Source organism: Micromonospora palythoicola (assembly GCF_036689795.1).
GTDB classification, from domain to species: Bacteria; Actinomycetota; Actinomycetes; order Mycobacteriales; family Micromonosporaceae; genus Micromonospora; species Micromonospora palythoicola.
Genome location: NZ_JBAGKI010000048.1, coordinates 1 through 46,624 on the forward strand (window position 1 = coordinate 1; position 46,624 = coordinate 46,624).

Genomic DNA, 46,624 nt, shown 5'->3' on the forward strand with positions numbered 1-46,624 from the left:
GGGCGCGGCGGCGCACCGCCCGCGCCGGTTCGTCGCGCACCCGCCCCACCAGCAGCAGCCGGCCCTCCGGGTCGTGGCCGACGTGCTCGCCGCGCGCGGCCGCGATCCGGGCCCGGATCGCCGGATCCCGGTCGGCCAGCCGGCGCATCAGCCGCAACGTCACCGCCATGGCGGTCTCACCGCGCGCGATCAGGCAGCACACCGCCGCGTCGAAGGCCGCCGGGTCGGTGTCGGACTCGATGCACTCCAGCAGCACGTCGGTCACCACGCCCGGATCGCCGTACGCGCTGAGCGTCTCCACGGCGGCGAGTCGGATGCCGGCGTAACTGTCCCGCCGAGCCCGCCGCGACAGCGTCTCCACCAGCCCGTCGGTGCCGCCGTCGCGGGCCAGCGCCTGGGCGGCGGCGCGCAGCACGTTCGGGTCGGGATCCCGCCGGACCTGCTCGGCGAGGCACTCCACCACCGCCGGGTCGAGCGGCTCGCCGAGGCGGGCCAGGCTGCGGGTGACGCGGAGTCGGACGATCGGATCGCGTTCCTGGGCGGCGCGACCGATCAGCAGGTCCCGCGTGGCGGGCCCGAGCAGCGGTCGGCCGGTGAGCAGGTCGACGGCGGCGAGTCGGACACCGGCGGTGGGATCCTGGCGGGCCCGTTCCAGCAGCAGCTCGCCGGTGCGGTGATCCGGGTACGCCTCGGCCAGCGCCCGGACCGCGGCAAGCCGTACCGTCGCGTCGTCGTCCGTGCGCGCCGCCCGCGCGGCCACCGCCCATTCGCTGTCGGTAACCCGGTACCGGTCGGTCAACGCCACCACCGCCGCCGCCCGCACCGAGGGGTCCTCGTCCTGCTCGATCCGGTCCACCAGCCGGTCCCGGCACCGCCCGTCCGGGTCGTCGACCAGCACCAGCCGCTGTACGGCGACCGCACGGACCCGCGCGGAGGCGTCCGAGCCGGCCAGTTTGAGCAGCAGCTCGGTGCCCTCCGTGCCGCCCCGCCCCGGCAGCAGCTCGCACACCAGGCAGCGCCGCACCCCCTCGTGCGGATCACCGGTGATCCGGGACAGGGCCCGCCCACGGGCCGTCTCGCTCTGCTCGGCGACGGTGAGCAGGCACCGCAACGCGGACTGCACCACGCCGGGATCGCTGTCGGTGGCCAGCAGCCGGTGCAGCGTCTCGGTGACGTCGGGCAGGTGGAGGCAGCGTGCGGCGAGCACCGCCACGGCGGCCCGCCGCACGCCGGTGTCCCGGTCCTCGGTCGCCCGGGTCAGCAGCAGCCGGACGTCGTCGGTCAGCTCGGTCCGTCCGCCGAGGGACTGCACGGCGATGGCCCGGACCGCCGCGTCGGGAGAGCCGGCGAGGTCGCGCAGCGCCGCGAGCAGATCGCCACCCGCGCCGAAGTTGGCGACCAGGGCGCGTACGGCCGCCTGGCGCACCGCGGTCGAGCCTTTCGCCCGGGCCTGTGCGAGCAGCAGCTCCTGGCAGTGCCGGCGACTGCGGGTGGTGCTGTCCAGCCTTCCGGCGGCCTCGGCCAGCCCGGCGACCAGCGCGATGCGCGCCTGCCGCTGGCGGGCCTGCCCGAGTTCCCGGACCAGCACCTCCTCCAGTTGCTCGTCGGCCGTGGACAGCACCGCCGCCGACCGGGTCGCGAAGGTCGAGCCGGAGAGCCAGCTGGTACGCACCCCGCGGCGGCGATACCAGTGCAGGAAGACGGCCCGGCCGGGCCACTGTGGTCCGAGTGCCCGGATCGACGGGAGCAGTTCCTGCTCGGTCACCTCGACGACGTTCGGGTCGTCGGCGGAGATGCCGTGTTCGACGAGGAGGACGACCTGGCGTAGCACCGCCTCGCCGGCACCGGCCAGCCCGGCCGGCTGCGGCGCCTCCGCCACGCACTGCGCGGCCAGCACCAGGTTCCACGGTGGACCGGCCAGGTTCAGCGGCGGCCACGGCCGGTTGACCTGGGTGGCCAGCAGGGTCACCAGATCGTTGGCGACCTCGGCGGGCAGCGCCCCGGCGACCAGCCGCAGCACCTCCCGCCAGGACGGATCTGCCCAGTTCTCGCGGAACAGCGCACGCAACTGGTCGATCCCCCAGGTTTCCGGGTCGTGATCGAACCTGTCCACGATCTCCTCGGCGCAGAAGTATTCCAGAAACGTACGGTGCACGAACCCGAACAGGCGCAGTCCGTACCGTTCCAGGATGAAACTGCGCTGGCGCAATTTGTCGATCATCGAGTACGCCATGGCGTGCGCGCGCTCGTTCTCGAAACCGTAGAACTCCACCAGGTGGTCGCGGAAGATCCGCGACAGTTCGTCCGCCTCGATGTAGTTCCCGGCCGGTCCCGACTCCCGGCACTGCATCCAGAAGGCGAGGTGGCGCAGCAGCCGCAGCTTCGCCTGCGGATCCAACGGCGGTACGTCGCCGTGGCTTTCCCGCAGTTGCTTGGTCACATCCCATTCCGAGATCAGCACGTCCGTGACGTGCGCGTAGAGCCGGCGACGGTTTCGGGGCAGGGGACGATCCCGACCGACGATCGCCATGAGCATCAGCAGCAACGGATTGCCGGCGATCTCGTGCATCGCCCGGGACCGCCGCACCACGTCGAGGATCTGCCGCCGCTGGCGGTCCGCCTCGACCGACGGGGTCGGCACCACGTACCGGTACCAGTTGCCGAGGAACCGCGCGATGCGCTCGTCGTCGAGGTCCTCCAGGGTGAAGTGGTCGAACCCGGCGTTGGCGAAGGTGTGCCGCAGGTACCCGGCCGCCCGCGAGGTGACCACCGTGCGCACCCCGGGGTACTCGTTGGCGAAGGTGGCGATCTGCGCGGCCATCTCCTCCCGTTGCGCCGGATCGAACACCTCGTCCAGCCCGTCGAAGAGGAACAGCGCCTGACCACCCTGCCGCAGGTACGCCTCCAGCACGTCGCGGTCGATGCCGGCCAACCCCTGCTGGTGCCGGTGTCCGACGTAGTCCAACAGGCCGTCGCACCGGCCGTCACCACGATGCGCCGCGTACGACCGCAACTCGACCAGGACGGGAAGGTAGCGGTCCAGCGCCGCCAACCGGGGTTCCTCGCAGACCCCGGCCAGCGCGAGGGCTAGGTAACGTGCCGCCGCCGACTTGCCGGAGCCGGGATCGCCGAGCAGCACGATGGCCCGCCGGGCCGGATCGCAGACCACGTCGAACAGCGGCGACGCCTCCTTGGCCGCGTACTCCTCCCAGAGCCGCTCCACGTCCCTGGGATCCACCACACCGGGCAGCGCGCCGGGGTCACCGTCCGGGCCGGCACCCGCCCAGCGCCACCAGGCCAGCGGCATCTCCGGCCGGGCGTCCTCGTGCACCCGTGGCTCGACGAACACGTTCGACAGGCCGACGGTGAGGTAGCCGATGGTGGGGCGGGGTGAGACGGCGTCCAGCGGCACCGCCTGGTACCGCAGCCGAAGCTGCTTGTGGTACTGGCTGCGGACCGCCTCCGGCAGGTGGGTGTCGGGGTCGCCGGGCTCACGCGCCGGTGACCGGCCGCTGCGCATGTCGGCCAACGCCACGGTGACCTTCGCCGACAGGTCGTCCACGCTGGAGAAGAAGGCACACAGGTGGCGTTCCTTCAATTCGTTGCGCAACGCCACGATCTGCTGCCGATTACGATCGATCATGTCAGGCGGCCAGGGCATGTCCTCGGCGAGCAGAAAGATCAGACACGGTTTACCGGCCGCGAGTGCCTCCCGGTATTCGAGCTCGGTGATCGAGGACTCCTGGCCCGGTGGGCGGTATCCGTAGCGCCAGGCGAAGAGTCCGACGTAGAGATCACATCGGCGGACGTCGGTCAGACAACGCTCCAGCGGCGGGCGCACGTCGGCACCGTACGCCTCCATTGCGACGTCTTCGATCTCCAGACGACGCGCTACCGCGTGCACGGCCGCGCGGTATTCCAACAGGTCCTTCTGGGTGGCCGAAATGTAGACCTTCATCGACGGCAAACTCCAGGGGTGGCTGGCGACCGCATTCTTCAAAATATCAGTCGTCGTCACATCCATCGGACCCGTGCGGCCCGCCGCCCGGGCACATATCGGCTTTCCCGCCACGGATGGGCCTATGATGGCCGCGGGACGGATTCGGTCCGGTCACCGGCCGCTGGCCCATGCCCGCCGGTGTCCCCCGTGGTGCCGATGCGGAGGAACCATGCTCACGGTGGGCGAGGTGCACACCAGCCTGCTACAGCACAGCACGGCGCTGGCGCAGGACCAGAGCGCCGAGGTGCTCAGCCTGGTGGAGGGCGAGGCCGTGCTGACCTCCCGGCGACCGTCGCTGTACGCCGTGTCGCCCGACGTGCGTACCGGTGTGGACTGCTGGCTGCCGAGCGCGAAGAACCGCCAACTGCGCGGGGTGGGCGCGGTGGTCACCCGGGCGGTCATCACCGGCGGCCGGATCGTGCAGGCCTCCTCCATCATCCAGGTCGTGGCCGGCGAGCGCCGCCGGCCGTGGTCGCACTACCTGGCCAACTCGGGGGTGCTGGAGACGGTCGGCAAGTTGGACGCGGACGATCTGACGAACGGCTTCCTGCACGGCAACGCCGCCGACGTGCTGAACCTGGACGCGATCACCGGCCGGGTGCTGGACAGCGTGCAGATGTCCGACCTGTTGGACCGACGTCCGCCGCTGCGCGCGGCGCGCACCCGGCTGCGGTGGACCGCGCAGGTGCATCAGCAGCCGGGTGCCGACGCCACGGCCGACGTCGCGGTCGACTCGCCGACGCTGCGCACCGTGCGACTCACGGTGAGCCCCCAGGACGTGCCGGCGGCGGTCGCCGGCCTCTGCGAGGATCTCGCCCTGCACGACTGGCTGCTCACCATGCTGTCCGCGCTGGTGGAGGCCGCGGTGACCCGGGCCGGCTCGACGCAGGAGCACATCGAACGGCTGCGGCCGGTGCTGGAGCACCTGCTGCACCTGTGGCTGCCCGGTGCCCGGGTGGACCCACGGCTACGGCCGATCTGGGACCGGTTGGAACAGGTACCGGGGTTCAGTCGGCAGTGGCAGTCCTCGGTCAACTGGATCCGCGATCAGATCACCGTCGGCAACATGGCCATCCTGCGAGACCTGGCCGGCCGGGCGGCGGTCAGCCAGCCGTGCGGGTCCGCCACCGTCGCCGAACCGTTCTCGACCGCCAACCGTGGCCCGGCGGACCGCCGGGTCGGTCGCGGTGCACAGGCGCCGCGCGGCTGATCACTCCCCGATGAACACGTAGCTCAACCGGTCGACCAGTTCGTCGGGCAGTTCGAGGCCCTCGCTGCCGGCCCGCTTGGCGACCTGGCGCGCGACCGCGGGTGGCACCGCCACCTGCCCGAGGATGGTCCGTACGGCCAACTCGACCGGCAGGTACCGGGTGTCCATCAAGGTCACCGTGCGGTACCCACAGAAGGGCGTGGCGTCCGGGTTCAGCTGGACGATCGCGGGTAGGCGGTCCCAGTCGGTCGGCAGCGGCTCGTCGGGCGGGAGCTGGTACGGCTGGGTGATCGTCTGCCCCCGGTGCCGCAGCACGCCCAGCCGGGTCATCTGCCAGACCGAGGCGAGCAGCGCGCAGGCCCACACCCGGCGGTCCGGCTCGTCGGACCACAGTTCGATGTCGACGAAGATGGAGTGCGGCGCGTCGCCGGACTGCAGCGGCGGGGACCACGGCAGCGGCAGCGTCATCGCGGGCGCGTCGGCGTGCCCCGGCGACCGCTTGCCGTTGGACAGCCAGCCCGACTCGCTCAGTGGTGGGCGACTGCCCGTGGTGTGCCGTGGCGGCTCCACGACGAGCGTGTCCACCACCAGCCGGGCCAGTTCGACGTCGTCGTACCGGGCGAAGCTGGATTCGCGGGCCACGTAGTCGAGCACCAGCCCGTGCTCCGCCGCGGCCTGCTGCACCTGCGGGATCACCTCGCGGGGGGTGGCGAACCGGTGGAAGTAGTCGTCGACCAGGAAACACGTGCTGATCCGGGGTTGCCGGTGGGGACGCAGCCCTCGGCGGGCCAGCGCCGGGATCGCCTGCGCCCAGTCCGCGATCCGGGCGAACTTGCGCCGTAGGTCCCGACATCCGTCGCCGAAGTCCTCGGCGTACACGTGCCCCAACTCGACGGACAGGTGCGAGTACGGCACGCTCTCCGTCCGACGCACCGCGGCTGCCTCCTGAAACCTGACATCCACGCTCATCACACGGTCTCCCATGCGGTCTCGTCGAAGAGCTTCTCGGTCAGCTCCACGAAGGCGTCCACGGTCCTGGCGTTGGCGATCTTGGTCTGCACGTCGTTGTCCGAGATCAGCTGCTCGCGCCACTGCAGCAGCGGGTCCAACGGCACCGCGCCGAGCAGCGTGGTGCGGCCGGTACCCTTCCGGCGGGCCAGCTCGCCCAGTTCCGCGTCGCACCGGCGCAGGAACGCCTGCTGCGCCAGGTCGAGGTGTCCCACCTCCGGCCCGCGTGAATCGATGACCGCGGTGCGCACGAACCGCAGTGACTCCCGTAGCCGGTCCGGCTCGTGGCCGTACTCCTTGCCCATGGCCAGGATCCCGCCGGCCTCGAACGCGAGATCCGCCGCCGCCATCACGTGCTGCGGCGTCCAGCGGTGGAAGACCAGCCACCGCACGGTCACCTTGCGCAGGGTCCGGTTCGCGGTGGCCGCCAGCGCGATCTGGCTGGCGTACGAGCGACCCGCGCTCAGATCCACAAGGGTCAGGTCGAACTCCTCCTCCAGCCGGAGGAAGAGTTCGGCGCAGCGCCGGCCGATGTCGGCGGTGAAGCCGAACTCGCTGCCGTTACGCTGCCCGGGCAGCAGCACCAGCGAGCCCGATCCGGTCGGTCGTTGGCGCAGGCTGACCCGTTCCGAGGTGCCCCACACGTCCAACTGCTCCGGGGACGGGATCTCGCCGCGCAGGTACCGGTGCAGACCACCGCCGTTCGGGCCGGCGCCCTCGATGCCGTTGGTGGCCTGGGGAATCTGGAACGTGATGCCGGCCGTCGGCGAACCGAAGTCGTAGTCCAGGTAACAGGTGGAGCGACCGGAGAGCGCGCTGCGGTAGGCGATGTTCGCCGCGGTCACCGAGCGTCCGGTGCCACCCTTGTGCGACGTGACGAAGACCAGCATTCAGATCCCCTCGCTGGCCTTCTGTTGGCCGGTGGTGATGTCGTTGAGCTGCAGCAGCAGGGTGCTGGCCAGCGCGGCGGACGTGCCCGGTTGGTCGTCCACCAGCGACTGCGCGCGGCGCAGGGTCGCCCGGATGCTGCGCATCACGCGCTGCATGGCCTCGCCGGCGAAGGTGCCGCTCATCAGCTCACGGTCGAACACGTACTCGGCCTCGTCGATGAGATCCTGGGCGTACGTGGCGAGGCTCCCGGCTCGGGGGAACGGCCGCTCCCACAGCAGCTGACCGGCGTTGACCAGAGCCTGCACGACCCGTTCGGTCAGGTACCAGGAGGGCGCCTCGGGCAACGGAGCCAACTCGGGGAACGCGCCGCCGGCGTGATCCCACAGCCCTCGGTGCCGGCCCTCGGGGATGCGCCGCAGCAGGAGGTGCTCCCAGACCTCGTCCGCGAGTTCGAGCAGCTCGCTGCGGCGCCGGGCACTGTTGAGCAGGCCGGCGACCGTGGTGGCGCGCTGCAGTAGCACCGTGGAGAACTCGTTGACGTTCCATGTCATGATCGGCTTCGAGGTGGCGTCGTTGAGGGTCACCTGCTTGCCCGGGGCGTGCACGACCAACGCGGGCTCGTTCGGCGAGGCACGCCGGGTGATCCGGCCCCGCTGCGCCAGTTCCACCAGCACGTTGCCGATCCGCCCGAACTCCTCGTCACCGCCCCGGCCGCTGGCCACCAGCCCCTTCACCGCCAGCGACGTGGCCTGCAGGGTGTAATAGTCGGTCCGGTCGCCGTCGGTGGTACGCCAGGGAATGTCCTCGATCGGCCACCGGCGCCGGTTGCCGAAGGTCGCCACCGTTGCCCAGTAGCGGCGGGTCAGCTCCCAGCGCAGCTGGAGAATCCGGAACAGCCGCTGCTGCTCCTCGTTGAGCAGGCCGAGCAGGCGGGTACGTTCGGAGTTGAGATCGTCGATGGCGTCCACCGCGATGACGGTGAAGTAGAGATAGGGGGCGTTCTCCGCCGAGCCCTCGCGCTGCACGCCGATCGGCTCGGTCGTCTCCACCTCGTCGGCGCCGGCGATCGTTCCCCACGACCAGCCGCACTCGAAGAGCATCTCGCTGTTGTCCAGGTCCTCGGTCACCTGACCGGACCCGACCACGACGTTGCGCAGGCTCGCCATGGTGTCCCGCAACTGCGCCCGCAGCGCGGCCACCACCTCGCGGCGCGGCAACTCGTCCTGGTTGACCATGTCGCAGAGCCGGATGCCGAACTCGTCGGTCGCGGCGAAGACCGAGGTGCTGAAGCTACGGAGCAGACCGACCATGGCCGCGGTGAGCCGGAGGCTGGCCATCTCCTCCAGCTTGTCCAGTTGGGCACGCAGGTCGGCCCGCTGGGTCGAGGGCCGGTAGATCTTGACGAAACCGATGGTCGCCAGGGTGAGCGTGACGGACACCGCGAACGAGTCGACCACGTCCATGGAGCGCTGCTCGTCGGTGAGGTCCGGGCCGCCCTGGACCGGGGTCAGGTAGCTGCCGCCACCGAAGGTCGGCGCACCACTGTCGTCGGTGTAGCGGACGAAGTACTCGGTCATGATTTTGACCAGGCGACGGGGAATCTCTATCGCGCCGCCGATCGCGCCGAGAGCCTCGATGACCTCCTCGTCGATCCGGTCCGGATCGTCGAGTGACAGCACCGGGATCTTGGTCGCCGGCAGCAGCATGGTCAGCAGCTGTTCGGCGTCGCTGATGGAATTGGAGCCGCTCCGACCGCCCCAATCCCATTCGCCGTTGCGGAGACAGCTGCGCACCGTGGCCCGCCAGATGTCGAGAATCTCCTGGCGCGGCTGCATCCGCATGGTCCACCACCGTCTGCTGTAGTCGTCGAAACGGAGCTGATTCCGCCTGGCCCGCGATGATCCACGATGACGTGCACCCATCATCGTATCCCTGCCGGAGCGTGACCTGAATGGCCGCGCGTACCGATCTCCCGGAGCAGTCAGTCGACCCGGGAGCGCAGGTGAGCCGGGGTTTGCGAATCCGGAGCGGACATTGGGGCGAGCTCAGCCGCGGCTGCGTCCGGTCACCAGCAGCATGCCCAGATAGCCGTCACGAAGCGAGGGCCTGGGACGCACCTCGTGCATGTCCACGTCGTACGCACCGGCCGCGATGCTCGCCACCACCTCCGCGCGGTGCAGTCGCACGGCCGGGAACCAGTGCTGCCCGACCCGGTAGCCGTTCGAGCCCAGCATGAACGCGGCGGCGAACGGCGACCCGGGACGCAGCGCGCCCAGGAACCGGCCGATCGCGTGTTCAGCCTCGGCCCGGTCGGCGGAGATCGAGCAGGCCACGAAGAACATTGTGCCCGCCCCCCAGGCCCGTCTGGGCAGGTCGAAGACGCTCAGCTGGGACACCCGCCCCACCCGGGCCAGGTGGCCGCGGGGGTCGGTCAGCGCCGCGTACGCCGAGTGCTCCGCACACACCTGCCAGTACGCGTCCCAGCACTCGTCATAGCCGTTGATCTGGTTACGCAACCAGCGCACATTCGCCGTGGAATATTCGCAGAGTTCGACACTGCGCGCGAATGGCAGAAGCGCCAGTGCCGGGTAGAGGTTTGCGCCCGATCCGACGTCGACACAGTGTGCGCCGGCAATCTTCGCGCCGCCGAAGAAGTCTCTTATCCGACAGAGGATTTCGCGATCATCGTCACGCAGGACGGAGTAGTTGTGCTGGACGTAGGCACCCGGGTCGAAGCCGTCCCACTCGACCTCGGAATTGACCGTTCCCGGAGGCTCGACTCGTGGTGGCGGGGTCGACGGCCCACTACAGCCTGCACCAGCCGCCGGAATCAATGCCATGGAGGCGCCTCCATTGAAGTCGGCAGATCACTTGGTCCCTGCCCCGACGCGCGCAGCCCGTTGCCCATTATGCATCGGACGCGATACCGATTCGCAAGTGTCGAGGTGACGCGACCCGATCACCGAGTCAGCTGCGCTCCGGGACGACAACGATTGATCGTTGTCGACGACCACGGATTTCGGCGGTCACCCTGGACCGTGATCAGACGCCGGGCGCGGCGGCCCGGCGTGGCGGCGTTCAGCCGCCGGCACCCTCGGCCGCACCGTCCGGACCGAGCGCACCCTCCACGTCGCCGACATCGAGGTGGACGTGCTGGTGGCCCTGTCCGGCGTCGATGTTGACCTGGTCGAGCTGGGTAGCGGCAACCGACCACGTGGTGACGGCGAGGGTCGCCTGGCGGGCGGCCAACTGCATCCGTTCCGCCCGCCCCGCGGCCGGACCGGCCAGCGCGAGAGCGACGGAGTCGACCGCGACGGCCGCCTGGTCGACGGCGCTGCGCAGCCCACCACGGGCGACGTTCGTGGCGGTCATGCCCGACGGTGGGTCGGCGAACTGGGCGATCAGCCGCTGCATGGTCTGCTGCCACTTGTCGACCTGGGCCCGCTCGGGCGTGCGCCCCGCCTCGGCGTCCTGCCGGACGGCGCGGATGATCGGCGCGAGTTCCGCGCCCGTGCGATGAGCCAGCTCGGTGAGCTCGACGATCTGCTGCGCGTCCCGCTCGGCGTCGGCCTGGCGCAGCTTCGCCACGCTCGCCTCCGTCGGGTCCGGCCGGCCGACGGCGTGCCCGACCAGCCCGCCGGCCGGGGCGGCCACCAGGACCGCCGCCGCGGCGGCCGCGACGATCCACGTCCTCGTCCGTTGCCGCTTCGCAGGCGGGGCGGCCAGGTAGGACGGCCTTCCGGTTCGACGGGACATGACACCCCTCGCATCGACGGCTGTTTGCCTGGGAGCGTAGCCCTTGCCCCGAGCGACGTCGATAGTTTCAGTACTGTCGGCCGAACTTTCGCCGGGGCCGCCGAAAGCTGGTGCGAGGCTAGGCCGGCGCACCCAGCCGGGCGAGCGCGGCACGGGCGCGGGCCTGTTCCTCGGGCCGGTCGATCTCCGTGGCCAGGGCCAGCGCCTCGGCGTGCCGCGCGACCGCCTCGTCCCGTGCACCGTGCCCGGTCAGCGCCCGCCCCAGCCCGTTGAGCACGCACGCCTCGCCGTACCGTTCCCCGATGTCGCGGAAGAGGGCGAGGGCCGGTTCGTAACACGCCACGGCCTCCGCGAACCTGCCGAGCGCGACGTAGGCGTCACCGAGATTGTTCAGCGCGGTCGCCTCGCCGCCCAGATGCCGCAGCTCACGGAAGATCGCCAGGGCACGGGTGTTCCGGTCGACCGCCGCGCCGGGGCGGCCCAGCCGTTCGTGGACGGCACCCAGGTTGGTCAGGGTGTTGGCCTCGCCTACCCGGTCGCCGATCTGCACGAAGCGGTCCAGCGCCAACTCGTGGTACCCGGCGGCGCGCTCCCAGTACCCGGCCGCGCTGTGCACCACACCGAGGTTGCCCAGCACCCGGGCCTCACCACGACCGTCACCGGCCGCGCGGAACAGCGGCAGCGCGCGTTCCAGTTGCCCGATGCCCTCCGGATAGCGGCCCAACTGCCAGCACACCACACCCAGATTCGTCAGCGCGGTGGCCTCGGCGACGGTGTCCCCCAGCAGTCGCGCCGCGTGCTCGGCCTCGGTGTGCACGGTGATCGCGTCCGCCGGGTATCCGCCGTTGTCGAGGTAGGCGTACAGGGTGCCGGCGAGCCACACGGCGTGCTGCGGCCAGCCGTTGCGGGCCGCGTGCACGCACACCGCCACCAGTGTCGCGCGCTCCGCGTCCAGCCAGCGGAGGGCGGCCCTGGGCTTGTCGAGCATCGGGACGGCCGGGGGCGGCTGGGGCAGTGCCGGTCGTCGGTGGCGCTCGGCCGGGTAGAGCGCCTCCATCGCCGCCGACGCGCTGTAGAGGTAGTGGTCGAGCAGGCGGGTCAGGGCGGCCCGGCGATCCGCCGGTCGGTCCTCCTCCCGGCCGCGTTCGGCCGCGTAGGCGCGGACCAGGTCGTGCAACGCGTAGCGCCCGACGTCGGGCTGCTGGACCAGGTGCTCGGCGGCGAGGTGGCGCAGGTCGGCCGCGGCGGTGGCCGGGTCGACGTCCAGCAGGGCGGCGGCACCGTGCTCGTCCAGATCCGCGCCGGGATGCGCGGCCATCCGCCGCAGCAGTGTCTGCCGCCGCTCCGGCAGATGCTGGTACGACAGGTGCAGCGCCACCTCCACCCCGCTGTCGAGCCGGCGGTGCCGGTGACGCTCGTCCAACCGGTCGGCGTGGTCGGTGACGGTCCACCCGGGTCGCGCGGCCATCTGTCCGACGACCACGCTCAGCGCCAGCGGCAGGTACCCGCAACGCAACGCGACCCGCTGGTGCGCCGACGGATCACTGCCCACCGCCACGTCGGGGTGCGACCGCACGAGCAGCCGCTCCGCCTCCTCGGGTGTGAACAGGTCGAGGTCGAGCTGTACCGCCTCGACCAGATCGGCGAGCCGACGCCGCGAGGTGACCAGGGTCAGCGTGCCGGCCGACCGGGGCAGCAGCGGCCGCACCTGCTCGGTGCCGGCCGCGTTGTCGAGCACGACGAGCGCCCGCCGACCCGCCAGCCGCTCGCGGAACGCCGCCGCGCGCTCCGCCAGGCCGTACGGGATCTCGTGGCCGGACATGCCCAGCAGGCGCAGGAAACCGTCGAGCACCGCGCCCGGCTCGGCCGGTGGCTGCTCCGGGTCCGGGTGGTAGCCCCGCAGGTCGACGACGAGTGTCGTGTCGAAGTGCCCCTCGTCGACAAGCATCCGGCCGGCGTGCACCGCGAGGTGGGTCTTGCCTACCCCGGCCATCCCGGCGAGCACGCAGATCCCCGCGCCTCCGGTCCCGCTGGTTCCATCGGAGGCGGCCGGGCCCGGGGCCACGGTCAGCACGGCCAACTCCCGCAGCCGGGTCAGCTCCGCCTGCCGGCCCGTGAAGGCCGCCGCATCGTCGGGCAGCCGGTCGAGCACCCGCACCTGGGCGGCCGCCGTCGTCTCGGCGAGACTGACCCGCAGTGCCTGTCGCCAGTGCGCGAGGTAACCCGTCTCGTCGTGCAGGGCCCGCACGACGGCGAGCACCAGGTCGGCGTTGATCCGCCGCCGCCCGGTCTTGAAGCAGTCCACCACGGTGCCCCGGCGGGCCAGCTCGTCGGCCGGACGACCGTCGGCCCGCCACCGCTCGTTGACCCGCCGGGTGATCGTCTCGTACGAGGGATCACCGGCCCAGAGTTTGAGTGCGCGCAGCTGACCGATCAGCTCATCGAGGCTGTGGGCCGAGCCCGGGTCGGGTGGCCCGTCGGACACGGCAGCCTTCATGACACCCACGAGTTGCGACGATAACAATCAATGTCGCGATATCGCGTACGGATTCGTTTGGACTTCGTCTGCGGACGAGCGGGTCGTGTTGGGATCAGCCGGGGTGACGGCCGCCACGGGGTACGGGGGCGTGGCGGCCAGCAATCGTCCGGCCACCACCACCGTCGACGTCGGGCCGACCCGCCGGCACGTCAGACGAAACGGCCCGGATCACCGGCACCCACCCGGACGATCTCGGGTTCGCCGTCGGAGAAGTCCACCACCGTGGTCGGCTCGGTGCCGCAGTCGCCGGCGTCGATGACCGCGTCGACGGCATGGTCGAGCCGCTCCTTGATCTCCCAGCCCTGGGTCATCGGCTCCTCGTCGCCGGGCAGCAGCAGGGTGCTCGACAGCAGCGGCTCGCCGAGCGCGTCGAGCAGTGCGCGGGTGACCGGATGCGCGGGGATGCGCACCCCGACCGTCTTCTTGCGGGGGTGCCACAGCCGCCGGGGCACCTCCTTCGTGGCGGGCAGGATGAAGGTGTAGCGGCCGGGGGTGGCCGCCTTCACCGCCCGGAACACCGCGTTGTCCAGCTGCACGAACTGCCCGAGCTGCGCGAAGTCCCGGCACACGAGCGTGAAGTGGTGTCCGCTGTCGAGGTGACGGATCTCCCGGATCCGGTCCATGCCGTCCTTGTTGCCCAGCCGGCAGCCCAGGGCGAAGCAGGAGTCCGTGGGGTACGCGATCAATCCCTCACCCCGGATGATCTCGACGACCTGGCCGATGGTGCGCGGTTGCGGGTTGTCCGGGTGCACGTCGAAGTACCTCGCCATGGGCCGAAGCTTAGGCCGCCCGCGTCCGCTGTCGCGTTGCCGACAGTGACTCAGCCGGACAGACGTCGACGTCCATCGTTGTCCCTATGGTCGTACGCGCATCCGGCGGCGGCTACGGGGACCACCTCCGGCCCCACCCGACGCCGACCCCGGTCCGGGTCACCGTGCTCGCGTTCGCACTGCTGTCGCTGCTGTTCGCGCTCGCGACGGCGCACCGGCTGCTCGCCACGACCGGCTCCCTCGGCGCGGTCGCCTTCTTCGCCGTGATGGCCGGCGCGTGCGGGCTGGTCGCGATCAGCCTGGCGGCCCGCCGCCGCTGGGCGCCCTACCCCGCGTACGCGCTGGCGGGTCTGCTGGCCGCCGCCTCGCTGGGCCTCTTCGGCGCGATCACGATCGTCGGTCTGGGCCTGCTGGCCTGGGTGGTCCTGGCCCTCAACACCCGATCCGCGCGGGACTGGTTCGGCCGGCCCGGTCGGCTGCGCTGAACGTCCGGTTCCGGCTATCCCGCCGTGGCCGGTCCACCGGGCCGACACAGGCCCTAAACGGATTGACAGGCGTGCCGGCCCTCGACAGGCTGGGCGAGCAGGACGTAGTCAGCCGGAGTGGCACACGGGGAGAGGCCATGAGGCGTCCACGCGTCAAACCTGAGCACGCGCCCTACCGGATCGCCGACGGCCGGATCCGGATCGGCGGCCCGACGTACGGCATCGCCGCCGAGGTGGCGGATCCCAGCGGTGCCGTCTGGTGCCTGCTGGAGAACATGGACGGCAGCCGCAGCGCGGCGGAGATCGTGCGTCGGGTGCGGACGGCGCATCCCGACCATCCGGTGACCGACATCCGCGCGGCCCTGCAACTCTTCATCGACTCCGGGTACGTCGAGGAGGCTGACGCACCCGATCCACCAGAGCTCAGTGAGCGCGATCGGCAACGGTTCGACCGCAGCCGGGCGTACTTCCGCTGGCTGGACCTCGTCCCCCGGGACAGCACCTGGGAGCCGCAGGTGGCGCTGAGCCGCGCGGCCATCACCGTGATCGGGCTCGGTGGCACCGGCGGGATCGCGGCCATGGCGCTGGCGGCGAGCGGCGTCGGGCGGATCCGCTGCGTCGACCCGGACGTGGTCGAACTGTCGAACCTGAACCGCCAGCTGCTCTACGCCGAGCAGGACATCGGTCGGGCCAAGGTCGACGTGGCGGTGGAACGGCTTCGGCAGCTGAACTCGACGATCGAGGTCACCGGGTTCCGGCAACGCGTCACCGGTACCGAGCAGGTGGCGACCCTCGCCGCGGAATGCGACGTCCTGCTGCTCGCCGCCGACCAGCCACCGGCGCTGCGACGATGGACCAACCGCGCCTGCCTGGCCACCGGCACCCCCTGGGTGGACGCCGGCTACCACGGCCCGCTGGTGCAGGTCGGACGGTACGTGCCGGGCACCGGACCGTGCTGGGAGTGCGTCCGGTGGGCCGACGCCGAGCAACGTCGCGCGATCGGTGTCCGGCCCGCCGACACGGTACGGCGCAACGCGGCGGTCGCGAACGCGGTTGCCGCACCGACGGCGGGTATCTCGGGTCACCTGGCGGCACACCACGCCATGGCGTTGATCACCGGCGTGCCGGCGTTGCCGGCCGGGCGGGTCGACGCGGTCAATCTTCTGGCCCCCGACGCCACCTTCGTCCGCGACGACCCACGCCGACCGGACTGCGTCGCCTGCGGGACGCCGGCATGACCGGCCCCGGGGTGGGCGGACGCGCCACGCCCGGGGCGGACACGTCCGCGCCGCGGCTATCCGGCACGATGCCGATCGCCGACCGCAGTCGGGTCCGGCTGCACCGGCTCCACCTGCGTCCGGAGGGCGGTTCGTGGGTCGTCGGCCGGATCGACACCGGGTCGTTCGTCCGACTACCGCCGATCGGGCACCGGGCCATCACGCTGCTACCGCACACCACTGTCGGCGAGGTGCGAACCACGCTGCGGGAGGAGAGCGGCGACGACGTGGACGTCGCCGAATTCGTCTCCGACCTGGCCGACCTCGGTTTCGTCGCGGAGATCGACGGTCGACCGCTGCCGACGGCGCCGGCGCCCAGACCGATGCTGCCGTGGCTGCGTCCACGGCACGTCCGCTGGCTGCTGCATCCGATGGTCCCGCTGATCGCGGGTGCCGTGGTACTCGCCGCGGCGGTGGCGATCGGCGGCGATCCCGTGCTGGCACCACGCCACCAGGACCTGCTCTGGAGTGACAGCGGCGGGCTGATCCTGCTCGGCAATTTCGGGATCGTCTGGACGCTGATCGGTCTGCACGAGCTGGCGCACCTGGTCACCGCCCGCGCGGCCGGGGCACCCGGTCGGATCAGCCTCGGCACCCGCCTGCAGTTCCTGGTCGCGCAGACCGATGTCAGCGGCGTGTGGGCGGCGCCCCGCCGCGACCGCCTGGCCGTCTACCTCGCCGGTATCGCGACGAATCTGGTGATCTGGGCCGGCACGGTGCTGGTGCGGGCCACCGGTGGCGCGGGCCCGGCCGACGGCCTGCTCGCGGCGGTGGGCCTGCTCTCGCTCGGTCTCGTCCCGGTGCAGTTCCTGGTGTTCATGCGCACCGACATCTACTTCGTGCTGCAGGACGTGACCGGCTGCGCCAACCTGTACGCCGACGGCTCGGCCTATCTGCGACACCTGGCGCGCCGGTTCCGGCGGGCAACCGACCCGGGCGAGGACCCGAGCCGGCGACTCACGGCCCGGGAGCGCCGGGCCGTGCGGGCGTACGCCGTCGTGCTGGTCGGTGGGACGGTCGCCTGCCTGGCGGTGGCGGCCCTGGTCACCCTCCCGGTGACGGTGACCGTGCTGACCTCGGCCGTCGGCACCATGCTGGCCGGCGGCTCGGCCGGTGACCTGTTCGACGCGGGCGCGGTAGCCGCCATCAGCGTCGCCTTTGTCGTCCTGTGGACCCGCGCCTGGTGGCATCGACACGGGCACCGGGTCCGACGGGGGATCAGCCGCCGACGGCGGCAGACCGGAAGGAGGTGAACCGCATGAAGAAGACGGACGGCCGCAAGGCCGACAAGCCGCAGGCCGGCAAGCTCGACAAGATCGAGATCCGCAAGCTCGACAAGATCGAGACGACCGCGCTGAGCAGCAACCCGTCCGGCTGATGCCGACGGGACCGCCGGCTCGACGCGATCCCGGTCGCGCCGAGCCGGCGGCACCCGGCGACGGTGACGGTGTCGAGACAGAAAGGTGGGGCCGTGCGGGATCTGCTCGATCAGGCGACCGGGAGCCGGCTGGCGCGGGAGGAGTACCTGACGGACTTCTGGGAGCGGTTCTGGGCCGTCGACGGTGCGCACATCTGGAAGCTGGAACGACGGCAGCATTTCCAGGAGCCGGGCTACCGGGTGTGGGAGGCGTTCGCCCGGGGCGACTGGTCGGAGTCGATGCGGCTGCTTCGGGTGGACCGGCAGCAGATCGCCGCCGAGCACCGGCGGATGGCCCGGCACGCGATCAGGCTGCACTGGGTCCGGGTGGTGGAGCCGCCGCTGAGCGAGTACGTGCGCTGGAACCTGCACGTGCTGCGGATCAGGGCGGAATGCGGCACCGACGCCCGGATCGTCGGGCCACCACAGGTCGCACCGCTGGAAGGCGGTGGGCGGCTGCCGGAACTCGTCACGGTGGCCGACGAGACGCTCTACGAGGTGCGGTACGACGACGACGGCGTACTCGTCGGCGCGGACCGCTACACCGACGCGGACCTGGTCCGGGCGTGCCGGCAGGTACTCACCGACCTGCACCGGGCGGGCGAGCCGCTGGCCGACTACTTTCCCCGCGAGTTGGGCTGACCGACGGGTCGACGGCCGACGCTTGACGGGACCCAAGTCAGTCAGCGATAGTTGAGTCTATGGAGGCTGAGCTTTCTTCGCTGGCTGCGCGAGCGCGTACCCATGCCGCGCTCGGCGACCCGGCGCGCCTGGCGATCGTGGACGCCCTGACCCTCGGCGACGCCTCGCCCGGCGAGATCGCCAGCCGGCTCGACATGCCGACCAACCTGGTCGCCCACCACGTCAAGGTCCTCACCCGGGCCGGCCTGGTGGTCAAGGTCCGCTCCGAGGGCGACCGGCGGCGCACCTACCTCCAGCTACGTCCCGAGACACTCGCCGCCCTCGCCACCCCCCGGCTGACCGGAGTCGGTCGGGTGGTCTTCGTCTGCACCCACAACTCGGCCCGTTCGCAGCTGGCCGCCGCACTGTGGCGGCACCGCACCCGCGGCGCCGCCGCCTCGGCCGGCACGCAACCGGCGGCCCGGGTCCACCCCCGCGCGGTCGCCGTGGCCCACCGCCACCAACTCGACCTCGACCCCGGCGGCACCGCCCACGTCGCCGACGTCGTGCGCGGCGACGACCTCGTCGTCGCCGTCTGCGACAACGCCCACGAGGGACTCAGCCACCAGCTACGCCCCCGGCTGCACTGGTCGGTTCCCGACCCGGCCCGGGTGGACACCGACGCGGCGTTCGAGTCCGCCTACGCCGACCTCGCCGACCGGGTCGCCCGGCTCGCGCCCGCCGTCCTACCCGGAGACCCACGATGACCATCGCTTTTCCGCGGCGTCTGCTGGCCGAGTTCACCGGCACCGCCCTGCTGGTCACCGCCGTGGTCGGCTCCGGCATCATGGCCGCCGATCTGTCCCCGGACGACGTCGGCCTGCAACTGCTGCAGAACTCGATCGCCACGGCCTTCGCCCTCGGCGTACTGATCCTGATGTTCGGGCCGGTCTCCGGCGCGCACTTCAATCCGGTCGTCTCCGCCGCCGACTGGCTGCTCGGCCGGCGCTCGGGCACCGGCCTGTCCCCCCGGGAACTCGCCGGCTACGTCGCCGCGCAGGTCAGCGGGGCCGTCGCGGGGTCGGTGCTGGCCAACCTGATGTTCGGCCTGGGCCCGGTCAGCTTCTCCGGCAGGGAACGCGGCGGTGGCAACCTGTGGCTCGGCGAGGTCGTCGCCACCGCCGGTCTGGTCCTGCTGATCTTCGCGCTGGCCCGGTCCGGCCGCGCCGTCGTGGCGCCGGCCGCCGTGGGCGCCTACATCGGGGCGGCCTACTGGTTCACCTCGTCCACCTCGTTCGCCAACCCGGCGGTCACGGTCGGCCGCGCGTTCACCGACACCTTCGCCGGCATCGCCCCCGGCTCGGTGCCGGGCTTCGTGGTGGCCCAGCTCGTCGGTCTCGCCGTCGGTGTCGGCCTGCTGGCGGCCCTCTACCCCGACGCCGGTGCCGCCGCCGACCAGGTGGTCGTGCCGGCCGACGACCAGGCGACCGCGAGCCGACACCCATGATTTCCACGCACGGCCGACCGCCAACCACGACCCCCGCACCAAGGAAAGGCACCTCGTGACCGACAAGCCCAGCGTCCTGTTCGTGTGCGTCCACAACGCCGGCCGTTCCCAGATGGCCGCCGGCTGGCTGCGCCACCTCGGCGGCGACGCCGTCGAGGTCCGCTCTGCCGGCTCCGCGCCCGCCGCGACCGTCAACCCGGCCGCCGTCGAGGCCATGCGCGAGGTGGGCATCGACATCACCGACCAGACCCCCAAGCTGCTCGAGTACGCCACCGCGGAGTCCTCCGACGTCATCGTCACCATGGGTTGCGGTGACGCCTGCCCCGTCTTCCCCGGCAAGCGCTACGAGGACTGGAAGCTCGACGACCCGGCCGGCAAGGGCGTCGAGGCGGTCCGCCCGATCCGCGACGAGATCCGTACCCGGGTCGAGGCGCTCCTGACCGACCTGCGGAGGGCCGGCTGACGCCTACCGCGCACCCGGACGGGCACGGTCGGACAATATGCACCGTGAGTGCAAAATACCACTGCCGTTTTCGTTGACGAGCCCGACCTCGATGCCGGAATACTGCTTCCAGTCCCGAGATCGGAGGCAACGATGACGGCGGATCCACACGGTGACCTTCCCACCGGATTTCTCGCCGACGGACCTGACGAACCGGTGGTCATGCTCAATCTGCTGCGGTTCGCCGACGGCGGCCGCGCGCGGTACCAGCAGTACGCGAAGGCTTTCGCCACGACCGTCGCGCCGCGCTACGGAGTCGAGGTCGTCTACGCCGGCGACGGTGACGACGCCCTCGTCGCCGCGGCGGGTCAGCAGTGGGACGCGGTCCTGCTGGTGCGCTATCCAACCCGCCGGGCGTTCGGCCAGATGATCGCCGACCCCGCGTACCAGCGGATCGCCCACCTGCGGCGGGAGGCGTTGCGCGATGCCGTGCTGCAGCCCACCCGCCCCTGGGGACGGCCGCCACGGGACGACTCCGGACAGCCGTGACCGGCGCGCGCCCCGCACCACGAGACGGAGACTTGCCCGATCGCCGACCGGCTGGTTAGGTATGCCTAACCAAAGTTCGGGGAGGCTCCATGTCATCGCCCGCTGTGGCCGAGGCGATCGACGCCCGGGACAGTGATGTCGTCGTCACCGACCGGATCGACATCGAGGCGCTCGCCGAGGTCTACCGCCGGGTGCACGCCGCCGACCTGCACCTGGTCGACCACACCGTCCCGACGGTGACGCAACGCCTGCGGTGGACCGCCGAGGCCCCCGGTTTCTCGGCGGCGCTCGGGTACGTCGACGACCGGCTCGTGGGCACGGTCATGGGTTGCCCGCTGCCACCGGAGACCCTCTGGTGGCGTGACCTGACCTCGGCCAAGGATCCCGGCCTCGCGGTGGAATGGCCGGGCCGCACCTTCGCGGTGTGCGAGGCGTTCGTCCTGCCCGAGTACCGCCGGCACCGCCTCGGCTTCCGGATGACCGTCGAACTGCTGTCGCGACGGCGCGAGGAGCGGGTGTCGCTCGCCGTCGCCGAGACCAACACCCGGGTGTGGCACGCGCTGCAACGCAGCGGATTCGACCACGTCGGCGATCTCGTGCCGTTCCCCGGCTGGCGTTCGCACCGGATGCTGGTGCGGGACCTGCCGCTGGCCGGTCGGTCCTGAGCCGACGCCCGCCCCGTCCACCGGCCCGCCGCCACCCGAACGTATCCACAGTGGAGATTGTGTGAAACGCAACTGGGAAGCCCTCGTACTCAAGGCCTTCGGAGGCCGGAACTTCCAGCTGACCGTCCTGGAGAACGAAGCCGTCGGCGACCGCTACCAGCGGCTGCTCGTCGACGGGGGTGACCTGCTGCGCACCTGCGGCGTACACCCCACCATGTGGATCCGGCTGTGGTTCGACAACGCGGGCCGGCCCCACCAGCGGGCGTACACCCTCGTCGATCCGGACCCGGCCAGCGGGCACTTCCACCTGGTGTTCGCCCTGCACGACGGCTGCGCCGCGCGTTGGGCCACGACCGCTCGACCCGGAGACACCATCGAGGCGACGGTGCAGGGCAGTTCCTTCACGCTCCCCGATCCGGCGCCCGGCCGGCTGTACCTGGTCGGCGACGCGGCGTCCCTGCCGGCGGTCAACAGCCTGCTCGACGCCGCCGGGCCGGTGTCGGCGCGGATCTGGCTCGAGTACGCCCACGACGGCGAACGGGACCTGCCGCTGCGTACCCGGCCGCACGACGAGGTGGTGTGGGTGCCGCGCCGCGACGAGGGCCAGCACCTGGTGGACACCGTCACCACCGCCCTGACCGACGCCCAGCCGGACGACCTGTACTGGGTGGCCTGCGAGGCGGCCAGCACCCGCGGCATCGTCCGGCACCTGCGGCGCGGGCTGGGCGTCGGCAAGGAGCAGGTGGCGGCGCTGGCCTACTGGCGCACCCGGTGACGGCTCGGCGCCACGCCGGCTCGTGATGCTGTACCTGACCGCTCTCAATCCGACCGACTCCGTACTGGACGGCCTGCTGCCGGCGGCCGACGCGCTCGGCGTGCCGGTCACCGTGCTTACCGACCGACCCGACGACTGGCCCGCGACGGTGCCGACGCGGGGCTGCCCGGTGCGGGACCCGCGGGCCGTCACGGAGGTGGTCCGGGACGGACCGGCGGCGGTGGGGCTGTTCTCCAACAGCGACCACCTGCAGGCCGCGACGGCGCTCGCCGCCCACCGCCTCGGCCTGCCCGGCAAGGAGCCCGAGTCGGCGCGGCGCTGCAAGGACAAGGCCGCCACCCGGCAGGCCGTCGCCGACGCCGGACTCGACGTGGTCCACACCCGCCCCCTCGAACCAGGGCAGCCGCCGACGTTCGAGGTGTTCCCCGCGGTGGTCAAGCCCCGCGACGGCGTCGCCAGTGAGGACGCCTACCTGGTCACCGACGCCGACGAGCTGGCCCGGCGGGTGACCGAGATCCGTCGTCGCCGACCGGACGCGCCACTTGTGGTGGAGGAGTACCTGCCCGGCGACGTCCGCACCCACGACACCCTCGGTGACACCGCGACGCTGGCCGTGCTCGGCGGTTGGCGTACCACGCTCGGCCCGCCACCCACCTTCACCGAGCTGTGCCTGGAATGGGCGCCGGCAGCCCCGGCGACGGCCGAGCGGCTGCGGGCGCAACTGGACGCGCTCGGCGTCCGGTTCGGCGCCTGCCACACCGAGTTCGTCGTGCACCGGGAACGACCTCGGCTCATCGAGGTCAACGACCGGCTGATCGGTGACCGGATGGATCTCGTCCTGGCCGAGCTGCTCGACGTGCCGCTGTTCGAGCACGTCATCCGGCTGCACCTCGGCGAGTCCGTGGCCGACCTCGGTCTGCCCGACCCGGCCACGATCGAACGGACCGCCCGGGTCGAGTACGTCTGCGCCGACCGTGGCGGCACTCTCGTCGCCGCCCCCGGCCCCGTCGACGCGCTACGCGACGGGGTCCGACTGGGCTGCCGCCCGCTGCGCGCGATCGGCACCACCGCCGAGCGCACCGGCACGAACCGCGACTACCTGGCCGTCCTGCATGCCATCGGGCCGGACCCGGCCACCGTGAGCCGCGCGCTCGTCGAGTTCCGCGCCGGGCTCGACTGGGTGATCGCGACGTGACCGATCCGGTGGAGCAGCGGCTGTTCCGCCGGGTGCTGGACGCCCTGCTGCGCGAGGACCATCTCGGCCTGAGCAGCGGCGGCGCTCCGGACGGCCCCGGCTGGTGGCAGGCACCGCACCGGGCCGGCCGGTTACGCCTTCCGGTTCGTCCCGACGGTTTCCAGCACGCCGTCCGCCTCGCCCGCGCCGAGTTGCACGTGCACCCGCCCGGTCGGACGCCACGTCGGGTGGACACGCTGGCGGGCCTGTTGGCGCTGCTCGCGCCGGACGACGACGCCGAGGCCGAGCAGGGGTGGCGCGCCTTCGTCGACGAGTGCCGGCAGGACCTGCTCGCCCGGCGGCTGGCCGAGGCGACCCGATCCGACACGTACGCCCGGATCGCCGCCGCCCGGGTCGACCCGCCCACCGGCTTCGGCGGTGCCCTGCTCGACGACGTGCTCGCCGCCCACGCCGGCCATGCCGTCTACCCCACCGACCGGTGCCGCCACGGTCTGGACGCCACCGAGCTGCTCCGGTACGCGCCGGAACACGCCCCCACGTTCGCGCTGCGTTGGCTGCCCGTACCGACCCGGGCCCTGCGGCTGCACGGCCGGCTGCCCGACTGGTGGCCGACGGCCCGCCGGGCCGGGCAGGTGCTGCTGCCGGTGCATCCGCTGACCGCCGAGCGGTCGGCCCTGCCCGTGCTCGACGGGCCGGACATCACCGTGCGGCCCACCCTGTCGATGCGGACCGTCGCCCTGGACAGCGACCCGACGACGCACCTGAAGCTGCCGCTGCCGACCGCGAGTCTGGGTGCCCGCAACCGCCGTACCCTCGCCCCCGACTCGCTGTCCGACGGCGCGGCGGTGGCCGCGCTGCTCGACCGTATCGCGGCGGAGCAGCCGCGCTTCGCCGACCGGATCACGCACGCCGACGAGAGCGTCTTCGGTCACCGCGACGGCGACGAGCTGCTGTCGTTCCTGCTGCGCCGGCTGCCCACCGATTTGGAGCGGGCGACCGTGGTGCCGGTCGCCGCGCTCGCCGCGGCGGATCCCACCGCCGGCACGGTCGCCCAGCGGATCGGCGGGGACGACCCGGGTCGGCTGATCGAGTCCTATCTGGATCTCCTGCTCGACTGGCATGTCTGCCTGTGGTTACGGTACGGAGTGGCGTTGGAAGCACATCCGCAGAACATCCATCTGGTCCTGCCGGCCACCGGTCCGGTTCGGCTGCTGTACAAGGACAACGACGGTGCCCGGCTGGACCCCCGGCACGCCGGCTCGGTCCGGCTGCACGACCAGCGGATGTGGAGTCGCCAGCCGGTGGAGCTGGCCGACGTGTTCGTCACGATCACCCTGCACCTGGCGGCCGCGGCACCGCTGCTCGCCCTGGCGGAACAGGGCGTCCCGGTGCCCTCCCCCGCCGAGGCGCTCGTCCCACGGCTGCGCGCCGCCCGCGACCGGTGGGGCGACACACCCGCCCGGCGCGAGCTGGTCGACCGGGTCCTGACCGCCGACCGGCTGCCGGTCAAGGCGATGCTCACCGCCGGCACGCTGCTGCCCAAACACCGGACCGGCTGCACCGACGTGAACAAGTTCTACCTGCGGACCGGACCCAACTACCTGCGGAGCGGCTCGTGACCCCGCGGACCGCCGAGGCCGCCGCCCGGCCGGCCGAGCGGGCCGCCGACCTCGCCGCCGCGCACACCCTGCTCGCCTGCTACCTGCGCGAGGTGGCCGCGCCCGACGGGACGACCGAGACCGTCGACGGGCTCCTGCGGATCCGGCTGCCGCACCTCGGTCTGCTGCTCTCCTGCCGGCTGGCCCGGGTCTCCCCCGTGCTGGCGCACCGCTACGTCGGCCCGGTCCGCTGCCGGCCGGTGGCGGCACCGACCGCGAGCCGTCACCCGGCCGGGCCGGAGCCACCGACCGCCGGCACGCCGGTCGGCGGCGGACCGACCGCCGGCACCCTCCCGGACGACGGGCCGCTCGTCGACGACGTACCCGCCGTCGACGCACCGGTCGACGTCGGACGACTCGCCCGGCTGCTCGCCGCCGAGCTGGCCGCCCGCACCGGACTGGCCAACGACGAGTTCGTCGAGCAGGTGCTCGGTAGTCGCGACGCGCTGGCCACGCTGTTGCGCGACCGCCCGCCCCACGACCCCACCCCGACCGGCGACCCGGTGGTGGACGACTACGTCGACTCCGAACACTCCCTCGTGCACGGGCACCCGCACCATCCCAGTCCGAAGTGGCGCAGCGGCGATCCGGCGGGTTGGCGTCGCCACGCCCCGGAACTGCGCAGCACCTTCCGGCTGAGCTGGCTCGCGGTGCCCGCCGATCTGGTGGCCGGCGACGGGCCGGTCGACGAGTTGATCGCACCGCTGGATCCGCCGGACGCACCCCCCGGTCACCACCTGGTGCCGGTGCATCCGTGGCAGCTGGACCTGATGCCGCCGACCGACCCGAGGGTGCGCCGGCTGGGCCCGGCCGGCGTGCCGGTGCGACCGACCGCGAGCGTCCGCACGCTCTACGCGCCCTCGGTGGACCTGTTCCTCAAGACCAGCCTGCACGTCCGCATCACCAACTGCCTGCGCAAGAACGCCCGCTACGAGTTGACCGGAGCGGTGGCGTTGACCCGTTTCCTGGACCGTGTGCCGCTTCCCGCGCGGGTCGGGTTGCTGCGGGAACCCGGCTACCGGACCGTCGACCTGCCCGGGGCTGACGAGGCGTACGGCACGATCCTGCGGACCGGGTTGCGCGAGCATCTGCGGGCGGACGAACGGGTGGTGTTGGCGGCCGCGCTGGCCGCCACGCCGCTGGCCGTGCCGGACCCGTTCGACTGGTGGCGGGCGTACGTCGACCTGCTGGTGCCCGGCGTGCTGCGCCTGTGGCTCGGTCACGGGGTGGTCCACGAGGCGCACCTGCAGAACGTGCTGGTGGTGCTGGACCGCGACGGCCGCCCGGTCCGCCTGATCCTGCGTGACCTGGAGGGCACGAAGTTGGATCTCGGCCGGTTGCCGGCCTGGCCGGACCAGGTTCCCCGACAGTCCGCCTACACTTCCGCGCAGGCGGTCCAGCGCGTCGTCTACTGCCTGTTCGTCAACCATCTCGCCGGCCTGGCCGGTGCGCTCGCCGACGGTCACCCCGGTATCGAGCCCCGGCTGTGGCGGACGGTCCGCGAAGCCGTCGAGGCGACGTACGCGCAGCTGGGTGAGCCGGCCGAGTTGCTTGCGCTGCTCGACGGCGCTCCGCTGGCCGCCAAGGCGAACCTGCTGGTCCGTTGGCACCGGGCCGCCGACCAGCAGGCACCCTACGTCGCGGTGCCCAACCCGCTCGGCGGTGCCGGATGAACCACCCCACCTACGTCTACGACCTCGCCGCCCTGGCCACGCACGCCGCCGCCGTCCGGGCGGCGCTGCCCGAACGGGTCGAGCTGCTCTACGCGGTCAAGGCCAATCCCGATCCCGGGATGCTGCGCACCCTCGCGGCCACTGTCGACGGTTTCGAGGCGGCCAGTCGCGGCGAACTGCGTCACCTCGCGGCCGTGCTGCCCGGCCGGCGGGTGGCCGCCTTCGCCGGTCCGGGCAAGACCGACGCCGATCTGTCGGCCGCAGTGGCCGCCGACGTGCACCGGGTGCACGTGGAGTCCGCCGCCGAACTGCACCGGCTGGCCGCCCTGGCCCGGGCCGTCGGGCGTACCGTCGACGTGCTGCTGCGGGTGAACCTGCCGGTCGCCACACCGGGCGCGGTCCTGGTGATGGGTGGGCAGGCGAGCCCCTTCGGGATGGACCCACCGGAGGCGGTCCGGCTCGCCGCCGACCCGCCCGAGGGCGTCCGGGTCCGGGGCGTGCACGCCCACCTGGCCAGCGGGCTCGACGCGGCGACCGCCGCCGTGGTGGCACGCGAGGTGACCGAATGGGCGGTGCGGCAGGTAGGCGCGCAGGAGGTGAACGTCGGCGGCGGCATGGCCGTCGACTACCGCCACCCGCAGCACCGCTTCGACTGGCCCGGCTACGGCCGGCTGCTCGGCGCGGTGGCGGACACCTACCCGGGCGTGCGGCTGCGGATCGAGCCCGGCCGCGCCGTCGCGGTCTACTGCGGGTCGTACGTGACCGAGGTGATCGACGTGAAGCGGTCCCGGGGTCAGTGGTTCGTGATCGTGGCCGGCGGCACCCATCACCTGCGGACCCCGGCGGCCAAGGGACACTCGCAACCCTTCGTCGTGGTGTCCCGGGGCGGTGCCGGGCCACACACAGACGGCGGCCCGGTCACCGTCGTCGGCCAGCTCTGCACGCCCAAGGACGTACTGGCCCGCGACGCGGTCAGCGGACCGGTCGCGGTCGGCGACGTGCTGGTGTTCTCGATGGCCGGTGCCTACGCGTGGAACATCAGCCACCGCGACTTCCTCCTGCACGAGCCGCCCCACTTCGCCACCGGTGACCCGCTCGACGTGGCCCGGAACTGGGGCCGCACACCGCCAGAACCGGCCGACAACCGCTGTTGATCACCGTGATCCGGTGACGCTCTCAGCTCGACAGGCCGACACCGGACATGCCGACCCGGACCGCGCCCCCGCTTCCCGCTGCCCTGATCTTGCTGATAGCTTCTTGCCACAAGTTTGCAAGAGCCAAAGGAGTGCAGATGGGTGCGGTGACCGCCACCGCCCAGTCCGGGAGCCGGCCGGACCTGCTCGGCGTGGCGGCGCAACGCCGCCGCACCGGGATCTGGCTGGTCACGCTGACGGTCGCGCTGGTCCTCACCGGGGTGGCCGCGGTCGGCTCCGGCGCGATCGGCATCCCCCCGACGACGGTGGCGCGGATCATCGGGCATCAGCTCGTCGGCCTGCCCGGCGAGGTCACCTGGACCGCGCCGCAGGAAGCCATCGTCTGGCAGGTCCGGCTGCCCCGGGTGCTGCTCGGCATGCTCGTCGGTGCCGGGCTGGCCGCCTGCGGAGTGGCGTTGCAGGCCATGGTGCGCAACGTGCTGGCCGACCCGTACCTGCTGGGCATCAACTCCGGCGCCTCCAGCGGCGCCGCCGCCGCGATCCTGTTCGGCGCCGGCGCCGGCTTCGGGCAGTACGCCCTGTCCGGCAGCGCCTTCCTCGGCGCGCTCGGCGCGTCGCTGCTGGTCTTCCTGATCGCCCGCAGCGGCGGACGGGTGACCTCGATCCGGCTGCTGCTGTCCGGCGTCGCCGTCGGCTACGCCCTCTACGCCACCACCAGCTTCCTGATCTTCGCCTCGGGGTCCGCCGAGGGGGCCCGATCGGTGATGTTCTGGCTGCTCGGCTCCCTCGGCCTGGCTCGGTGGAACGCCCTTCTGCTGGTCGCCGCCGTCGTGCTCTGCGGCATGATCGGATACCTGACCGTCGTCGGGCGACGCCTCGACGTGCTGGCCATCGGCGACGAGACCGCTCAGACGCTCGGCGTGTCACCCGACCGGTTCCGCCTGTGGCTGCTCGTGCTCGTGTCGCTCAGTGTCGGCGTACTGGTCTCGGCCGCCGGCAGCATCGGCTTCGTCGGCCTCGTCGTGCCGCACCTCGCCCGCCGCATCGTCGGCGCCCCGCACGTGCGCGTGGTGCCCGTCGCCGCGCTGCTCGGCGCCATCCTGCTGGTCTGGGCCGACGTGCTCGCCCGGGTGCTGCTGGCCCCCCAGGAGATCCCGATCGGCATCATCACCGCCCTGCTCGGCGCCCCCTTCCTGCTGGTCCTGATCCGTCGTCTGCACGCCACCGGCGCCTGAGCGCCCGATGAGCCGAGGAGCACCGATGAAGGCAACCCGTCTCGCCGTCACCGCGGCCACGACCGTTCTCGCGCTGCTGGTCGCCGCCTGCGGCGGTGCCGCCGACGAGCCGGGCACAGCCGCCCCGGGATACCCGGTCACCGTCACCAACTGCGGCGTGGAGGTGACCTTCGACGCTACGCCGGAGCGGGTGGTGCTGCTCAAGAGCGCGGCCGTGCCCTACCTGCACGCCCTGGGCGTGATGGACCGGGTCACCGCCCGGGCCGGGCGGTACCCCAGCGAGTACTACGACGCCGCGACCCTCGCCGAACTGGACCGCATTCCGCTGCTGACCGACAAGACCGACACCAGCGGCCACCTGCAGATCTCCAAGGAGGTGGTGATCAGCCAGGAGCCCGACCTGGTGCTCGGTGAGGTCGACAACCTGTCCCGCGACACCCTCTCGGCGGTGGACATCCCGCTGCTGGAGGAGCCGGCCATGTGCCCGGACAACACCGCCACCCCCAGCTTCGACGACATCTACCGCCAGATGGAGACCTACGGTCGGGTGTTCGGCCGCGGGACGGAGGCGGCCATGGCGGTCGACGCGCTCCGGCAACGGATGTCGAAGATCCAGGCCGGAGCTTCGGCGGCGTCCGGCCGTACCGCCGCCGTGCTGTACCCGACCGTCGGCGGCGGCACCACGTACGCGTACGGCACCGCCAGCATGGCCCACCCGCAACTTGAGGCCGCCGGCTTCCGCAACGTCTTCGGTGACACGCCGGAGCGGGTCTTCGAGGTCACCGTCGAGGAACTGCTCGGCCGCAACCCCGACGTGCTGATCCTGCTCCACAGCGACGGCGACCCCGCCGCGGTCGAGCAGGGCCTGACCGGTCTGCCCGGCGCCGAGAAGCTCAACGCGGTACGCGACGGCAACGTGCTGACCCAGCTGTTCAACTTCACCGAGCCGCCGACCCCGCTGTCGATCGACGGCCTGGAGCGGATCGTGCGACGGTTCGGGGCCGGCTCGTGATCCAGGCGACCCGGGTGTCCTGGCGCTACGGCGCCAACCCGGTGATCGACGGGGTGAGCGTCACCGCGCGACCCGCCCGGGTGCTCGGGCTGATCGGCCCCAACGGCAGCGGCAAGACCACGCTGCTGCGGCTGCTCTACGGCGCGCTGCGCAGCGGCACCGGACGGGTCGCCGTGGACGGTGACGACCTGGGCGCGCTGCCGCCGCGGGAGGCCGCGCGCCGGCTGGCCGTGGTGGTGCAGGAGACCGGCGGCGAGACCGCCCTCACCGTGGCCGAGCTGGTGCTGCTGGGCCGTGGCCCGCACCTGACCACGTTCCAGCGCACCGGCCGGACGGACCACGAGATCGCGGCGCAGTGCCTGACCCGGGTCGGTGCCGCCCACCTGGGATCCAGGGCGTTCGCCGGCCTCTCCGGCGGCGAACGCCAGCGGGTGCTCATCGCCCGGGCGCTGGCCCAGCAGGCCACCCACCTGCTGCTCGACGAGCCGACCAACCATCTCGACATCCGCTACCAGCACGCGATCCTGCGGCTGGTACGCGACCTCGGCACCTGCGCCGTCGTCGTGCTGCACGACCTGAACCTCGCCGCCCGCTACTGCGACGACCTGGTGCTGCTCGGCCAGGGTGGAGTCGCCGCCGCCGGCACCACCGAGCAGGTCCTCGACCCCGCCGTTCTCGAAGCCGTCTACGGCATCGGCATCCAGCGCCTCGACCTCGACGGCACCATCCACCTGCTGTACCACCCGACCGACCGGCCCGTCGTCGACAGGACCGCCAGCCGGGTCTGAGACCGGCCGGCGGGTCGGGGCGGCCCGGCGGTGATCGACAGGATCAGCGCCGAGCCGGACCCGGTCAGTGGCCTGGACCGCCGTCAGAAGTCGTCGTCGAAGGCGACCGTGCCGGAAACCCCGACCTGGTAGGCAGACACCCGTCGTTCGAAGAAATTGGACAGCTCCTGCACGTCCTGCAACTCCATGAAGGCGAACGGGTTCTTCGACCCGTACAGTGGCTCGATCTCCAACTGTGCCAGCCGCCGGTCGGCGACGTGCTGGAGATACTCGCGCATGTCGGCCAGGGACAGCCCGGACACACCCTGTTCGAGCAGGTCGGCGGCGAACTGCACCTCGCACTCGACGGCCTCGGCGAGCATGTCGCGGACCTGCTGGCGCATCTCGTCGTCGAACAGGTCCGGCTCCTCGGCACGTACGGTGTCGACCACGTCGAAGGCGAAGGCCATGTGCATCGACTCGTCCCGGAACACCCAGTTGGTGCCGGAGGCCAGACCGTGCAGCAGCCCCCGGGACCGCAGGAAGTACACGTAGGCGAAGGCGCCGTAGAAGAACAGTCCCTCGATGCAGGCGGCGAAGCAGATCAGGTTCAGCAGGAACGCCCGCCGGTCCGCGCGGGTCCGCAACTCCCGCAGCTCGAAGATCGAGTCGATCCACTTGAAGCAGAACTCGGCCTTGCGGGCGATCGACGGAATGTTCTCCACCGCCGCGAACGCCGCGAACCGCTCCCGCTCGTCCGGCACGTAGGTGTCCAGGAGGTTCAGGTAGAACTGGACGTGCACCGCCTCCTCGAACAGTTGCCGGGACAGGTAGAGCCGGCCCTCCGGCGAGTTGACGTGCTGGTACAGGTTGAGCACGAGGTTGTTGGCGACGATGGTGTCGCCGGTGGCGAAGAACGCCACCAGCCGGGACACCAGGTGCTGCTCCGCCGGGGAGAGCTTGGCCAGGTCGGCGAGGTCGGAGTGCAGGTCCACCTCCTCGACGGTCCAGGTGTTCTTGATGGCGTCCTTGAACCGGTCGAAGAACTGCGGGTACCGCATCGGCCGCAGGGTCAGGTCCATGCCGGGGTCGAGCAGCATCTGCCGCTGGCCGGTGTCGGGTTCGGAAACGGTGGTCACTGGCACGCCTCGCAGCTCTCGGGGTTCTCCAGGGAGCAGGCCAACGCCTCGTCGTCGCTGACCGCGAGGACCGGTTTGATCGCCGGGGTGACGGTGACGGTGGCCTGCTGGATCCGGGTCGCGGGCCGCGACCGCAGGTAGTAGGTGGTCTTCAGCCCGGCCTTCCAGGCGTACAGGTACATCGAGGAGAGCTTGCCGATGGTCGGCGCGCTCAGGAACAGGTTCAGCGACTGCGACTGGTCGATGAACGGGGCCCGGGCGGCGGCCAGGTCGATCAGGGCCCGCTGCGGCAGCTCCCACGCGGTCCGGAACAGCTCCCGCACGTCCGCCGGCAGCTCGGCGATGCCCTGCACCGACCCTTCGGCCCGCTTGATCTGCTCCCGGATCGGTGCCGTCCACAGCCCGCGCGCCTTCAACTCCCGGACCAGGTACGTGTTGATCTGGAGGAACTCACCGGACATCGTCTCCCGCTTGAACAGGTTGGACACCTGCGGCTCGATGCACTCGTAGCACCCGGCGATCGAGGCGATGGTGGCGGTCGGCGCGATCGCCACCAGCAGCGAGTTCCGCAGGCCGTGGCGGGCGACCCGCTCCCGCAGCGCGGTCCACCGCTGCGTCTGCGTCACCTCCGCGCCCCACAGGTCCGGATGCAACTCACCCTTCGCGGCCCGGGTTTCGGCGTACGCGGGATGCGGGCCGAACCGCTCGGCCAGGCCCGCCGACGTCTCCAGCGCGGTCAGGAAGATCTCCTCCTGCACCCGGGTCGACAGTTCCCGCGCCGACGCCGAGTCGAACGGCAGCCGCATGGTGAACAACGCGTCCTGCAGGCCCATCAGCCCGAGCCCGACCGGTCGCCAGCGCGGGTTCGACACCGCCGTCTGCTCGGCCGGGTAGTAGTTGATGTCGATCACCCGGTCGAGGAACACCACCGCCGTGCGTACCGTGGCGCGCAGCTTCTCCCAGTCGACGCCGTCGGCGGTGACGTGCGCGCCCAGGTTCACCGAGCCCAGGTTGCACACGGCCGTCTCGGTGTCGCTGTTGACCTCCAGGATCTCGGTGCACAGGTTCGACAGGTGGATCGTGTTGCCGGGCGCACCGGTCTGGTTGGACAGCCGGTTCGCGGCGTCCTTGAACGTCATCCACCCGTTGCCGGTCTGCGCGAGCGTACGCATCATCCGGCCGTAGAGGTCGCGGGCCTTGACCGTCCGGACGGCCTTCTTCTCGGCCGCCCGGTACGCCTCGTCGAACGCCTCGCCGAACAGGTCCGGCAGCTCCGGCGCGTCCGACGGGTCGACCAGCGACCAGTCACCGTCCGCCTCGACCCGCCGCATGAACTCGTCGGGGATCCAGTTGGCCAGGTTCAGGTTGTGGGTACGCCGGGACTCCTCCCCGGTGTTGTCCCGCAACTCCAGGAACTCCTCGATGTCCGGGTGCCACGGCTCCAGGTACACGCAGGCCGCGCCCTTGCGCCGGCCGCCCTGGTTGACCGCCGCCACCCCGGCGTCGAGGGTCTTCAGGAACGGCACGATGCCGTTGGAGCGGCCGTTGGTGCCCCGGATCAACGCGCCCCGACCGCGGACCCGCGACCAGGAGATGCCGATCCCGCCGGAGAACTTCGACAGCTTCGCCACCTGGTGGTAACGCTCGTAGATCGAGTCGAGTTCGTCGCGCGGCGAGTCGACCAGGAAACACGACGACATCTGGGTGTGCCGGGTGCCCGAGTTGAACAGCGTCGGTGAACTGGGCAGATACGCCAGGCTGGACATCAGCCGGTAGAACCCGATCGCCTCGCCCGGCGTCTGCGACAGCCCGCAGGCCACCCGCAGCAGCCAGTACTGCGGCGTCTCCACCACCAGCCGGGTCTGCGGATGCCGCAGCAGGTAGCGGTCCGCGACGGTGCGCAGTCCGAAGTACTCGAACCGCAGGTCACCGTCCGGGTCCACCGCGTCGTCCAGCTTGCGCGCGTTGCGGGCCACGAACGCCGCGGTCGCGTCCCCGATCAGCCCCAAGCCGTGCGCGTACCGGATGGACTGGCTGAAGCTGGCCACCTGCTGCCCACGGACCTCCTTGTCCACGTACGCGGCCAGCAGCCGCGCCGCCAGCTTCGAGTACTGCGGCTCCGCACCGATCAGCTCGGCGGCCGTCTGGATGGACAGCTTGTCCAACTCGGCGGTGGTGGCACCGTCGTACAGACCGCTGATGGTCTTGGTGGCCACCCGCAGCGGATCGACCTCGTCGAGGTCGGCCACCCACCGCTCCACCGCCCGGACGATCTTGTTCACGTCCACCGGTTCCGTGGCGCCGTCGCGCTTGCGGACCTGCATCACCTGCCGGCGCTGCTCCGACACAGCTGGGCCGGAGGCCGCCATCTCCCGCACGACCGTCACGTCTCTCTCCTCGCGCCGTCACCGAGGGCCTCGGACACGCGGGAGGACGCCACGGGATCCGCGCAGGCGGCACGGCCCGTTCATGGCGTCGACCGTCCCACGCGGCCTGCGGCCGCCGCCCACGAGTGCGGGCGGCGTGCTGGCAGGTCTTCGGACTCGTGGGCGTGCTCGCGCGCTCCTACTGGCCGTCGCTTCCCAGGCCGGAGCCCAGTGCTGTGTGACGGCTGTCGTTCCCACTCACCGCTGCGGGGCAGCCCCGGATTTCCACCGGGTTCCCTCTTGCCTCGACCGCCCCGGATGGGCGCCGAACCAGCTACGGGTGACACCATATATGGGTGGCCCACGAACGCAAGACACCAGATGGTGTGTCGGCGTGTCCGTGCAACAGACGTCACATCCGGTGGTCCCCGCCGCCGAGCCTGGCTGCTCCTCTGCGGGTCAACTGCGACGTGACGCCTGTGGAAGCACGCTCCACGGTCGACGGACCGTCTTCTGCCATCCTGGCGGCATGAAGCCCAACCTGGAGAGAATCCCAGGGAAGCAGGACCGACTCGCGGAGGAGATCCTCGCCCGCGCGCCGCGACGCATCGAGCAGAGTTTCCTACGCTCCCTCGACCCCACCAACGCGCTCGCCCTCGGCCGCTACGGCGCCCGCCTCGCCACCCTGGCGCTGCGGCAGAACTCCGTCGATCTGCTACGCCGCTCAGTGCTGGCGACCGGCCTCGCCCGATATCTGGCGTCGGACGACGACCGGGACTTCATGGTGGCTCTGGCGGTGCCATGGATCGTGGCACAACAGCTCGGAGAAGACCCGGCCGAGGTATTCGCCACGGTCGGCGACAGCCTGCCGGACGGGCCGGTCGCCAGACTGCTCCAAACCTTCGGTGCCCGTACCGACATCACCCTGGAAGCCTTCGGCTGGGAAGTGGTGACAACCGCCGAAGGCCCGGACTTCCGGCCGGCGTACTGATCACCGGAGCACCTTGGGATTTCGGTCTACCCGGGCCGACAGCCTGAGCGATGGCGAGGGTGTGCGCGGGAGCTTGGCTTTCTCAACGGCACAGCCTACGGAATGGGAGTGTCGGCACGCGGCACATCGCACAGTCCACATGTGCAGATGGAGGTCGAGGGCCTACGCCGGGTCGCTTTCGGTCCAGGCCGTATATCGCAGGCTCTGAGCAGCTCACGCTCGTCCACCAACCCCGACTTGTGGGACACGCGACCATAAACCGCAAGGTCATCCTTCATTCGCGTCCGGAGGAGCGAAAGGTATCGCTGGCAGGCGCATAGGAGTATCGCTTCCCGTTGATCCGTCGGAGACACCTTCAGTCTCTCTCTGAGCGCCATCGGTAGGACGCGATCGTCGCTACTGGTCAAATTACGTCTGATTGCGGAGAACAAATTTCGAGTAGCGGCTGGCAGGAGCAGACCATAACCCTTCTCGAAGTACCAATCGTCCATGGCCGCATCCAATGCTCGCCGATCAGCCTCTCGCATCGAGGGCGCATGCTTCGGCCTCAGCGACCCCGTCACCTCCCATAATGCGGCATAAGCCTCGAAGAGGCGCTCTGCAAGCTTCATACGTAGTTGCCTGCGGTGATTGTGGGCTACCCACAGGCCGACCACTGTCACAGCAAGGGCAGCCAGGGCCACGTAGAGCTGGGCTGGCGAGGTCGACATGAATCACCCCTCGATGCTCACGACAGGTCGTCGTGCTTCAGGCCGTCATGCGCTGAAGGTACTCGATGGGTCACAACCTGAATCGCTTGCGAGACGCGACTGACGCCTGTCGAAGCGTGAAGCATTCGCTCTCAGAATCAATACGCGGCGCGCGGCGGTCACGGCGGCGACGGAAGCCCGCCATCCGGGCTGCCGGCATGCAGGACCACCGGCGCAGCGAAATGCACGTCCTGCGGCACACCTGCGCCTCGGTACTGCTGAACCCAGCAAGAGCATCAAGGCCCTGTCGACGTACCCGGGCGACGCCGACCCCGGATTCACCCTGCGGGCCTACCCCCACCTGGTGTCCACCAGTGAGGACCGCACCCGCCAGTTCATCGACAAGGCGTTCGTCGACGACGGGCCGCCGATGACGAACCCGAAGCCCCTGACGGCCTGATCATGGTTCAACGCCTACCGCAGGTGCCGGAAGTGCGGGTCACGGCACCTGTGGTCGTCACTTGGCGTTGAAGTAGCTGGCCTCGGGGTGGTGGACGACGATGGCGTCGGTGGCCTGCTCCGGCATCAGCTGGAACTCCTCCGACAACTGCACACCGATCCGCTCGGCACCGAGCAGGTTCACGATCTTCGCCCGGTCCTCCAGGTCGGGGCAGGCCGGGTAGCCGAACGCGTACCGGCAGCCCCGGTAGTCGGTGCGCAGCAGTCCGGCCAGGTCGGCCGGGTCGTCGTCGGCGACGGTACGGCCGTCGGGCAGCCGTAGCTCGGACCGGACCCGCTTGTGCCAGTACTCGGCGAGGGCCTCGGTGAGCTGCACCGACAGCCCGTGCACCTCCAGGTAGTCGCGGTACTCGTTGCGGGCGAACAGCTTGGCCGCGTACTCGCTGACCGGCTGACCGACGGTGACCAGCTGCAACGCGACCACGTCCAGGTCGCCGCCGCGCGGGCGGAAGAAGTCGGCCAGGCAGAGCCGGCGCTCCTGGCGTTGCCGGGGGAAGGTGAACCGGGCCCGCTCGGCGTGCCCGTTCTCGTCCAGGACGACCAGGTCGTTGCCCTCGGAGTAGGCCGGGAAGTAGCCGTACACCACGGCCGCCTCCAGCACCTGGTCGGCGATCAGCCGGTCCAGCCAGTAGCGCAGCCTCGGCCGGCCCTCGGTCTCCACCAGCTCCTCGTACGACGGTCCCTTGCCGCCGCGCGCACCGCGCAGGCCCCACTGGCCCATGAAGGTGGCCCGCTCGTCCAGCAGCGCCGCGTAGTCGGCAAGCGGCACCCCCTTGATCACCCGGGTGCCGTGGAACGGTGCGACCGGCACCGGCACGTCGACCGCGACGTCGGAGCGTACCGAGGTGTCGTGCAGTTCCGGCAGCGACTCGGCGACCACCGCGCGCTGCCGTTCCCGGCGGGCCCGCCGGGCCGCCAGGGCCGCCTCCCGCTCGGCGTCCACCACCGGGGCACCGCCGCGCTTGGCGGCCATCACCCGGTCCATCAGGGACAGGCCCTCGAAGGCGTCGCGGGCGTAGTGCACCTGGCCGGGGAACATCGACCGCAGGTCGTCCTCGACGTACGCCCGGGTCAGCGCCGCGCCACCGAGCAGGACCGGCCAGCGCTCCGCGACCCCGCGCGACGCCATCTCGACCAGGTTCTCCTTCATGATGACGGTGCTCTTGACCAGCAGACCCGACATGCCGATGGCGTCGGCGCGATGCTGCTCGGCGGCGTCGAGGATGGCGGAGATCGGCTGCTTGATGCCGATGTTCACCACCTCGTAGCCGTTGTTGGACAGGATGATGTCCACCAGGTTCTTGCCGATGTCGTGCACGTCGCCCTTGACGGTGGCGAGCACGATGCGGCCCTTGCCGCCGTCGTCAGCCTTCTCCATGTGCGGTTCGAGGTACGCCACCGCGGTCTTCATCACCTCGGCGGACTGCAACACGAACGGCAGCTGCATCTGCCCGGAGCCGAACAGCTCACCGACGACCTTCATGCCGTCCAGCAGGATGTCGTTGATGATGAGCAGCGGGGCGGTGCCGGCGGCCATCGCCGCGTCGAGGTCGGCCTCCAGGCCGTTGCGCTCCCCGTCGATGATCCGCCGCTTGAGCCGCTCGTTGAGCGGCAGGGCCGCCAGCTCCTCGGCCCGGGTGGCACGCGCCGAGGCGGCGTCCACACCCTCGAAGACCTCGATGAACCGCTGCACCGGGTCGTAGCCCTCGCGACGCCGGTCGTAGACCAGGTCGAGGGCGATCTCGCGCTGCTCGTCGGGGATCTTCGACATCGGCAGGATCTTGCTGGCGTGCACGATCGCCGAGGTGAGCCCGGCCTGCACGCACTCGTGCAGGAAGACCGAGTTGAGCACCTGCCGGGCCGCCGGGTTCAGTCCGAACGAGACGTTCGAGATACCCAGCGTGAAGTTCACCCCGGGCCAGCGGCGGGCGATCTCCCGGATCGCCTCGATGGTCTCGATGCCGTCGCGGCGGGTCTCCTCCTGACCGGTGGCGATCGGGAAGGTCAGCGCGTCGATGAGGATGTCCGCGCGGCGCAGCCCCCACCGGCCGGTGAGGTCCTCGATCAGCCGCTCGGCCACCCGTACCTTCCACTCCGCCGTGCGGGCCTGGCCCTCCTCGTCGATGAGCAGCGCGACCACGGCGGCACCGTGCTCGGCGACCACCGGCATCACCCGCGCGTAGCGGGAGTCGGGGCCGTCGCCGTCCTCGAAGTTGACCGAGTTGACCACGCACCGGCCGCCGAGCATCTCCAGGCCGGCCTCGATCACCGCCGGCTCGGTCGAGTCCAGCATGATCGGCAGCGTGGAGGCGGTGGCGAACCGGCCGGCCAGCTCACGCATGTCGGTGGTGCCGTCGCGGCCGACGTAGTCGACGCAGAGGTCCAGCAGGTGCGATCCGTCGCGGGCCTGCCCCCGGGCGATCTCCACGCAGGACTGCCAGTCGGCGGCGAGCATCGCCTCGCGGAACGCCTTGGAGCCGTTGGCGTTGGTCCGCTCCCCCACCATCAGCACGCTGGCGTCCTGCGCGAACGGCACGTGGTGGTAGATCGAGGAGACACCCGGATCGGTACGCGGCTCCCGGGTCACCGGCCGGGCCCCGCCCAGCCGTTCGGCGAGCAGCCTGATGTGCTCCGGGGTGGTGCCGCAGCAGCCGCCGATCAGGGAGACGCCGTACTCGGTCACGAAACGTTCCATGGCGTCGGCCAACTCGACCGGAGTCAGCGGGTAGACCGCACCGTCGGAGGTGAGCTGCGGCAGGCCGGCGTTCGGCATCACCGACAGCGGGACGGTGGCGTGTTGGGAGAGGTAGCGCAGGTGCTCGCTCATCTCCGCCGGACCGGTGGCGCAGTTGAGCCCGAGGAGATCGACGCCGAGCGGCTCGATCGCGGTGAGCGCGGCACCGATCTCGCTGCCGAGCAGCATGGTGCCGGTGGTCTCCACGGTGACGTGACAGATCAGCGGGACCTTGCGGCCCAGCTCCGCCATCGCCCGGTGCGAGCCGACCACGGCGGCCTTGACCTGAAGCAGGTCCTGGCAGGTCTCGATGATCAGCGCATCCGCGCCACCCTCGATCAGCCCGGCGGCGTTCTCCTGGTACGCGTCGCGCAGCGTGGCGTAGGCGGCGTGCCCGAGGGTGGGCAGCTTCGTACCGGGCCCGATGGAACCGAGCACGAACCGGGGCCGCTCAGCCGTCGAGTACGCGTCGGCTGCCTCGCGGGCGATCCGGGCACCGGCCTCGGACAACTCCCGGATCCGGTGCTGGATGTCGTACTCGCCGAGGTTGGCCAGGTTCGCGCCGAAGGTGTTCGTCTCCACGCAGTCCGCGCCCGCCGCCAGGTACGCCTCGTGCACGCCACGGACCACGTCCGGCCGGGTGACGTTGAGGATCTCGTTGCACCCCTCCAGACCGTCGAAGTCGTCCAGGGTGAGGTCCGCGGCCTGCAGCATCGTGCCCATCGCCCCGTCGGTGACGAGGATCCGGTCGGTCAACGCGTCGAGCAACGAGGTACGCACCACCTCAGGTTAGTGCGGTCGGGCGGGCCCGCACCCCCGCGTACCATCCGATCCCACATTGTGTCATCGGGATCACGTTGCCCGTTTTGGCGGGCAATGCCCGACACCGTGGCCCGCGCGCGGCCCGGCGGCGGCGCCGACGCCCGGCCGATCCGGCGCGGCCGACGGGCCGGGTCCGGGCCCGGCACGTAGGCTGACTGACGTGAAGGACTACAGCGACACCGCCACGCACCGTGGGCGGACGACCGGGACCGCGTCCCGGACCGCCGGTGACGAGCAGGAGGTGACGGCGTGACCGAGTTCGACGGGCTGCCGGTGCTGCGGTCCCCGGTCGCCATCTGCGCCTTCGAGGGGTGGAACGACGCGGCGGACGCGTCCACCGCGGCGGTCGAGCACCTGGAACAGGTGTGGGAGGCCCGGCCCGTCACCGAGCTCGACCCGGAGGACTTCTACGACTTCCAGGTCAGCCGGCCCACCATCGCCATGTCCGACGGTGCCACCCGCCGGGTGGAGTGGCCGACCACCCGGTTCACGGTCGCCAGCCCCGCCGGCACCGAGCGGGACGTGGTGCTGATCCGCGGCATCGAGCCGAGCATGCGGTGGCGGACCTTCTGCGAGCAGGTGCTGGAGATCTGCCACAGCCTGGAGGTCGAGCGGGTGGTGCTGCTCGGTGCCCTGCTGGCCGACGTGCCGTACACCCGGCCGCTGCCGATCAGCGGCAGCGCCTCCGACGCCGACGCCGCGCGCCGCTACCAGCTCACCCCGACCCGCTACGACGGGCCGACCGGGATCGTCGGCGTGCTGCACGACGCCTGCACCCGCGCCGAGGTCGACGCCGTCTCGTTCTGGGTCCACGTGCCGCACTACGCCAACAATCCGCCCTGCCCGAAGGCCACCCTCGCCCTGCTGCACCGGGTCGAGGAGGTGCTCGACCTGCCGGTGCCCATGGCCGACCTGGCCGAGGAGGCCGCCGAGTGGGAGCAGCGGGTCCGCAGCGCCGCCGAGCAGGACGCCGAGCTGGGCGAGTACGTCCGCGAGTTGGAGGAACGCGTCGGTGACGCGGGCATCACCCCGTTGACCGGGGACGAGATCGCCCAGGAGTTCGAGAAGTACCTGCGCCGCCGGGGCGGATCCGCCGGCCCCACCGCCGGTTCCTGGTAACCCTCCCCCGCCGCAGCCTTCGGCCCGCCCCGGACACTCGACGTGTCCGGGGCGGGCCTTTGTCCGCAGCCGGGTCACGCCGTGTCGGGGTGGCGGCGTCACCCCGCGTACGGCATCCTAGGAACCTAGCTAAAACGAGGAGGCGGGGGATGCAGATCAACCCGGGGGCGGCCGAGTTCCCGCACCGGCAGATCGCGGCGCAGCTCAAGACCCAGATCCGACGCGGCGACTGGGCACCGGGCGAGCGGCTGCCGTCCATCCCGGCCATCGCCGAGATGTTCGGCGTCGCCAAGCAGACCGTGCAACGCGCCGTCGACCAGCTGCGGGTCGAAGGTGTCCTGATCACCAAACCCGGTTCCGGTACGTACGTCCGAGGCACCCGGCGGCGACTCAACCGGCTCTCCCGGGGCCGCTACGGCGGTTTCCGCGGCTACCACACCGACCTGGCCGCCCGCTATCGCCAGCAGCTCGTCTCCGTCGGCCGCTCCCCCGCGCCGCCCGAGGTGGCCGACGCGTTCGGCGTACCCGACGGCACCGAACTGCTCTGCCGCCGCCACCTCGTCCGCACCGAGGACTCACCGGTCGAGGTGGGCGCCTCCTGGTTCCTGCCCGCCGACACCGCCGGCACCACCCTGGAACGGGCCGAGGCGTTCGGCCGCCCGCTCTACCAGGAGGCCGAGGAGGCCACCGGTCGGCGGTACGCGACCGCCACCGACACCATCACCGCCCGCCAGCCCAGCCGCGAGGAGTCGGAGACCCTCCAGATTCGACCGGACACCCCCGTGCTGCACCTGCTGCACGTGGCGTACGACCCGCAGCGCCGCCCCATCGAGGTCGCCCAGGCCACCTGGCCCGGCCCGGTCACCACCCTCACCGAGGAGTACCAGATCCCCGCCCCCGCCGCCGAGCCCGACCCCGACCCCGGCCTCGTCCTCGGCTGACTGGCTCCCACCACCCCACGCCCGTCACCTACGGGAACCCCGCCCTGAACGGGGGAACAGGAAGCAGCAACATCAGCGATGTCGTCCCCTCACGGGCACGCGAGACAGCAACATCGGGGAAGTTGCTGTCTCAAGTCGTCCGGCAGGGCGCGCACGCCAACAAGATCGCGGACGTTGTCCTGCGGCGTCCGAGGCAGCAACATCAGCGACGTTGTCCCCTCACGCGCACGCGAGACAGCAACATCGGGGAAGTTGCTGTCTCAAGGCGTCCGGCAGGGCGCGCACGCCAACAAGATCGCGGACGTTGTCCTGCGGCGTCCGAGGCAGCAACATCAGCGACGTTGTCCCCTCACGCGCACGCGAGACAGCAACATCGGGGATGTTGTCCGCTCGGGCCGGTAGGGGGCATGGCGCGGGAGGGGGCATGGGCGGGAGGAGCCCGGCGCGGAGGGGCCCGGCGTCGGGGAACTTGCCGGATCTGGTCAGAGGCGGATGCCGAGCAGGGCGTCGACGGTGTCGGCGAACAGGCGCGGCGCGGCCGGGTCGTCGTCGGCGCTGGCGAGGGTCCGCTCGGCCCACTCGTCGGCCAGCCGCAGGGCACCGGGCGTGTCGAGGTCGTCGGTGAGTCGTTCGCGTACGCCGGCCAGGAACGCCGCCCCGGACGGCCCGGCGGTCGCGGCGGCGGCCCGCCGCCAGCGGCCCAGCCGCTCCTCGGCGGCGGTGAGCAGGTCGTCGGTCCAGGAACGGTCGGCGCGGTAGTGCCCGGAGAGCAGGGCCAGCCGGACCGCCATCGGGTCGACCTTGTCGGCGCGCAGCCGGGACACGAACACCAGGTTGCCCCGGGACTTGGACATCTTCTCGCCGTCCAGCCCGATCATGCCGGCGTGCACGTAGTGACCGGCGAACGGTGCCGCGCCGGTCAGCCGCTCGGCGTGCGCGGCGGAGCACTCGTGGTGCGGGAACAGCAGGTCGTTGCCGCCACCCTGCACGTCGATGGTGGAGCCGAGCAGGCCCAGGGCGATCACCGCGCACTCGATGTGCCAGCCTGGCCGGCCCGGGCCGAGGTCGCCACCCGGCCAGGACGGCTCGCCGTCGCGGGCGCCGCGCCACAGCAGCGGGTCCAGCGGGTCACGCTTGCCGGCGCGGGCCGGGTCGCCGCCGCGCTCGGGGAAGATCTCCAGCATCTCGGCGCGGGAGAGGTTGGACTCGTAGCCGAAGCTCGGCGCAGCCGAGATGTCGAAGTAGACGTCGCCGGTGCCGTCGTCGAGACGGTACGCGGCACCGTCCTTGAGCAGCACCAGCACCTTCTCGGCGATGTCCGGGATCGACTCCACCGCGCCGACGTAGTGCGCGGGTGGGATGATCCGCAGCGCCTCCATGTCCTCCCGGAACAGCGCCGTCTCCCGCATCGCCAGGACCTTCCAGTCCTCCCGGTCGCGTTCGGCCCGCTCCAGCAACGGGTCGTCGATGTCGGTGACGTTCTGCACGTAACGGACCTCGTGGCCGGCGTCCCGCCACATCCGCTGCACCAGGTCAAAGGTGATCATGGTGGCGGCGTGACCGAGATGGGTGGCGTCGTACGGGGTGATGCCGCAGACGTACATGGTGGCGGTGCCGTCCGGGTCGCTCGGCTGCACGCTCGCGCGCGCCGAGTCGAACAACCGCAACGGCTCGCTCCGGCCCGGCAGCCGCGGCACCTCGTGCCCCACCCAAGACTCCATGCCCGTCAGCCTAGCCAGCCGTCGGGCGGCGTCACGCCGGCCGGCGAGTGATCAACGCGACAGGTCAGATCGGCGGCCAGGGCACCGCCGGCCAGTCCTGGGAGGGCTGCGGGAAGCGGCCGCCGCGGCACAGCCGGTCGATCCGGGCGGCCAGCTCGGCGATCTCACCGAGGGTGAGGTGCTCGGCCAGTTCCTCGCCGAGCGGGCCGGCGACCTGACGGGACAGCCGAGCGAGCATGTCGACGGCGTCGTCCGGCAGCGAGCGGCCGGCCCAGCCCCAGAGCACCGTCCGCAGCTTCTCCTCCACGTGGAAGCTCACCCCGTGGTCGACCCCGTGGATCCGGTCGTCCGGGCCGACCAGGACGTGGCCGCCCTTGCGGTCCGCGTTGTTGATCACCGCGTCCAGCACCGCGAGCCGGGCCAGGCGCGGGTCGTCGGCGTGCGCGAGGGCGTACGCGGTGCCGTCGTCGTCGCGGGCGGCCGCGATCGGGAACCAGCGGGGTGGCACCGAGTCGGCCGGCACGAACCCCACGAGCGGTTCGGCGTCGGCCGGCTCGTCGATCCACAGCTGGCAGGATCCGGTCCCGAACGGCCCGTCCCGCAGCACCGTCGGCGGCACCAGATCCCAACCGGTGGCCGCGGAGACCAGGTAGGCGGCCACCTCCCGGCCGGCCAGGGTGCCGTCCGGGAAGTCCCACAGCGGTCGCTCACCGCGCACCGGCTTGTACACGCACCGGGCCGACATCCCGTCCAGGGTCAGCACGCCCCGCAGGGTGGTGTTCGACGCGTCGACCAGTCGCCCCTCCACGGTCAGCTCACCGTCCCGCAGCAGGCGCAGCGCGGCACCCCCGTCCTGTCGGGGAGCCACGCCGGAGGAGGTCACCGGTGGTAGCCGTTGTTCCGGGGGCAGAGATGGCCGGCCGGGTCGAGGGGCTGGCCGCACAGCGGGCAGGGCGGCCGGCCGGCGTTGACCACCCGCCGGGCCCGCTCGATGAACGCGCGGGTCGCCTCGGGGGTCAGCCGGACCCGCAGCCGGTCGAGGTCCTCGTCGGGCTCGACGTCGTCGGGCTCGTCCTCCGCCTCCGCCTCGCCAAGCTCGATCTCGGTCTCCGCCTCGCCGACCGCGATCGCCTCGATCACCACGGTCGCGGTGTCCGCGTCGAAGGCCAGGCCCAACGTGCCGACCCGGAACTCCTCGTCGACCGGTGTCTCCAACGGATCGTTGTCACCGACCGGGACGGTGGCCTCGGGCAGTTCCACACCGAACCGCCGCTGGGCCTCGGTGAGCAGTTCCTCCAACTTCTCGGCGAGCAGGGAGACCTGGACCTTCTCCAGCGCGACGCTGACCAGCCGGCCACCGCCGCGCGCCTGGAGGAAGAACGTACGCTCCCCCGGCGGCCCGACGGTCCCGGCGACGAACCGCTCCGGCGGCTCGAAGGCGTGCACCTGGTGGGTCATACCCACGACCCTATCCGGCGGCCCCACGCAGCGCGCACCCCACCGACCCGAATCGCGACGCGCCCGAACGTGCCGGGGCGCGGCGCCGGGCGGCTCACCGGGACACCCCCGCGCCACCGCCGACCGCGGCGTCCGAGTCCGTCGGCCGGCGGGCCCGCCGACGCCGCTTGCCGGGCGGCGGTACCAGACCGGCCAGGTCACCACCGACGTCGTTGAGGCGTACCAGGAACGGCCGCAGGGGGGTGTAGCGGATCGCGGTCACCGACGCCGGGTCCACCACGATCCGCTGGAAAAGATCCAGGTGTACGCCGAGCGCGTCGGCGACGATGGCCTTGATCACATCACCGTGGCTGCACGCCAGCCAGACCGCCTCGGGGCCGTGCTCGGCGGTCAGGCGGGCGTCCCAGGCGCGTACCGCCGCGACCGCGCGGGTCGCCATCTGCGCCATCGCCTCGCCCTCGGGGAAGACCACAGCGCTGGGATGCTGCTGCACCATCGGCCAGAGCGGCTCCTTGGCCAGCTTCTTCAGCGGCTGGCCCTCCCAGCTGCCGTACCCGCACTCGATCAGACCGTCGTCCACCACCGGCGACGCCGCGGGCAGCGCCAGCTGCAGGGTCTGCCGGCAGCGGATCAGCGGGCTGGTCACCACGGCCGTCAGCGGCACCTGCCGCAACCGTTCGCCCACCGCGGTGGCTTGGGCGCGGCCGGTCTCGTCCAGCTCGACGGGCTGGCGACCGGCGAGGCCGCCGTCGGCGTTCGCGGTGGTGCGTCCGTGCCGCAGGAGCAGAAGTGTCGCCACCCGCACCACCCTAGGCCCTCACCCCACACCGCTCAGGGCGGTACGGAACTCCCAGACGGGACAGCTGACAGGCTGATCCGCCACCGGCCATGCCTCCGGCCAGGTCGAAAACCGGGCCGAGCTGACCGGGTGGGCGCGGTGTCCGGTTTCCGGGGTCGGTGGCGGGCGACCGGGCGGAATCACCGGCCGGTCGCCGGCGTTGTAACCGGTGGCTGACCAAGCAGCGCCCACCCGACCCCCGGACGTGGGCCGCCGGATGCGGGGAATGACCCGCCCCCGCCGGTCGTTGCACATGGTCCCGGCACGCGATCCACCCCCGCCCCGCGCAAATGCGGGACGCGCGCCCCGCCTTTCCCCTGATACGCCCGGCACCACGACCGGGTCGACGTCCCCGCTGTCTTCTGGCGCTCGACCGCGCCCCGGCCCCACCCGTCATCCCCCTGTCCGACGGGCGAGGCCCACCCCCGACGCGAAGGAGCCCCCGATGAACACCATGCTGCGCAAGAGCATCCTCGGCATCGCCGGACTCACCGCCGCCGCCGGACTCGCCGCCGGCCCGCTGAACCACGGCACCACCACCGGCGACGAGCTCACCCCGACCACCCCCATCGCCGCCGTCCAGGCCGACAAGCCCGACATGGGCACGCTGCTGCCGCACGGCACCCCCAGCAACCAGTCCCACGTCGAGCTGAACGACGAGCAGATCGACAACGTCAAGGC

36 protein-coding genes, 1 pseudogene and 1 riboswitch are annotated in these 46,624 nt (G+C 71.7%); of the genes and pseudogenes, 22 read left to right on the forward strand and 15 right to left on the reverse strand.

The annotated features are described in order from the left end of the window. The coding region (locus V5O40_RS19815; RefSeq protein WP_332906859.1) for a HEAT repeat domain-containing protein at nt 1-3,958 on the reverse strand (3,958 nt) is incomplete at its 3' end. Between the two features lie 211 nt (nt 3,959-4,169). On the opposite strand from V5O40_RS19815, the gene V5O40_RS19820 reads away from it, so the two are divergent. After that, the gene (locus tag V5O40_RS19820) at nt 4,170-5,210 is read left to right on the forward strand and encodes an SCO2521 family protein (protein ID WP_269741213.1); all 1,041 of its coding nucleotides are present in this window, start codon (nt 4,170-4,172) and stop codon (nt 5,208-5,210) included. On the opposite strand, the gene V5O40_RS19825 is transcribed toward V5O40_RS19820, so the two are convergent. The 7 genes from V5O40_RS19825 to V5O40_RS19855 form a co-directional block, all read right to left on the reverse strand. Continuing rightward, entirely contained in the window at nt 5,211-6,179 is a 969-nt protein-coding gene (locus V5O40_RS19825) for an SCO2522 family protein (protein WP_332906860.1), read from the reverse strand. Further along, on the reverse strand, nt 6,179-7,108 hold the full coding sequence (locus tag V5O40_RS19830; protein ID WP_164447204.1) for an SCO2523 family variant P-loop protein: 930 nt from the start codon (nt 7,106-7,108) through the stop codon (nt 6,179-6,181). The genes V5O40_RS19825 and V5O40_RS19830 overlap by 1 nt, the downstream gene beginning before the upstream one ends. Further along, nucleotides 7,109-8,950 (reverse strand): SCO2524 family protein, encoded by a 1,842-nt coding sequence (locus V5O40_RS19835; RefSeq protein ID WP_281580947.1) that lies wholly within the window; start codon nt 8,948-8,950, stop codon nt 7,109-7,111. Nucleotides 8,951-9,154: 204 nt separating this feature from the next. After that, nucleotides 9,155-9,949 (reverse strand): SCO2525 family SAM-dependent methyltransferase, encoded by a 795-nt coding sequence (locus tag V5O40_RS19840; RefSeq protein WP_332906861.1) that lies wholly within the window; start codon nt 9,947-9,949, stop codon nt 9,155-9,157. Nucleotides 9,950-10,187: 238 nt separating this feature from the next. Beyond that, nucleotides 10,188-10,865, reverse strand: coding sequence for a hypothetical protein (locus tag V5O40_RS19845; protein ID WP_332906862.1), 678 nt, complete (start codon nt 10,863-10,865; stop codon nt 10,188-10,190). A 118-nt stretch (nt 10,866-10,983) separates the two neighbouring features. Next, nucleotides 10,984-13,362 (reverse strand): ATP-binding protein, encoded by a 2,379-nt coding sequence (locus V5O40_RS19850; RefSeq protein WP_332906886.1) that lies wholly within the window; start codon nt 13,360-13,362, stop codon nt 10,984-10,986. A gap of 191 nt (nt 13,363-13,553) precedes the next feature. Beyond that, nucleotides 13,554-14,174: an L-threonylcarbamoyladenylate synthase gene (locus tag V5O40_RS19855; protein ID WP_269741208.1), complete on the reverse strand. Its 621-nt coding sequence runs from the start codon at nt 14,172-14,174 to the stop codon at nt 13,554-13,556. Nucleotides 14,175-14,260: 86 nt separating this feature from the next. On the opposite strand from V5O40_RS19855, the gene V5O40_RS19860 reads away from it, so the two are divergent. From V5O40_RS19860 to V5O40_RS19940, 17 genes are all read left to right on the forward strand, one after another. Continuing rightward, on the forward strand, nt 14,261-14,659 hold the full coding sequence (locus V5O40_RS19860) for a hypothetical protein (protein WP_332906863.1): 399 nt from the start codon (nt 14,261-14,263) through the stop codon (nt 14,657-14,659). 137 nt (nt 14,660-14,796) lie between these two features. After that, the gene (locus tag V5O40_RS19865; RefSeq protein ID WP_332906864.1) at nt 14,797-15,897 is read left to right on the forward strand and encodes a HesA/MoeB/ThiF family protein; all 1,101 of its coding nucleotides are present in this window, start codon (nt 14,797-14,799) and stop codon (nt 15,895-15,897) included. Nucleotides 15,898-15,965: 68 nt separating this feature from the next. Further along, nucleotides 15,966-17,189: a zinc metalloprotease gene (locus tag V5O40_RS19870; protein ID WP_332906865.1), complete on the forward strand. Its 1,224-nt coding sequence runs from the start codon at nt 15,966-15,968 to the stop codon at nt 17,187-17,189. Between the two features lie 218 nt (nt 17,190-17,407). Then, nucleotides 17,408-17,995: a DUF6879 family protein gene (locus tag V5O40_RS19875; RefSeq protein WP_332906866.1), complete on the forward strand. Its 588-nt coding sequence runs from the start codon at nt 17,408-17,410 to the stop codon at nt 17,993-17,995. A 59-nt stretch (nt 17,996-18,054) separates the two neighbouring features. Beyond that, the gene (locus V5O40_RS19880; RefSeq protein WP_332906867.1) at nt 18,055-18,741 is read left to right on the forward strand and encodes an arsenate reductase/protein-tyrosine-phosphatase family protein; all 687 of its coding nucleotides are present in this window, start codon (nt 18,055-18,057) and stop codon (nt 18,739-18,741) included. Beyond that, entirely contained in the window at nt 18,738-19,481 is a 744-nt protein-coding gene (locus V5O40_RS19885) for an MIP/aquaporin family protein (RefSeq protein ID WP_332906868.1), read from the forward strand. The genes V5O40_RS19880 and V5O40_RS19885 overlap by 4 nt, the downstream gene beginning before the upstream one ends. Nucleotides 19,482-19,536: 55 nt before the next feature. Then, nucleotides 19,537-19,944: an arsenate reductase ArsC gene (locus tag V5O40_RS19890; RefSeq protein ID WP_332906869.1), complete on the forward strand. Its 408-nt coding sequence runs from the start codon at nt 19,537-19,539 to the stop codon at nt 19,942-19,944. 132 nt (nt 19,945-20,076) lie between these two features. After that, entirely contained in the window at nt 20,077-20,472 is a 396-nt protein-coding gene (locus tag V5O40_RS19895) for a DUF1330 domain-containing protein (protein WP_332906870.1), read from the forward strand. 89 nt (nt 20,473-20,561) lie between these two features. Beyond that, entirely contained in the window at nt 20,562-21,137 is a 576-nt protein-coding gene (locus V5O40_RS19900; protein WP_332906871.1) for a GNAT family N-acetyltransferase, read from the forward strand. 61 nt (nt 21,138-21,198) lie between these two features. Continuing rightward, the gene (locus V5O40_RS19905) at nt 21,199-21,912 is read left to right on the forward strand and encodes a siderophore-interacting protein (RefSeq protein ID WP_332906872.1); all 714 of its coding nucleotides are present in this window, start codon (nt 21,199-21,201) and stop codon (nt 21,910-21,912) included. A 25-nt stretch (nt 21,913-21,937) separates the two neighbouring features. Next, nucleotides 21,938-23,107 carry an ATP-grasp domain-containing protein gene (locus V5O40_RS19910; protein ID WP_332906873.1) on the forward strand — a complete coding sequence of 390 codons (1,170 nt, stop codon included), beginning with the start codon at nt 21,938-21,940 and terminating at the stop codon, nt 23,105-23,107. Continuing rightward, on the forward strand, nt 23,104-24,726 hold the full coding sequence (locus V5O40_RS19915) for an IucA/IucC family protein (protein WP_332906874.1): 1,623 nt from the start codon (nt 23,104-23,106) through the stop codon (nt 24,724-24,726). The genes V5O40_RS19910 and V5O40_RS19915 overlap by 4 nt, the downstream gene beginning before the upstream one ends. Then, on the forward strand, nt 24,723-26,438 hold the full coding sequence (locus V5O40_RS19920; protein WP_332906875.1) for an IucA/IucC family protein: 1,716 nt from the start codon (nt 24,723-24,725) through the stop codon (nt 26,436-26,438). The genes V5O40_RS19915 and V5O40_RS19920 overlap by 4 nt, the downstream gene beginning before the upstream one ends. Continuing rightward, complete coding sequence (locus V5O40_RS19925) at nt 26,435-27,592, forward strand: alanine racemase (protein ID WP_332906876.1); 1,158 nt, start codon at nt 26,435-26,437, stop codon at nt 27,590-27,592. The genes V5O40_RS19920 and V5O40_RS19925 overlap by 4 nt, the downstream gene beginning before the upstream one ends. A 137-nt stretch (nt 27,593-27,729) precedes the next feature. Next, entirely contained in the window at nt 27,730-28,827 is a 1,098-nt protein-coding gene (locus V5O40_RS19930) for a FecCD family ABC transporter permease (protein WP_332906877.1), read from the forward strand. Nucleotides 28,828-28,852: 25 nt separating this feature from the next. After that, on the forward strand, nt 28,853-29,839 hold the full coding sequence (locus tag V5O40_RS19935) for an ABC transporter substrate-binding protein (protein WP_332906878.1): 987 nt from the start codon (nt 28,853-28,855) through the stop codon (nt 29,837-29,839). Continuing rightward, complete coding sequence (locus tag V5O40_RS19940) at nt 29,836-30,627, forward strand: ABC transporter ATP-binding protein (RefSeq protein WP_332906879.1); 792 nt, start codon at nt 29,836-29,838, stop codon at nt 30,625-30,627. The genes V5O40_RS19935 and V5O40_RS19940 overlap by 4 nt, the downstream gene beginning before the upstream one ends. A gap of 83 nt (nt 30,628-30,710) precedes the next feature. Here V5O40_RS19940 and V5O40_RS19945 read toward each other — a convergent pair whose 3' ends face one another. Together V5O40_RS19945 and V5O40_RS19950 are read right to left on the reverse strand one after the other, a co-directional pair. After that, complete coding sequence (locus V5O40_RS19945; RefSeq protein ID WP_164447400.1) at nt 30,711-31,706, reverse strand: ribonucleotide-diphosphate reductase subunit beta; 996 nt, start codon at nt 31,704-31,706, stop codon at nt 30,711-30,713. Between the two features lie 35 nt (nt 31,707-31,741). Next, the gene (locus tag V5O40_RS19950; RefSeq protein WP_332906887.1) at nt 31,742-34,114 is read right to left on the reverse strand and encodes a ribonucleoside-diphosphate reductase subunit alpha; all 2,373 of its coding nucleotides are present in this window, start codon (nt 34,112-34,114) and stop codon (nt 31,742-31,744) included. A 142-nt stretch (nt 34,115-34,256) separates the two neighbouring features. Then, a riboswitch (cobalamin riboswitch) is annotated at nt 34,257-34,461 on the reverse strand. A 179-nt stretch (nt 34,462-34,640) separates the two neighbouring features. On the opposite strand from V5O40_RS19950, the gene V5O40_RS19955 reads away from it, so the two are divergent. Continuing rightward, nucleotides 34,641-35,102: a hypothetical protein gene (locus tag V5O40_RS19955; RefSeq protein WP_332906880.1), complete on the forward strand. Its 462-nt coding sequence runs from the start codon at nt 34,641-34,643 to the stop codon at nt 35,100-35,102. A gap of 1,206 nt (nt 35,103-36,308) precedes the next feature. On the opposite strand, the gene metH is transcribed toward V5O40_RS19955, so the two are convergent. Continuing rightward, nucleotides 36,309-39,824 carry a methionine synthase gene (gene metH / locus V5O40_RS19960; RefSeq protein ID WP_332906881.1) on the reverse strand — a complete coding sequence of 1,172 codons (3,516 nt, stop codon included), beginning with the start codon at nt 39,822-39,824 and terminating at the stop codon, nt 36,309-36,311. A gap of 291 nt (nt 39,825-40,115) precedes the next feature. On the opposite strand from metH, the gene V5O40_RS19965 reads away from it, so the two are divergent. Then, entirely contained in the window at nt 40,116-40,985 is an 870-nt protein-coding gene (locus V5O40_RS19965) for a PAC2 family protein (RefSeq protein ID WP_093402074.1), read from the forward strand. 149 nt (nt 40,986-41,134) lie between these two features. Further along, nucleotides 41,135-41,926, forward strand: coding sequence for a GntR family transcriptional regulator (locus V5O40_RS19970; RefSeq protein ID WP_332906882.1), 792 nt, complete (start codon nt 41,135-41,137; stop codon nt 41,924-41,926). Between the two features lie 482 nt (nt 41,927-42,408). Here V5O40_RS19970 and mshC read toward each other — a convergent pair whose 3' ends face one another. The 4 genes from mshC to V5O40_RS19990 form a co-directional block, all read right to left on the reverse strand. Continuing rightward, complete coding sequence (gene mshC / locus V5O40_RS19975) at nt 42,409-43,647, reverse strand: cysteine--1-D-myo-inosityl 2-amino-2-deoxy-alpha-D-glucopyranoside ligase (protein WP_332906883.1); 1,239 nt, start codon at nt 43,645-43,647, stop codon at nt 42,409-42,411. Between the two features lie 64 nt (nt 43,648-43,711). Further along, a complete protein-coding gene (locus V5O40_RS19980) occupies nt 43,712-44,530 on the reverse strand; it encodes an SCO1664 family protein (protein ID WP_332906884.1) in 819 nt (272 codons plus the stop codon). Next, a complete protein-coding gene (locus V5O40_RS19985; protein WP_164447233.1) occupies nt 44,527-45,105 on the reverse strand; it encodes a DUF3090 domain-containing protein in 579 nt (192 codons plus the stop codon). Before V5O40_RS19985 ends, V5O40_RS19980 begins: the two co-directional genes overlap by 4 nt. Nucleotides 45,106-45,199: 94 nt before the next feature. Further along, nucleotides 45,200-45,913, reverse strand: a complete 714-nt coding sequence (locus V5O40_RS19990; RefSeq protein ID WP_332906885.1) for a histidine phosphatase family protein — start codon at nt 45,911-45,913, stop codon at nt 45,200-45,202. A 475-nt stretch (nt 45,914-46,388) separates the two neighbouring features. On the opposite strand from V5O40_RS19990, the pseudogene V5O40_RS19995 reads away from it, so the two are divergent. After that, nucleotides 46,389-46,624, forward strand: a pseudogene (locus tag V5O40_RS19995) (hypothetical protein); the annotation flags it as partial.

Coding starts and splice junctions, on each gene's coding strand:
- V5O40_RS19820 (WP_269741213.1), top strand. CDS start 4,170: ATGCTCACGGTGGGCGAGGTGCACACCAGCCTGCTACAGCACAGCACG.
- V5O40_RS19825 (WP_332906860.1), bottom strand. CDS start 6,179: ATGAGCGTGGATGTCAGGTTTCAGGAGGCAGCCGCGGTGCGTCGGACG.
- V5O40_RS19830 (WP_164447204.1), bottom strand. CDS start 7,108: ATGCTGGTCTTCGTCACGTCGCACAAGGGTGGCACCGGACGCTCGGTG.
- V5O40_RS19835 (WP_281580947.1), bottom strand. CDS start 8,950: ATGCGGATGCAGCCGCGCCAGGAGATTCTCGACATCTGGCGGGCCACG.
- V5O40_RS19840 (WP_332906861.1), bottom strand. CDS start 9,949: ATGGCATTGATTCCGGCGGCTGGTGCAGGCTGTAGTGGGCCGTCGACC.
- V5O40_RS19845 (WP_332906862.1), bottom strand. CDS start 10,865: ATGTCCCGTCGAACCGGAAGGCCGTCCTACCTGGCCGCCCCGCCTGCG.
- V5O40_RS19850 (WP_332906886.1), bottom strand. CDS start 13,362: ATGAAGGCTGCCGTGTCCGACGGGCCACCCGACCCGGGCTCGGCCCAC.
- V5O40_RS19855 (WP_269741208.1), bottom strand. CDS start 14,174: ATGGCGAGGTACTTCGACGTGCACCCGGACAACCCGCAACCGCGCACC.
- V5O40_RS19860 (WP_332906863.1), top strand. CDS start 14,261: ATGGTCGTACGCGCATCCGGCGGCGGCTACGGGGACCACCTCCGGCCC.
- V5O40_RS19865 (WP_332906864.1), top strand. CDS start 14,797: ATGAGGCGTCCACGCGTCAAACCTGAGCACGCGCCCTACCGGATCGCC.
- V5O40_RS19870 (WP_332906865.1), top strand. CDS start 15,966: ATGCCGATCGCCGACCGCAGTCGGGTCCGGCTGCACCGGCTCCACCTG.
- V5O40_RS19880 (WP_332906867.1), top strand. CDS start 18,055: ATGGAGGCTGAGCTTTCTTCGCTGGCTGCGCGAGCGCGTACCCATGCC.
- V5O40_RS19885 (WP_332906868.1), top strand. CDS start 18,738: ATGACCATCGCTTTTCCGCGGCGTCTGCTGGCCGAGTTCACCGGCACC.
- V5O40_RS19895 (WP_332906870.1), top strand. CDS start 20,077: ATGACGGCGGATCCACACGGTGACCTTCCCACCGGATTTCTCGCCGAC.
- V5O40_RS19900 (WP_332906871.1), top strand. CDS start 20,562: ATGTCATCGCCCGCTGTGGCCGAGGCGATCGACGCCCGGGACAGTGAT.
- V5O40_RS19910 (WP_332906873.1), top strand. CDS start 21,938: ATGCTGTACCTGACCGCTCTCAATCCGACCGACTCCGTACTGGACGGC.
- V5O40_RS19925 (WP_332906876.1), top strand. CDS start 26,435: ATGAACCACCCCACCTACGTCTACGACCTCGCCGCCCTGGCCACGCAC.
- V5O40_RS19930 (WP_332906877.1), top strand. CDS start 27,730: ATGGGTGCGGTGACCGCCACCGCCCAGTCCGGGAGCCGGCCGGACCTG.
- V5O40_RS19935 (WP_332906878.1), top strand. CDS start 28,853: ATGAAGGCAACCCGTCTCGCCGTCACCGCGGCCACGACCGTTCTCGCG.
- V5O40_RS19945 (WP_164447400.1), bottom strand. CDS start 31,706: ATGCTGCTCGACCCCGGCATGGACCTGACCCTGCGGCCGATGCGGTAC.
- V5O40_RS19950 (WP_332906887.1), bottom strand. CDS start 34,114: ATGGCGGCCTCCGGCCCAGCTGTGTCGGAGCAGCGCCGGCAGGTGATG.
- V5O40_RS19955 (WP_332906880.1), top strand. CDS start 34,641: ATGAAGCCCAACCTGGAGAGAATCCCAGGGAAGCAGGACCGACTCGCG.
- V5O40_RS19970 (WP_332906882.1), top strand. CDS start 41,135: ATGCAGATCAACCCGGGGGCGGCCGAGTTCCCGCACCGGCAGATCGCG.
- mshC (WP_332906883.1), bottom strand. CDS start 43,647: ATGGAGTCTTGGGTGGGGCACGAGGTGCCGCGGCTGCCGGGCCGGAGC.
- V5O40_RS19985 (WP_164447233.1), bottom strand. CDS start 45,105: ATGACCCACCAGGTGCACGCCTTCGAGCCGCCGGAGCGGTTCGTCGCC.